This window comes from Microbacterium sp. B19(2022), assembly GCF_012030385.1.
In the GTDB taxonomy this organism is placed as follows: domain Bacteria; phylum Actinomycetota; class Actinomycetes; order Actinomycetales; family Microbacteriaceae; genus Microbacterium; species Microbacterium oxydans_B.
This window is the reverse complement of record NZ_JAAUVO010000018.1, coordinates 1-56,418: the sequence shown is the minus strand read 5'-3', so window position 1 is coordinate 56,418 and position 56,418 is coordinate 1. Positions and strand designations below refer to the sequence as shown.

The 56,418-nt window shown below is 68.5% G+C and carries 53 protein-coding genes and 4 tRNA genes (1 of these 57 only partly in view); 33 read left to right on the top strand and 24 right to left on the bottom strand.

Annotation, left to right across the window (positions count from 1 at the left end):
- On the top strand, positions 1-49 hold the 3' portion of the coding sequence (gene pdxY / locus HCX50_RS15585; protein ID WP_091036546.1) for a pyridoxal kinase PdxY. The gene continues 803 nt to the left of window position 1, outside the view; the window shows 49 of its 852 coding nt (coding positions 804-852); its start codon lies beyond the left edge, outside the window; the stop codon is at positions 47-49.
- A 1-nt stretch (position 50) separates the two neighbouring features.
- Here the strand turns inward: pdxY and HCX50_RS15580 are convergent, their stop codons facing one another.
- The 4 genes from HCX50_RS15580 to HCX50_RS15565 all read right to left on the bottom strand — a co-directional run bounded on the left by HCX50_RS15580 (position 51) and on the right by HCX50_RS15565 (position 4,544).
- Positions 51-614 (bottom strand): HIT domain-containing protein, encoded by a 564-nt coding sequence (locus HCX50_RS15580; protein ID WP_167634980.1) that lies wholly within the window; start codon positions 612-614, stop codon positions 51-53.
- Positions 611-2,536, bottom strand: a complete 1,926-nt coding sequence (gene thrS / locus HCX50_RS15575; RefSeq protein ID WP_237682543.1) for a threonine--tRNA ligase — start codon at positions 2,534-2,536, stop codon at positions 611-613. The genes HCX50_RS15580 and thrS overlap by 4 nt, the downstream gene beginning before the upstream one ends.
- A 170-nt stretch (positions 2,537-2,706) precedes the next feature.
- Complete coding sequence (locus HCX50_RS15570) at positions 2,707-3,390, bottom strand: response regulator transcription factor (RefSeq protein ID WP_167634978.1); 684 nt, start codon at positions 3,388-3,390, stop codon at positions 2,707-2,709.
- Positions 3,387-4,544 (bottom strand): histidine kinase, encoded by a 1,158-nt coding sequence (locus HCX50_RS15565; RefSeq protein ID WP_167634977.1) that lies wholly within the window; start codon positions 4,542-4,544, stop codon positions 3,387-3,389. The genes HCX50_RS15570 and HCX50_RS15565 overlap by 4 nt, the downstream gene beginning before the upstream one ends.
- A 165-nt stretch (positions 4,545-4,709) precedes the next feature.
- On the opposite strand from HCX50_RS15565, the gene HCX50_RS15560 reads away from it, so the two are divergent.
- From HCX50_RS15560 to HCX50_RS15530, 7 genes are all read left to right on the top strand, one after another.
- Positions 4,710-5,660 carry an alpha/beta fold hydrolase gene (locus tag HCX50_RS15560; RefSeq protein WP_091036560.1) on the top strand — a complete coding sequence of 317 codons (951 nt, stop codon included), beginning with the start codon at positions 4,710-4,712 and terminating at the stop codon, positions 5,658-5,660.
- A gap of 34 nt (positions 5,661-5,694) precedes the next feature.
- The gene (locus HCX50_RS15555) at positions 5,695-6,105 is read left to right on the top strand and encodes a DoxX family protein (protein WP_167634976.1); all 411 of its coding nucleotides are present in this window, start codon (positions 5,695-5,697) and stop codon (positions 6,103-6,105) included.
- A gap of 39 nt (positions 6,106-6,144) precedes the next feature.
- Positions 6,145-7,488: a cryptochrome/photolyase family protein gene (locus HCX50_RS15550; RefSeq protein ID WP_167634975.1), complete on the top strand. Its 1,344-nt coding sequence runs from the start codon at positions 6,145-6,147 to the stop codon at positions 7,486-7,488.
- A 62-nt stretch (positions 7,489-7,550) separates the two neighbouring features.
- Positions 7,551-8,156 carry a hypothetical protein gene (locus HCX50_RS15545; RefSeq protein WP_167634974.1) on the top strand — a complete coding sequence of 202 codons (606 nt, stop codon included), beginning with the start codon at positions 7,551-7,553 and terminating at the stop codon, positions 8,154-8,156.
- Positions 8,157-8,272: 116 nt separating this feature from the next.
- Complete coding sequence (locus tag HCX50_RS15540; protein ID WP_205829284.1) at positions 8,273-8,890, top strand: copper resistance CopC family protein; 618 nt, start codon at positions 8,273-8,275, stop codon at positions 8,888-8,890.
- An 11-nt stretch (positions 8,891-8,901) separates the two neighbouring features.
- A complete protein-coding gene (locus HCX50_RS15535) occupies positions 8,902-9,435 on the top strand; it encodes a copper chaperone PCu(A)C (RefSeq protein WP_167634973.1) in 534 nt (177 codons plus the stop codon).
- Positions 9,435-10,661: a Dyp-type peroxidase gene (locus HCX50_RS15530; protein ID WP_167634972.1), complete on the top strand. Its 1,227-nt coding sequence runs from the start codon at positions 9,435-9,437 to the stop codon at positions 10,659-10,661. The genes HCX50_RS15535 and HCX50_RS15530 overlap by 1 nt, the downstream gene beginning before the upstream one ends.
- Before the next feature lie 228 nt (positions 10,662-10,889).
- Here the strand turns inward: HCX50_RS15530 and HCX50_RS15525 are convergent.
- The 3 genes from HCX50_RS15525 to HCX50_RS15515 all read right to left on the bottom strand — a co-directional run bounded on the left by HCX50_RS15525 (position 10,890) and on the right by HCX50_RS15515 (position 11,186).
- Positions 10,890-10,961: transfer RNA gene (locus HCX50_RS15525), tRNA-Val, on the bottom strand.
- Positions 10,962-10,988: 27 nt separating this feature from the next.
- Positions 10,989-11,059 (bottom strand) — tRNA-Cys (locus tag HCX50_RS15520).
- 54 nt (positions 11,060-11,113) lie between these two features.
- Positions 11,114-11,186: transfer RNA gene (locus HCX50_RS15515), tRNA-Gly, on the bottom strand.
- A gap of 151 nt (positions 11,187-11,337) precedes the next feature.
- Here HCX50_RS15515 and HCX50_RS15510 point away from each other — a divergent pair.
- Positions 11,338-11,413: transfer RNA gene (locus HCX50_RS15510), tRNA-Val, on the top strand.
- 112 nt (positions 11,414-11,525) lie between these two features.
- Here the strand turns inward: HCX50_RS15510 and HCX50_RS15505 are convergent.
- Positions 11,526-12,761, bottom strand: a complete 1,236-nt coding sequence (locus HCX50_RS15505) for a multidrug effflux MFS transporter (protein ID WP_167634971.1) — start codon at positions 12,759-12,761, stop codon at positions 11,526-11,528.
- A gap of 128 nt (positions 12,762-12,889) precedes the next feature.
- On the opposite strand from HCX50_RS15505, the gene HCX50_RS15500 reads away from it, so the two are divergent.
- Together HCX50_RS15500 and HCX50_RS15495 are read left to right on the top strand one after the other, a co-directional pair.
- A complete protein-coding gene (locus HCX50_RS15500; RefSeq protein WP_167634970.1) occupies positions 12,890-13,600 on the top strand; it encodes an SDR family NAD(P)-dependent oxidoreductase in 711 nt (236 codons plus the stop codon).
- Between the two features lie 60 nt (positions 13,601-13,660).
- Positions 13,661-14,542, top strand: coding sequence for a helix-turn-helix domain-containing protein (locus tag HCX50_RS15495; RefSeq protein ID WP_167634969.1), 882 nt, complete (start codon positions 13,661-13,663; stop codon positions 14,540-14,542).
- Here the strand turns inward: HCX50_RS15495 and HCX50_RS15490 are convergent.
- Entirely contained in the window at positions 14,520-15,476 is a 957-nt protein-coding gene (locus HCX50_RS15490; RefSeq protein ID WP_337749872.1) for a PQQ-dependent sugar dehydrogenase, read from the bottom strand. The two genes, HCX50_RS15495 and HCX50_RS15490, sit on opposite strands and share 23 nt — an antisense overlap.
- A gap of 260 nt (positions 15,477-15,736) precedes the next feature.
- Between HCX50_RS15490 and HCX50_RS15485 the strand changes: the two genes are divergently transcribed.
- Genes HCX50_RS15485 through HCX50_RS15475 form a run of 3 tightly spaced genes read left to right on the top strand, consistent with a single transcriptional unit; the run spans position 15,737 to position 17,847 of the window.
- Positions 15,737-16,288, top strand: coding sequence for a TetR/AcrR family transcriptional regulator (locus tag HCX50_RS15485; protein ID WP_140403376.1), 552 nt, complete (start codon positions 15,737-15,739; stop codon positions 16,286-16,288).
- 28 nt (positions 16,289-16,316) lie between these two features.
- A complete protein-coding gene (locus HCX50_RS15480) occupies positions 16,317-17,366 on the top strand; it encodes a 2,3-butanediol dehydrogenase (protein ID WP_091036592.1) in 1,050 nt (349 codons plus the stop codon).
- Positions 17,367-17,406: 40 nt separating this feature from the next.
- A complete protein-coding gene (locus HCX50_RS15475; protein WP_337749869.1) occupies positions 17,407-17,847 on the top strand; it encodes a GIY-YIG nuclease family protein in 441 nt (146 codons plus the stop codon).
- Between the two features lie 67 nt (positions 17,848-17,914).
- On the opposite strand, the gene HCX50_RS15470 is transcribed toward HCX50_RS15475, so the two are convergent.
- A complete protein-coding gene (locus HCX50_RS15470) occupies positions 17,915-18,301 on the bottom strand; it encodes an SPW repeat domain-containing protein (protein WP_105710013.1) in 387 nt (128 codons plus the stop codon).
- Positions 18,302-18,491: 190 nt separating this feature from the next.
- On the opposite strand from HCX50_RS15470, the gene HCX50_RS15465 reads away from it, so the two are divergent.
- The 7 genes from HCX50_RS15465 (at position 18,492) to HCX50_RS15435 (ending at position 25,710) form a co-directional block, all read left to right on the top strand.
- On the top strand, positions 18,492-19,550 hold the full coding sequence (locus tag HCX50_RS15465) for an ABC transporter substrate-binding protein (RefSeq protein WP_091036600.1): 1,059 nt from the start codon (positions 18,492-18,494) through the stop codon (positions 19,548-19,550).
- Positions 19,547-20,311, top strand: a complete 765-nt coding sequence (locus tag HCX50_RS15460; RefSeq protein WP_091036603.1) for an ABC transporter ATP-binding protein — start codon at positions 19,547-19,549, stop codon at positions 20,309-20,311. Before HCX50_RS15465 ends, HCX50_RS15460 begins: the two co-directional genes overlap by 4 nt.
- A complete protein-coding gene (locus tag HCX50_RS15455; protein ID WP_167634967.1) occupies positions 20,308-21,123 on the top strand; it encodes an ABC transporter permease in 816 nt (271 codons plus the stop codon). The genes HCX50_RS15460 and HCX50_RS15455 overlap by 4 nt, the downstream gene beginning before the upstream one ends.
- Positions 21,108-22,124, top strand: coding sequence for an Ldh family oxidoreductase (locus HCX50_RS15450; protein ID WP_167634966.1), 1,017 nt, complete (start codon positions 21,108-21,110; stop codon positions 22,122-22,124). Before HCX50_RS15455 ends, HCX50_RS15450 begins: the two co-directional genes overlap by 16 nt.
- A complete protein-coding gene (locus HCX50_RS15445; protein ID WP_167634965.1) occupies positions 22,121-23,506 on the top strand; it encodes an acyl-CoA thioester hydrolase/BAAT C-terminal domain-containing protein in 1,386 nt (461 codons plus the stop codon). Before HCX50_RS15450 ends, HCX50_RS15445 begins: the two co-directional genes overlap by 4 nt.
- A gap of 2 nt (positions 23,507-23,508) precedes the next feature.
- Entirely contained in the window at positions 23,509-24,384 is an 876-nt protein-coding gene (locus tag HCX50_RS15440) for a DUF1684 domain-containing protein (protein ID WP_167634964.1), read from the top strand.
- 168 nt (positions 24,385-24,552) lie between these two features.
- A complete protein-coding gene (locus HCX50_RS15435; protein WP_205829282.1) occupies positions 24,553-25,710 on the top strand; it encodes a DUF1611 domain-containing protein in 1,158 nt (385 codons plus the stop codon).
- Here HCX50_RS15435 and HCX50_RS15430 read toward each other — a convergent pair.
- From HCX50_RS15430 to zapE, 3 genes are all read right to left on the bottom strand, one after another.
- A complete protein-coding gene (locus HCX50_RS15430) occupies positions 25,676-26,257 on the bottom strand; it encodes a type II toxin-antitoxin system PemK/MazF family toxin (protein WP_167634963.1) in 582 nt (193 codons plus the stop codon). The two genes, HCX50_RS15435 and HCX50_RS15430, sit on opposite strands and share 35 nt — an antisense overlap.
- A 20-nt stretch (positions 26,258-26,277) precedes the next feature.
- Positions 26,278-27,516, bottom strand: coding sequence for an ammonium transporter (locus HCX50_RS15425; RefSeq protein ID WP_029263283.1), 1,239 nt, complete (start codon positions 27,514-27,516; stop codon positions 26,278-26,280).
- A 134-nt stretch (positions 27,517-27,650) separates the two neighbouring features.
- Positions 27,651-28,688 (bottom strand): cell division protein ZapE, encoded by a 1,038-nt coding sequence (zapE, locus tag HCX50_RS15420; protein ID WP_167634962.1) that lies wholly within the window; start codon positions 28,686-28,688, stop codon positions 27,651-27,653.
- 145 nt (positions 28,689-28,833) lie between these two features.
- On the opposite strand from zapE, the gene HCX50_RS15415 reads away from it, so the two are divergent.
- Both HCX50_RS15415 and HCX50_RS15410 read left to right on the top strand, forming a co-directional pair.
- Positions 28,834-29,727, top strand: a complete 894-nt coding sequence (locus HCX50_RS15415) for a sulfurtransferase (protein ID WP_167634961.1) — start codon at positions 28,834-28,836, stop codon at positions 29,725-29,727.
- 19 nt (positions 29,728-29,746) lie between these two features.
- A complete protein-coding gene (locus HCX50_RS15410) occupies positions 29,747-30,178 on the top strand; it encodes a SufE family protein (protein WP_167634960.1) in 432 nt (143 codons plus the stop codon).
- On the opposite strand, the gene HCX50_RS15405 is transcribed toward HCX50_RS15410, so the two are convergent.
- Positions 30,162-31,316 carry an alpha/beta hydrolase family protein gene (locus HCX50_RS15405; RefSeq protein WP_167634959.1) on the bottom strand — a complete coding sequence of 385 codons (1,155 nt, stop codon included), beginning with the start codon at positions 31,314-31,316 and terminating at the stop codon, positions 30,162-30,164. The two genes, HCX50_RS15410 and HCX50_RS15405, sit on opposite strands and share 17 nt — an antisense overlap.
- 25 nt (positions 31,317-31,341) lie before the next feature.
- Here HCX50_RS15405 and HCX50_RS15400 point away from each other — a divergent pair, with 25 nt between their 5' ends.
- From HCX50_RS15400 to HCX50_RS15385, 4 genes are all read left to right on the top strand, one after another.
- Positions 31,342-31,923 (top strand): DUF3000 domain-containing protein, encoded by a 582-nt coding sequence (locus HCX50_RS15400; RefSeq protein WP_167634958.1) that lies wholly within the window; start codon positions 31,342-31,344, stop codon positions 31,921-31,923.
- On the top strand, positions 31,916-33,109 hold the full coding sequence (locus HCX50_RS15395) for a ribonuclease D (protein ID WP_091036637.1): 1,194 nt from the start codon (positions 31,916-31,918) through the stop codon (positions 33,107-33,109). Before HCX50_RS15400 ends, HCX50_RS15395 begins: the two co-directional genes overlap by 8 nt.
- Positions 33,110-33,181: 72 nt before the next feature.
- The gene (locus tag HCX50_RS15390; protein WP_091036639.1) at positions 33,182-34,387 is read left to right on the top strand and encodes a thiolase family protein; all 1,206 of its coding nucleotides are present in this window, start codon (positions 33,182-33,184) and stop codon (positions 34,385-34,387) included.
- Positions 34,388-34,395: 8 nt separating this feature from the next.
- Positions 34,396-36,540 carry a 3-hydroxyacyl-CoA dehydrogenase NAD-binding domain-containing protein gene (locus HCX50_RS15385; RefSeq protein WP_167634992.1) on the top strand — a complete coding sequence of 715 codons (2,145 nt, stop codon included), beginning with the start codon at positions 34,396-34,398 and terminating at the stop codon, positions 36,538-36,540.
- Positions 36,541-36,605: 65 nt separating this feature from the next.
- Here HCX50_RS15385 and HCX50_RS15380 read toward each other — a convergent pair whose 3' ends face one another.
- From HCX50_RS15380 to HCX50_RS15370, 3 genes are read right to left on the bottom strand one after another with little or no spacing between them, the layout of a single operon-like run.
- Entirely contained in the window at positions 36,606-38,243 is a 1,638-nt protein-coding gene (locus tag HCX50_RS15380; protein ID WP_167634957.1) for a GMC oxidoreductase, read from the bottom strand.
- Positions 38,236-39,141 carry a YegS/Rv2252/BmrU family lipid kinase gene (locus HCX50_RS15375; RefSeq protein WP_167634956.1) on the bottom strand — a complete coding sequence of 302 codons (906 nt, stop codon included), beginning with the start codon at positions 39,139-39,141 and terminating at the stop codon, positions 38,236-38,238. The genes HCX50_RS15380 and HCX50_RS15375 overlap by 8 nt, the downstream gene beginning before the upstream one ends.
- Position 39,142: 1 nt before the next feature.
- Entirely contained in the window at positions 39,143-40,771 is a 1,629-nt protein-coding gene (locus tag HCX50_RS15370) for an FAD-binding oxidoreductase (RefSeq protein WP_237682538.1), read from the bottom strand.
- Between the two features lie 20 nt (positions 40,772-40,791).
- Between HCX50_RS15370 and HCX50_RS15365 the strand changes: the two genes are divergently transcribed.
- From HCX50_RS15365 to HCX50_RS15355, 3 genes are all read left to right on the top strand, one after another.
- Positions 40,792-41,400, top strand: a complete 609-nt coding sequence (locus HCX50_RS15365) for a TetR/AcrR family transcriptional regulator (protein WP_091036648.1) — start codon at positions 40,792-40,794, stop codon at positions 41,398-41,400.
- A complete protein-coding gene (locus tag HCX50_RS15360; protein ID WP_167634955.1) occupies positions 41,397-42,848 on the top strand; it encodes a glycerol-3-phosphate dehydrogenase/oxidase in 1,452 nt (483 codons plus the stop codon). Before HCX50_RS15365 ends, HCX50_RS15360 begins: the two co-directional genes overlap by 4 nt.
- A 139-nt stretch (positions 42,849-42,987) precedes the next feature.
- Entirely contained in the window at positions 42,988-43,683 is a 696-nt protein-coding gene (locus HCX50_RS15355; RefSeq protein WP_167634954.1) for an SPFH domain-containing protein, read from the top strand.
- A 39-nt stretch (positions 43,684-43,722) separates the two neighbouring features.
- Here HCX50_RS15355 and dxs read toward each other — a convergent pair whose 3' ends face one another.
- The 5 genes from dxs to dut all read right to left on the bottom strand — a co-directional run bounded on the left by dxs (position 43,723) and on the right by dut (position 50,592).
- Positions 43,723-45,663 carry a 1-deoxy-D-xylulose-5-phosphate synthase gene (dxs, locus tag HCX50_RS15350; protein WP_167634953.1) on the bottom strand — a complete coding sequence of 647 codons (1,941 nt, stop codon included), beginning with the start codon at positions 45,661-45,663 and terminating at the stop codon, positions 43,723-43,725.
- 155 nt (positions 45,664-45,818) lie between these two features.
- Complete coding sequence (locus HCX50_RS15345; protein WP_091036656.1) at positions 45,819-48,653, bottom strand: aconitate hydratase; 2,835 nt, start codon at positions 48,651-48,653, stop codon at positions 45,819-45,821.
- Positions 48,654-48,806: 153 nt separating this feature from the next.
- Positions 48,807-49,541, bottom strand: a complete 735-nt coding sequence (locus HCX50_RS15340) for a DUF3159 domain-containing protein (protein WP_091036658.1) — start codon at positions 49,539-49,541, stop codon at positions 48,807-48,809.
- Positions 49,538-50,125: a DUF3710 domain-containing protein gene (locus tag HCX50_RS15335; protein ID WP_091036661.1), complete on the bottom strand. Its 588-nt coding sequence runs from the start codon at positions 50,123-50,125 to the stop codon at positions 49,538-49,540. Before HCX50_RS15335 ends, HCX50_RS15340 begins: the two co-directional genes overlap by 4 nt.
- Positions 50,122-50,592: a dUTP diphosphatase gene (gene dut, locus HCX50_RS15330; protein WP_167381653.1), complete on the bottom strand. Its 471-nt coding sequence runs from the start codon at positions 50,590-50,592 to the stop codon at positions 50,122-50,124. Before dut ends, HCX50_RS15335 begins: the two co-directional genes overlap by 4 nt.
- A gap of 12 nt (positions 50,593-50,604) precedes the next feature.
- On the opposite strand from dut, the gene HCX50_RS15325 reads away from it, so the two are divergent.
- Entirely contained in the window at positions 50,605-51,069 is a 465-nt protein-coding gene (locus HCX50_RS15325; protein WP_091036667.1) for a DUF3093 domain-containing protein, read from the top strand.
- A 132-nt stretch (positions 51,070-51,201) separates the two neighbouring features.
- Here the strand turns inward: HCX50_RS15325 and HCX50_RS15320 are convergent, their stop codons facing one another.
- Positions 51,202-51,495 carry a DUF4193 domain-containing protein gene (locus HCX50_RS15320; protein WP_029263263.1) on the bottom strand — a complete coding sequence of 98 codons (294 nt, stop codon included), beginning with the start codon at positions 51,493-51,495 and terminating at the stop codon, positions 51,202-51,204.
- 196 nt (positions 51,496-51,691) lie between these two features.
- Here HCX50_RS15320 and sepH point away from each other — a divergent pair, with 196 nt between their 5' ends.
- On the top strand, positions 51,692-52,735 hold the full coding sequence (gene sepH, locus HCX50_RS15315; RefSeq protein ID WP_091036670.1) for a septation protein SepH: 1,044 nt from the start codon (positions 51,692-51,694) through the stop codon (positions 52,733-52,735).
- Between the two features lie 66 nt (positions 52,736-52,801).
- Here the strand turns inward: sepH and HCX50_RS15310 are convergent, their stop codons facing one another.
- Positions 52,802-53,923, bottom strand: coding sequence for an alkaline phosphatase family protein (locus HCX50_RS15310; RefSeq protein ID WP_167381654.1), 1,122 nt, complete (start codon positions 53,921-53,923; stop codon positions 52,802-52,804).
- A 44-nt stretch (positions 53,924-53,967) separates the two neighbouring features.
- Here HCX50_RS15310 and HCX50_RS15305 point away from each other — a divergent pair, with 44 nt between their 5' ends.
- Entirely contained in the window at positions 53,968-56,409 is a 2,442-nt protein-coding gene (locus tag HCX50_RS15305; RefSeq protein ID WP_167634952.1) for a DNA gyrase/topoisomerase IV subunit A, read from the top strand.
- Positions 56,410-56,418: the final 9 nt, after the last annotated feature.

The window sequence follows — 56,418 nt, the reverse complement described above, 5'->3', positions numbered from 1 at the left end:
GTTCTACGCGAACCCGCAGATGCAGTTCACCGCCCGTCAGGTGCGCTGAGCTACTGCGAAGCGAGCTCCGACGTCGGCCAGGCCTGCGCCACGGCCTCGCGCACCTCGCCGAGGAGCTGCGGGAGCGCCTTGGTCTTCGCGATGATCGGGAAGAAGTTGGCGTCCGACGTCCACCGCGGCACCACGTGCTGGTGCAGGTGGGCGTCGACGCCGGCGCCCGCCACGGCGCCCTGGTTCATGCCCAGGTTGAAGCCGTCGCAGCGTGACACCTCTCGCAGCACCCGCATCGCGGTCTGCGTGAGAGCGCCGATCTCGGCGACCTCCTCGGGCGTCGCCTGGTCGTACGTGGCGATGTGGCGGTACGGGCACACGAGCAGGTGCCCGGAGTTGTACGGGAACAGGTTCAGCAGCACGTAGGCCGTCTCGCCGCGCGCCACGACCAGCCGCTCCTCGTCCGGGAACTTCGGCGCCTCGCAGAACGGGCACTCCTCCCGCAGCGGCTCCGGCCCCGCCTGGATGTACGCCATCCGGTGCGGGGTCCACAGCCGCTGGAACTCGTCCGGAACCCCGGCGAGGAGTCCGGCATCCTCCAGCGGCTGCGCCCCCTCGGTCACGCCAGGTCCCCTGCTGTCTGCACGAGGCCGTGGCTGTCGATGACGGCGCGGATGCGGGCCACGGCGTCCGCGATCGGCACACCGTTCTCCTGCGTACCGTCGCGATAGCGGAACGAGACGGTGCCCGCGTCGCGGTCCTTCTCCCCCGCGATCAGCAGCAGCGGGACCTTGCCGGTCGTGTGGGTGCGGATCTTCTTCTGCATCCGGTCGTCCGACGTGTCGAGCTCGGCACGCACGCCCTGGGCGCGCAGCGTGTCGATGACGTCGCCCAGGTAGTCGGCGAAGTCGTCGGCGACCGGGATGCCCACGACCTGCACGGGAGACAGCCATACCGGGAAGTCGCCGGCGTAGTGCTCGAGCAGGATCGCGAAGAACCGCTCGATCGAGCCGAACAGCGCGCGGTGGATCATGATCGGGCGCTTCTTCTGCCCGTCCTTGTCCATGAACTCGAGGTCGAAGCGCTCCGGCAGGTTCGGGTCGACCTGCACGGTGGAGAGCTGCCAGGTGCGACCGATCGCGTCACGCGTCTTCAGGTCGATCTTCGGGCCGTAGAACGCGGCCTCGCCGGGGACCTCGGTGAGCTTCAGGCCCGAGGCGACCGCGACGCGACGAAGGGCGTCGGTCGACGACTCCCAGAACTCGTCCGAGCCGATCCACTTCGACTTCTCGTCGTCCTTCATCGAGAGCTCGAGCTCGAAATCGGTCAGACCGAAGTCGCGCAGCATCGACAGGATGAACTCGAGGACCTTGCTGACCTCGGCCTCGAGCTGATCGGGCGTCACGAACAGGTGCGAGTCGTCCTGAGTGAAGCCGCGCACGCGGGTGAGACCGTGCAGCGCACCGGAGAGCTCGTTGCGATAGACCGTGCCGTTCTCGGCGAACCGCAGCGGCAGGTCACGGTAGCTGCGCGCACGTTCCTTGTAGATGAGGATGTGCATCGGGCAGTTCATGGGCTTCAGGTAGTAGTCCTGGCCCTGCTTGGTGATGTTGCCCTCGTCGTCGCGCTCCTCGTCCATGACGATCGGGGGGAACATCCCCTCCTTGTACGTGACGAGGTGGTTCGAGGTGAGGAAGAGGTCTTCCTTCGAGATGTGCGGCGTGTACACGTAGGTGTAGCCGCCCTCGATGTGGCGCTTGCGGGCGTGCTGCTCCATCTCGCCGCGGATCACGCCGCCGCGCGGGTGCCAGACCGAGAGCCCGGAGCCGATCTCCTCGGGGAACGAGAACAGGTCGAGTTCCTTGCCCAGGCGCCGGTGGTCGCGCTTGGCAGCTTCTTCGAGGCGGTGCTGGTAGGCGCGCAGCTCGTCCTTGGTCGGCCATGCCGTGCCGTAGATGCGCTGCAGCTGCGGGTTCTTCTCGCTGCCGCGCCAGTAGGCCGCAGCGATGCGGGTGAGGTCCCAGCCGTTGCCGATCATGCGCGTGTTGGGCAGGTGCGGCCCGCGGCAGAGGTCCTTCCAGACGACCTCGCCGTCACGGGTGGTGTTGTCGTAGATCGTCAGCTCGCCTTCGCCGACCTCGACGGAGGCGCCCTCGGCGGCTTCCTTCCCACCCTTGAGCCCGATGAGCTCGAGCTTGAACGGCTCGTCCGCGAGCTCGGCGCGTGCCTCGTCGTCGGTCACGACACGGCGGACGAAGCGCTGGCCCTCACGGACGATGCGCTGCATCTCTTTGGTGATGGCCTTGATGTCTTCGGGCGTGAAGGGTGTCTCGACGCCGAAGTCGTAGTAGAACCCGTCGGTGATGGGCGGGCCGATGCCGAGGTTCGCCTGCGGGTTGATACGCTGCACCGCCTGCGCCAGCACGTGCGCGGCCGAGTGACGGAGGATGTTCAGCCCGTCCTGGCTGTCGATCGTGACCGGCTCGACCTCGTCGGTATCGGTCACCGTCGTGGCGAGATCCTTGAGATCGCCGTTGACGCGCATCGCGACGACGTTTCGGTCAGTGAACAGGGCGAAGCCATCGTGCGGCCGGGCGTTTTCAGGCACAGAAACTCTCCATCTGGGTCGGTGTCCAGGTTACTCGCATGATCACGGGGTCATGACCGCTTCGCGACGGTGTCGGACACCGTGATCGGTCCCGCCATCGGTCACCGTCAGCCCGGCTGGTCGGCGCCGCGCGAGGGGACGATGATCCCCGACTCGTAGGCGTGGATCACGAGCTGCGCACGATCGCGTGCGTGCAGCTTCGACATGATGCGGTTCACATGGGTCTTCGCGGTGTGCGGGGAGATCACGAGGGCGTCCGCGATGTCCTGGTTCGACGCCCCGCCCGCCACGAGGAGCAGCACCTCGCGCTCCCGCTCGGTGAGCTGTCGCAGCGGCTCGGTGTGCCAGGCATCGGCTCGCGGATGCTGCGGCAGCACGGAGCGCTCGATCAGCGACCGTGTCGCCGCCGACGACAGGAGAGCCTCACCGCGGTGCACCACGCGCACGGCGCTGACGATGTCGTCCGGCTCCGCCCCTTTGCCGATGAAGCCGCTCGCACCGGCGCGGAGTGCGGCGACCACGTAGTCGTCCTCCTCGAAGGTCGTCAGGATGAGCACGCGGGTCGCGGCGGACTGCACCGCGCTCATGATCTGCGCGGTGGCGGCGATGCCGTCGAGCTCCGGCATCCTGATGTCCATCACGACGACGTCCGGCATCGACTCGCGCACCGCGGACACCGCCTCGCGACCGTTGGCGGCCTCGCCGACCACCTCGATACCGCCGTCGATGAGGATGTCGCGGACCGCCTGCCGCACCAACGGCTGATCATCGACGACGAGCACCCGGATCATCGTGCACCTCCGTCGAGGGGAATCCGCACCTCGAGGCGGAACACGCTTCCGTCCCGGCCGGTCTGCACATCTCCCCGCACCGCAGCGACGCGCTCGCGCAGTCCACGCAGCCCGTGGCCCCCTGCACCCGACACCACCTCGGATTCCGTCGCCACCTGATTGTCGACGACGACGCGGAGCGACCCGTCATCTGCTCGGAGCCGGACGGTCGCCGCGCCATCCGCTCCGTGCTTATGCGCATTCGTCAATCCTTCGAGGACCACGAGGTAAGCCACGTGATCACTGGCCGGCGAGAGTGCGGGCCGGTCGGGATCGTCCTGCAGATCGACGCGCAGCCCCGCCTCGCGGAACTGCGCGAGGAGGTCGTCGAGACCGGCGAGGCCGACCTGCGGACGAAGGTCGCGAACATCATCCGGGTCGTCGGAGCGCAGCAGCGCCATCAGTCCACCGATGTCGGCGAGCACGGTGCGAGAGGAACGGCGGATGGCGCTCAGGGCCTCCCGCGCGCGCTCCGGGCGGGTCTCCAACGCGGATGACGCCACGCCCGCGTTGAGGCTGATGACCGAGATCTGGTGCGCGACCACGTCGTGCAGGTCGCGCGCGATGCGCACCCGTTCTTCGGCGACACGTCGCCGCGCTTCCTCGTCCCTCCCCTGCTCGGCCCGCTCCGCCCGCTCTGTCATGGCGGAGACGAACTCGCGTCGTGACCTGGTCGCGTCCCCCAGCGCCCCGGCGAGGGCGATGATGAAGACGAACTGCAGTGCGCGGGGATCGAAGAGATCGCCGGCGAGCGGGATCGCGTTGACGAAGAAGACGATGGCCGTTGCCGCGCTCACGGCGACGATCCCGACGAGCCGCCCTCGACGATCCACGACGGCGAAGGCGCTGATCGCCATCGCGATGAGCGCGCTCGGTGACAGGATGCCCGCGAACGCCAGGACCACCGCGCACAGCAGACTCACGGCGAGCACGACGAGCGGAAGCCTTCGACGGAACAGCATCGCGACCGCGGGAACGAGGGCGACGACCAACTGCCATCCGGTCGCGCGGAACGCCTCATCCGGGAAGGGCGAAACGGCGAAGACGACCACCACGGCCACGGCGATCACGTCGGCGAGCGGCGCCGCGATTCGTGGGGGACGAGGTGCCGGCATCTCACCAGTATTCCTCGCGGCGCCGGGTCTCGGATCCCCCGCCGGGATGAGCTGCGTGTACTGCGATCGCAGTACACGGGTGTCTGCGGCAGGGCGACGCGGCAGCGGATGCCGCGCGGCACGCTGGGATGAGGGCGCACAGCGCGTGCGCCGAGAGAGGTCGGCATGAAGAAGCCCGTCAAGAGAGTGCTCATCGCACTCACGTCCGTCGTCGCCGTGATCGCGGTCGGACTGGTGGCCACCACGGTCGGCAATGCGGTGGCGACCGCGGTCGAACAGGATCGCATCGAGCCGTACGGGCAGAAGGTCACCGTGGACGGGCACGAGATGAACGTCATGATCACCGGTGAGGGCTCGGAGGACATCGTTCTCCTCCCGGGTTTCGGCACCGCATCTCCCGTGCTCGACTTCGAGCCGCTCGTCACCGAGCTGGCCAAGGACCATCGCGTGATCGTCGTGGAGCCGTTCGGCTACGGGTTGAGCGACGGGACGGATCGCGCCCGTACCACCGACAACATCGTGACCGAGACGCACTCCGCCCTGCAGGAGCTCGGCGTCGACGACTACGTCTTGATGGGGCATTCCATCGCCGGCATCTACGGCATCCAGTTCGCGAACCGCTACCCCGATGAGGTGCGGGCGTTCGTCGGAATCGACAGCAGCGTCCCCGGACAGCCCGGCTCGGACACCGAGCTGCCCGTCGGACTCTTCGGCGCGGCGAAGAACCTGGGGCTCGTGCGACTCATCGCGTCGTTCCGCGGCACGGGTTACGACGAGTCCGTCTACTCCGCAGACGTGCAGGAGCAGATCGCCCTGCTCACCAATCGGAACACGCTGAGCCCCACCTACCTGAACGCGATGTCTCTGCTCCACGCGAACTTCGACGATGCTCTGGGCACCAGCTTCCCCGAAGACCTCCCCCTGCTGCTGTTCGTCGTGGCAGATAATCCGACCGTCCCCACCTGGGTGGATCTGCACGAGGAGCAGGCCGCGGCCGTCGACGATGGAACGGTCGTGCCGCTCGACGGAACGCACTATCTCCACCACACGCACACGCCGGAGATCGTCGACGGGTTCCGCTCGTGGGAGCGCACCAGGATGCCCGCCGCGGAGTGACGCCGGAGCTCTGGACATCACGTAACGTGAACGGATGGACAGAGCAGTCGCACGATGGATCCTGGCGGTCGCGCTCGGCGCGATCGGTGTCGGCCACTTTCTCAGCACCCGCGCGTTCCGGGTCGTGGTGCCCGATTGGGCCACTCGCCTGACCAAGCTCGACAAGGACACGATCGTGATCGCCTCGGGCGCCGCAGAGGTCGCGCTTGCGGCGGGGCTCCTCGCGCTGCCGAAGGAGCGCCGCCGCATCGGCTGGGCGACGGCCGCATTCTTCGTCGCCGTGATTCCCGGGAACATCCACCAGTGGCAGACCAAGCGCTCGACGCCGGGACTCGACACGGATGCTCGGCGGTTCGGCCGGCTGTTCCTGCAGCCGATTCTCGTGCTGTGGGCGCTGTGGTCGACCGGCGGCGAGACACCCCGCCGAAACCACCGTCGGCGTTGAGAGACGGACCATCCCCGTGAGCTCGAAGAGAATGGTCCCATGACATCCCCCTCGCTGGTGTGGTTCCGCGACGACCTCCGCCTCGCCGATAATCCGGCGTTGCGCGCCGCGATCGATCGAGGCGAACCGGTCATCGCGCTCTATGTGCTCGACGAGGAGTCGCCGGGCATCCGCCCCCTCGGCGGTGCAGCCCGCTGGTGGCTGCACCACTCGCTGGCATCGCTCGACGAGCGTCTCCGTGAGCGTGGCGGTGCACTCGTGCTGCGTCGCGGCGCCGCCGAGCGCGTCGTGCGCGAGATGGTGGCGGGCGCTGGGGCCGGCGCCGTGTTCTGGAACCGCCGGTACGGGGGTCCCGAGCGCGAGATCGACTCATCGCTGAAGTCGTCGCTCCGGGCCGATGGACTCGAGGTCGCGTCCTTCGCGGCATCCCTGCTGCATGAACCGTGGACCGTGACGACCGGCAGCGGCACCCACTATTCCGTCTTCACCCCGTTCTGGCGCGCGTGCCTCGCCCTTCCGGCGCCGCGCGCGCCGCTTCCGGAGCCACGGGATATCTCTGGAACGAAGAGTGCGCCGGCATCCGACTCGCTCGACGACTGGGGTCTGCTGCCGACACGCCCGGACTGGGCCGGTGGGCTGCGCGAGACCTGGGAGCCCGGCGAGCCTGCCGCCCGACGGCGCCTACGCACCTTCCTCGACGAGGATCTCCCGCAGTATGACCGAGCCCGCGACGAGCCATCTGCCGGGGCCACGTCGTTGCTTTCCCCTCACCTCCGCTGGGGAGAGATCAGCCCCTTCACGGTCTGGCACGAGGCCGTCGGCATCGACGGGGCCGGCGGATTCCTCTCCGAGCTCGGGTGGCGGGAGTTCGCCTGGCACACGCTCTATCATTCCCCCGACCTCGCGACCCGGAACCTGCGTCGCGAGTTCGACTCCTTCCCGTGGCCGCCCCTCGACCCGGCGCACCTCGAGGCCTGGCAGCACGGCGAGACGGGCGTGCCGCTGGTGGATGCCGGGATGCGAGAGCTCTGGCACACCGGCTACATGCACAACCGCGTCCGGATGGTCGTGGCCTCGTTCCTCGTGAAGAACCTGCTCATCGACTGGCGGCGCGGCGAGGAGTGGTTCTGGGACACGCTCGTCGACGCCGATGAGGCCAACAATCCTTTCAACTGGCAGTGGGTTGCGGGCTCCGGCGCCGACGCTGCGCCGTACTTCCGCGTGTTCAACCCCGAGCTGCAGGCGAAGAAGTTCGATCCGCAGGGGCTCTACATCTCGCAGTGGGCGTCCGAGGCGCCGACCGAGCCGATCGTCGACCTGGGTGAGACACGCAAGGCCGCGCTCGCCGCCTACGACGTGGTCAAGCGCGCTCCTCGGCCCTAGAGCCGGGTATCCCCCGCTCGATGCCGCCGGTGACGTCGTGGCCGTCATGCCAGACTGGAGCCGTGACCGAGTCCAGGAAGCCAGCCGTCGTCCGCGGCCTCGCTGCCTCGTCACTGGCGATCTTCATCGCACTGGCCGGTCACGTCTCCGGCGGCGGGCAGATGCCCGGCGCCGTCGGCATCCTCGTGCCCTGGGTCTTCTCGTTCATGATCAGCGTGCTGCTCGCTGGTCGCTCTTTGTCGCTGATCCGCCTCGGCATCTCCGTCGCCGCGAGCCAGTTCCTGTTCCATGTGCTCTTCGTCCTCGGCACGGTCACCCCGTCCGGTGTCTCGACGCCCCACGTGCACGGCGCGCCCCTCGTGCTGCCGGCGGTGAGTGGCATCCCCGAAGCCGCCACCGCTGATGCCTCGATGTGGCTCGGGCACGCTCTCGCCGGTCTGCTGACCGTGGCCGCCCTGCACCGCGGCGAACGCCTGCTGCTCGCGCTGCGCGACCTCGCGGTACAGCTGGTGCGGTGGGTAAGACGTCGTGCCGACCAGGTGCTGACTCTTCCAGCGCTTCGCGTCACCCGCCGACTCCGCGGTCGGTTCGATGTCGCGCACGCATGCGATCTGGTTCTCCTCGCGACTCTGCGTGGCCGAGCCCCACCTCTCACCGCGGCGATCTGATCCGCATCCTCGGCCGCTCCCGGCCGAGTGTTGTGTCTCGCCGCGCGCATTCGATGCGCGCGGGCTTTGAACGCATGCACGCTCGTCGCTCCGACGACTGATGAGAGGCCATTTCCATGTCCCCTGTCCGCAGGATCGCGGCTGGGCTGGTGTTGGCGACGATCGCGACCCTCGCGATCGCGACGCCCGCGTCCGCCCACGACCAGCTGATCTCCAGCACACCCGCTGCCGACGAACGATTGACGACCCCGCCGGAGGACATCACGATGACGTTCTCGGGCGAGCTCCTCGTGCTCGATGAGTCGCTGACCGGGGCCGTCGTCCTGGTCGTCGATGCTTCGGGCGAGGACTGGGTCGCCGGCGACGTCACGGTGGCCGGACGCACCGTCACCGCGTCGCTCGCACCCGGGCTGCCGACCGGCGGCTACCAGGTGCGTTGGCAGGTCGTCTCGGAAGACGGTCACCCCATCGCGGGGGTCATCCCCTTCACCGTGGGAGACGCCGATCCGATGGCACAGACATCGAACACCGGCGATGCGACGGCCGCGCCCGCGGACACCTCGGAGCAGGCGGATCAGAACGCAGAATCCAGCGGCGCGCTCAGAGTGCTGCTCATCGGCGCGGGCGGGGCGGCCACAACCGTCCTGATCCTCGTGCTCATTCGATTCCTCCGCCGTCCTCGGACGGCAGCCGCACCGCCGGAGACCGGCGGCCCTGCGGCAGATGACCTGTGAAAGGCACCATTGTGAACACCACCAGAAACCTCCCCCGACTCGCAGCAGTGATCGCGGTCTCCCTCCTGGCTCTGACCGGGTGCACTCCGGAGAAGGCACCGGCCGAGACCGAGAATGGCCCCGCCGGAGACTCCGTCACGATCGAAGACGCCTGGGTGAAATCCGCCGATCAAGGCATGTCCGCGGCGTTCGGCACCCTCGTCAACACGAGCGACGAGGACGCGACCGTCGTGTCCGTCTCCTCGGCGACCTCGACCATGCTCGAGTTGCACGAGACGGTCGAGAACGACGCCGGCGAGATGGTGATGCGCGAGATCGACGGCGGATTCGTCATCCCCGCCGGCGGGCAGCTCGCGCTGGAGCCGGGGGCGAACCACATCATGATGATGGATCTGACCGGCCCGCTCGTCGCGGGTGCCGACGCCTCCTTCACCCTTACGTTCGACGACGACTCGACGTACGAGTTCACCGCCCCGGTGAAGGACTACTCGGGTGCGAACGAGAACTACGAAGACGGCGAAGAGCACGAGGGCATGGATCACTGATGTCGGCGCCCGTTGAGGGCGCCCGCTCCCGTCGCACCGGGTCGACCCGGCGACAGTTCCTCCTCGGAGGGGCTGTCGCCGGTGTCGGCGCGGTCGCGGCGGTCGGAGCGGACCTCGCCCTGAATCGACCGGAGACCGTTCCGGAACCCGTATCCGTGCCGATGAACGGCGAGGAGACAGTGCCGTTCTTCGGCGTGCATCAGGCCGGTATCGACACGCCTGCCCAGGCGCACGGCGTCTTCGTCGGCCTGGACCTCCACGACGGTGTCGACCGAGATGCCCTCGCCCGACTCATGCGACTCCTGACCGACGACGCGGCCCGACTCACGCAGGGGCTCCCGGCCCTCGCCGATTCCGAGCCGGAGCTCGCGTCGTCGCCGGCGCGCCTCACGGTCACGTTCGGAGTCGGTCGGGGCTTCGTCGGGCGTGCGGGCGGTTCGGCCCCCGCCTGGCTCGCACCACTCCCCGCTTTCGGGGTGGATCGGCTGCGCCCGGAGTTCTCGGACGGCGACCTCCTGCTGCAGATCGCCGGTGACGATCCTCTGACGGTGGCGCACGCGACACGGATGCTGCTGAAGGACGCGCGCGGCTTCGCGAGCGTCCGCTGGACCCAGCAGGGCTTCCGTCGCGCCTATGGCACGGAGCGGCCTGGAACGACCATGCGCAACCTGTTCGGGCAGGTGGACGGAACCACCAACCCGCAACCCGGTACCGCAGACTTCGATCGTGTCGTCTGGATCGACGAGGGAGTGCTCGCCGGCGGCACGGGGATGGTGATCCGCCGCATCCGCATGGACCTCGACAAATGGGATCGCCTCGACCGGAGCGGTCGCGACGCCTCCGTGGGCAGGACACTCGCCAACGGCGCACCCCTCACGGGACGCGAGGAGTTCGACGAACCCGACTTCGAGGCGAAGACCGCGATCGGCTTCCCGGTCATCCCGCAGTTCGCGCACATCCGGCGCGCCCGCGGGGACGGGGCCGAGCGCATCTTCCGGCGCGCGTACAACTACGACGAGCGGCCGGCCGGCGCTGAGATCTCGGAATCCGGGCTGCTGTTCGTCTCGTTCCAGGCCGACATCGAACGACAGTTCATCCCCATGCAGCGCAGACTCGACGAACTCGACCTGTTGAACGAATGGACCGTGCCGGTCGGATCGGCGGTGTTCGCGATCCCACCCGGATGCGCGGAGGACGGGTTCATCGGCGACACCCTCCTGAACTGATGACGATTCGCACATGAACGGTGCGGACGCCTGGTTCCGGAAGTCTCTTCGCCGGGATCAGGTGTCCGCCGGTACGTCCGTAGGGAGCCTGCACGCTTGTCGGAAGAAACGCCGCGATTCGGCCGTCGCGCAGGGAATCCGTCCGACAGGTGAACCGATGCGGGCACACGCCCGAGCCTGCACTCCCCCGGGCACGAAAAAACCCCCGGAGAACCGGGGGTTTGTCTGTGCGCGATACTGGGATCGAACCAGTGACCTCTTCCGTGTCAGGGAAGCGCGCTACCGCTGCGCCAATCGCGCCCGTTGGGGCTATTCAGTTTTACCGTGAGGTGGCGACGGGATTCGAACCCGTGTAAACGGCTTTGCAGGCCGGTGCCTAGCCGCTCGGCCACGCCACCGTGTGGATTGACCCCACGTGCGAAGAGTCTTCCGAAGAAGACCCTCTGCACTCGAGCGGATGACGAGACTCGAACTCGCGACCCCAACCTTGGCAAGGTTGTGCGCTACCAACTGCGCTACATCCGCATTTCGTTCCCGGTTGTCCCGGGCACTCATGAAACATTAGCCGAAGATTCCCCCTCCGCCAAACCCGCAGCGAATCTCGCGCGTGTCTCACAGAGTGGTCCATACGGCCTCTGAGCGTCGGGTAGTATCGGTTGACGTACCCCACGGGTATGGGCGATTGGCGCAGTTGGTAGCGCGCTTCCTTCACACGGAAGAGGTCATCGGTTCGAGTCCGGTATCGCCCACCAGAGAAGCCCCGCACACCTCCCGGTGTGCGGGGCTTCCGACATTCACAGCTCGGCGTCCAGCATCCGCTCCCCTCCTCCCCCAGGCGGCCTCGCCGAAGGATCGCAGCGCGGATCAGTGCGTCGCCGCGAACTCGCTCCCGGATGCAGGCAGAACAGCCGCGCGGCGAGCCTGCACCAGCAAGAGGTACGACAGGCCGGCCAGCGCGGCCGAGACCGTCGTCACGATCCCGAGCGGCAGAATGCTCGACGCCCCCGCGAGGCCGACGAACGGTGCCGCGATGCCGCCGAACCCGAATCGCGCCACGCCCAGGAGCGACGAGGCCGTCCCCGCCGACTGCGGATACTCGCTGAGCGCGATGGTGGTCGCGGGCGGCGAGGCGATGGCCACTCCACCGGCGAGCGTGAACAGGGCGACGAGCACGGGCCACAGTGGCAGCGGTGTCAGACCTGCCAGCAGCAGTCCGAGCGCGCCGGCCGACGTGACGACGACTCCGACCGCGAGAGTGCCCCTCACACTCCACCGTTCCGCCGCGCGACCGGCGAGGTACCCGCACACCATGAACCCGGCGGAGTTCGCTCCGAAGGCTGCGGCATACCCCTGCGGTGTGAGCCCGTAGACGTCCTGCAGCACGAAGGTCGCACCGGCGAGGTAGGCGAACAGTGCCGCATAGAGGAAGCCCTGATTCAGGACGGCTCCCAGGAAGACCCGGTCGCTCAGCAGAGCGCGGAAGTCGTTCAGAGTGTGGCGGAGGCCTCCCGTGCTGCGCTGCTCGACCGGCAATGTCTCTCCGAAGAGGAGCACCGTCGCTGCCAGGATCGCGAGACCGGCGATGGCGAGGAAGACGAACAGGCCCCGCCAATCGGTGAACGCCATGAGGACGCCGCCGAGCAGTGGCCCGATGACCGCCGCCAGTCCGCCGACGACCGTGAGGCGGCCGTAGAAGCGGATCAGCTGACCGCCCGCGTACACATCCCGTCCTGCGGCATTGGCGATGACGATGCCGACCCCTCCCGCGAGCCCCTGGACCAGACGAGCGACGATCAGGACCTCGACCGTGGGACTGACCGCACAGAGCAGGGATGTCACCGCGTACGCGACGATGCCGACCAGCAGGACGCGCCGCCGCCCGTGGCGGTCCGACAATGGTCCCGCCGTCAGCTGTCCGACCGCGAGTCCGATGAGGCACGCCGTGACCGTGAGCTGCGCGACGGAAGTCGCCGAGCCCAGGTCGCGAGTGAGCGCCGGAAGAGCGGGGAGATAGAGGTCCATCGAGATCGGACCGAACACGGTCAGGATCAGGAGCAGGGCAGGCAGGAGCCGTCGAGAGAGCGCGACAGGTGGTGTCATGGTCTCCAGCGTCCACCGGTCCCCCGAGGGGCGGGAGTCCCTGACGAAGGGTGTACCGACAGAGAATCCCTCATGGCGCCGAACCCTGCGCAGAATGAGGGAGCACCACCGAGACGAAAGGAGTGCCGATGGCACTGATCCTCGTGACCGGAGCGTCGACCGGACTGGGGCTCGCCACAGCCCAGGACCTCTCCGACCAGGGGCATGACGTCGTCGTGCATGCTCGCACTTCGAACCGCGTTCCGTCCGGAGACTGGCGGGGCGCCGTGGCCGCAGACCTCTCCGACCTCGACGCCACGCGGGCTCTCGCCCTCGAGGTCGACGCCTTCGGGCACTTCGATGCCGTCGTGCACAACGCGGGCGCCCTGCATCCGCCGGATGCGGCACGAGTGAACACGATCGCCCCCTACGTGCTGACCATGCTCATGCGCCCTCCCCGCCGACTCGTCTACCTCAGCAGCTCGATGCACCGCGGCGGCACCACCGACCTGCGCGGACTGACCGATTGCACGGCGTCTTACAGCGACAGCAAGCTGTGGGTCACCGCGTTCGCCCTCTCCCTGGCGGATCGATGGCCGGACACCGCCGTCCACGCCGTCGATCCGGGCTGGGTTCCGACCCGCATGGGTGGTCCGAGTGCTTCCCACGATCTCGAGCAGGGGCATCTCACGCAAGTCCGTCTCGCAACCCAGGATGCGGCCGGCCCGCGCACTGGCGGCTACTGGCATCACCTCACGACTCAGCGTCCGGCACCAGCTGCCGCTGACCCGGCTTTCCAGGAAGCGCTGCTCGCGGCTCTCGCCGAGGTCACGCGTGTACCTGTACGGGAACATCCGTGACACCGAGAGGTGCCCTCTCAGGGCGTCCCTTCCCGCCCACATCAGATCTACGCTGACCTCATGGACAATCGAGCAGAGGTCCGCGAGTTCCTGATGACCCGGCGAGCCCGCGTCACCCCGGAGGCAGCCGGTCTCACCGCCGGAAGCAACCGACGTGTCGACGGATTGCGTCGCAGTGAGGTCGCGCTTCTCGCCGGAGTCTCCGTCGAGTACTACTCCAAGCTCGAACGCGGTGCCATCGCCGGCGCCTCCTCCTCGGTCCTGGAGGCACTGTCGCGCGCGCTCCAGCTCAACGATGCCGAGCATGCGCACCTGCTGGATCTGGCTCGCGCCGCAGACGGCATCCCCTCTTCCGGGCGCGCTCGACGCCGCACGGCGAAGGCGGGAGCTCCGCGACCCAGCCTGCAGTGGGCACTGGATTCCGTGACGGAAGCGGTGGCGTTCGTCCGCGACCAGCGGCAGAACCTCATCGCCACGAATGCGCTCGGCCGCGCCTTCTATTCACCGGTGATCGGCGACGGCGGCCGGGTGCCCAACCTCGCCCGATTCCAGTTCCTCGATCCTGCGGCACGCGAGTTCTACCCCGATTGGGACCTCTTCGCCGAGATGTGCGTCGCCGTCATCCGTGCCGAGGCGGGCCGCGACCCGCACGACAAGGGCATCCAGGACCTCGTCGGCGAGCTCTCCACACGCAGTGAGGCATTCCGCACGCTCTGGGCGGCGCACAACGTGCGCACGCACGGTTCGGGTATCAAGCGCTTCACTCATCCGGTCGTCGGCGAGTTGACCCTCGTCTACGAAGAGCTCGCGCTCACGGCCGAACCGGGCCAGGTGATGCTGATCTACAGCGCTGAGCCCGGCTCACCCTCCGCCGAACGACTCCGACTCCTCGCTTCCTGGGGCGCGGACGCGACCGGGGCTACTCGAGCGGCACACGGATGACGCGGTCGTCGCCGTCGCCGGGATCGCCGCGACCGTCGGTGTTGTTCGTGAGCACCCACAGCGCACCGTCGGGGGCGACCACGACATCACGAAGCCGTCCGTAGGCCTCGGTGAAGTGCTCCGCATACGACGAGACATCGTCCAGCGGCACCTCGCGCAGCCGTTCCCCCCGCAGGTTCGCGATGAACACCGCGCCTTCCGCGATCGCGATGCCGCTCGGACTGGCGGCATCCGGCGCCCACTGCTGCACCGGGTCGATGAACTCGTCGCGATCCGCGATGCCTTCGACGACGGGCCAGCCGTAGTTCCCGCCGGGTTCGATGACGTTCAGCTCGTCCCAGGTGTCCTGTCCGAATTCACTCGCGTACAGCGTGCCGCCCTCGTCCCAGGCCAGACCCTGGGGGTTGCGGTGACCGAGGCTGTAGACGGGCGATCCCGCGATGGGGTTGTCCGCCGGGACCCTGCCGTCGGGGGCTATCCGGAGGATCTTGCCCGACAGTGACCCCGGATCCTGGGCACTCTCCCGGTCCCCCGCGTCACCCACCGTCACATACAGCGTGCCGTCGGGGCCGAACGCGATGCGACCGCCGTTGTGATTCGACGCAGCGGCCAGGCCGTCGAGGATCGTCTCCGGCGCGCCGAGGCCGAGGGAGCCGGGCGACCCGGTGAGGGGAAAGCGCTGCACGCGGTTCTCGTCCGCGCCGGTGGAGTATGCGTACAGATAACGCTCGTGCACGGCGATTCCGAGCAAGCCGCCTTCGCCACCCGGTTCGACGCCATCGACCACCGCGACTTCGCGGACATCGTCGTCGTCCGACACCTCGACGATCCGGGCGCTGTCGCGCTCGCTGATCAGCGCCGCGCCCTCATGGAAGGCGATCGACCAGGGTGCCGCCAGGTTCTCGATGATCGTGGTTTCCGTTCCGGCGGACACCGGTCCCGAGCCATCGGGAAGCCTCGAGGGCGACGGAGTGGACGCCGTCGGTGCACACGCCACAAGGGCGATCGATGCAGCCGACACGACGATCCATGCGATCGGACCGCGCCAGGACCTGCTCACCATCTCCGCTCCCCTCACCGCACCGGTCTTCACTGTCGCTGTCGGACGCGACGATCCGCTCCCCTCGAGACTAGGCGCGTGATCCGAGACGCAGAAGAGGCGCCTATCTGACAACTGTCAGATAGGCTGTTGCCATGGATGCGAGGTCGCGACGTTCTCGAGAAAGCCTCCGTGACGCGGTGCTCGACCTCGCCGGTCGGATGCCGATCAGCGAAGTCACCGTCTCCTCGATCTGCGCAGCAGCGGGTGTCACCCGAGACACCTTCTACCGGCACGCGGAGAATCCTGTGCAGCTCCTCGCCGACGCGCTTTCCGCCGAGATCGATGCCGCCATGGAGATCCTGCCGCAGACGGATGCCATCGGCGATGGCGAACGGGCTCTCCTGGAGCACATCCGACGACGGGCTTCGGTGTACCGCGGGGCGATGCAGCCCCTGCTGGCCGCCCCCGTCCGCAGCAACCTGGAGGCATCCATCCGTTCCGGCCTGCTGCTGTGGGCCGAGCTGCACTCGGAGATCGTTCCGCCCGTGTTCGCGGCGGACGCGTCCGCGATGCGGATCGCTGTGGCATACGCCGCTGCGGGCACCGTGGGCGCGATCGAGGAGTGGCTGCGGAGCGACGACGACGACATCGACCGTGCCGTGAGGCTGATCCTCGCGGCGTCACCGGAGTGGTGGCTGCGATGACGGCCACCGGAGAAGGAGAGAGAAAACAATGAAGGCCGCACTGTTCCACGCCAAGGAAGATCTGCGCATCGAAGAGGTCCCCGAGCCCACCCCGGGACGAGGACAGGTCAAGCTGCGCAATGCGTATGCGGGGATCTGCGGATCCGATCTCCACGTCTACTACTCCCCCGAGGCCGCGGGGCTCGACCTCGACCACCCGCACCCCGTGACGGGCTCGACACTGCCCCAGATCCTCGGCCACGAGTTCTCCGGCACGGTCGTCGAGCTCGGCGAGGGCGTGACCGGCGTCGCGGTGGGCGACCGGGTGGCCGTCTGGCCCATCTACTACTGCGGCGAATGCCCCGCCTGCCGTCGCGGCATGTTCAACGCCTGCCAGAAGATCGGCTTCCACGGGCTCAGCTCCGACGGTGGCGGCATGGCGGAGTTCACGACCGTCGACGCGACAAAGCTGCACGTGCTGCCGGAGAACGTCGATCTGCGCATGGGCGCCCTCGTCGAGCCGATGTCGGTCGCGTGGCATGCGGTCTCCCGCAGTGGCGTCGAGTCGGGCGGTACCGCGCTCATCGCAGGCGCCGGACCGATCGGCATCGGCGTGTGGTTCGCCCTGCGGGCCCGCGGCGTCGAGCGTGTGCTCGTCTCGGAGCCCAGTGCGGAGCGTCGCGCGATCATCGCAGCCCTCGGCGCCACCGTGGTCGACCCGGTGAATGAGGATCTCGCCGCCGCCGTCGCCTCCTTGACGGACGGCGAAGGCGTCGACGTCGCCTTCGATGCGGCGGGAGTGGGCGCAGCCATCAGTTCGTCGCTGGCCAGCCTGGTCCCCGGCGGCCGCGTCGTGGTGGTCGCCATCCACGAGCGCACGATGGACTTCCTCCCCACGCAGCTGGTGATGGCCGAGACCGAGATCGCCGGCGCGCTCGCGTATCTTCCCGAGGACTTCGACGCCGTGATCGAGGCCATGTCCCGTGGGGTCTACGACACGACCGGCTGGGTGCAGGAGACCCCACTCGAGAACGTCGTCGACGCGATCCACGCGCTGCGCGGCGGTGCCGGGGCGAAGATCCTCGTGCACGCCGGCTGAGGCCGATCCGGGTGTCGGAGGGCGCGCGTAGTCTGCTTCGGTGCCGACGAAACGCGCCCTTCCGAGTCCCTGTGCGCTCTGCGGCAGCATGCAGGGACTAAGGATCGAGGGTGCCTGGTGCTGCGCCGATTGCGGGTGGCGCTACGGCGATGCCCCCGACCCCGACCTCCCTCTCCCCCGCGTCGATGTCGTCTACTACATCCGGTACGACGACCGGGTGAAGATCGGCACCAGCAGGCGTCCCCGACAGCGCCTCGCGAGCATCCGACACCAGGAGCTGCTCGCGTTCGAACGCGGCGACCGATCCATCGAGCAGCAGCGCCACCGGGAGTTCGCGCAAATACGCGAGGGCGGTGAGTGGTTCACCCTCACCCCTGATCTGCGGGCGCACGTGGCGGCACTCCGCCTTGAGGGCGACCCCTGGCTCCTGTACGCGCGCTGGCTCAGCCGTGCACTGCAGGGCGCCGACGAACTCCCCTAGACACGCAGGACGATGCCGGGCGGCTGCTTCGAGAAGTCCAGTCGCCCGGCATCGCGTCGGGAGTGGGTCAGGCGGTGGCGACGCGTCCTCGCGTGGTCGCCGGCTGCGGCTGCGAGAAGATCACGACGAGGATCACCGCGGCGCCCACGACGACGTGCGGGAGCCAGACGTTGAGGGCCTCGCCCGCGAAGCCGAAGATCCACGGCGACAGCGCGAGGAACAGGCTCGCGACGATATCGAACACGAGGTGGACCGGCATCGGAATGAAACCGAAGGGACCCCATTCATACTTCGTGAACAGGCTGTACACGATCAGCCCGACACCGAGGACGATGGGGATGATGACCGCCGCTCCGCCCACGCTCGCGAAGCCGAACAGCCAGGGCGCGGCGATCAATGCGATGCCGACGATGTAGTCGAGGGCTCCGTGGACCTTGGTGGGGATGAAACGCATGATTCCTCCTTGTATGTCGCCGCTGGATGCGACTCACCACTGGTTCGGCACCCGCGCCGGATCGGATTGGCCTGCCCCAGGCCGTCGGTGACGGATTGTGACGGCGCCGAGATATCGGCCATCGCGGGAATCGATAGATTCAGGAGCATGTGCTTCCCGTGCACATCACCCGACCTCCTGGAGCAAGATCATGACTTCTCGTCGCCGCGCCCTCGCGGGCAGCGCTCTCGTCCTCGCCAGCGCACTCCTGGTGACCGCCTGCAGCTCGTCCGGATCGGGTGAAGCGACCGAGACTGCCGCGGACGCTCCCAAGATCACGTTCCTCTACTCGCCGTACGCGGATTACGCGCCCTTCTTCCTCGCAGAGGAGAACGGGTACTTCGAAGACGCCGGTCTCGACGTCGAGCTGGTCGCGAAGGGCGGCAGCTCGGGTGAGACGTACCAGCAGGTCAGCACCGGCAACATCACCGCCGGCGGCGCGACCTGGGGTGCCGGTCTGTTCAACGCCACCAAGGCCGGTGCGTCGCTGTCGGTGATCGCCAGCGTGTCCCGCATCCCCGAGTCCGGCGCGAACCCGTCGCCGCTGATCGCTTCCGACGCCTCGGATGTGCAAGACGCCGCCGACCTGAAGGGCAAGAAGATCGGAATCCCCGGCGACGGCGGATTCGGCATCTACTCCGTCGCGCTCGCACTCGAGTCCGCCGGCCTGAGCGTCGACGACGTGGAGCTCGTGAACCTCAGCCCCGGCGACATCCCCGCCGCCCTCGCGAACGGTTCGGTGGATGCGAGCTGGTCGATCGAGCCGATCTCGTCCGCCGTCATCGCGCAGGGCATCGCGCACGAGCTGCTGCCCATCGACTACCAAGCGGGCGTCGAGCTGGGCGCCATGGTCTTCAACACCGAGTACGTCGAGAAGCACCCCGCCGCGGTCACCGCGTTCACCGCGGCCTACCTCAAGGCGGTCAACGAGCTCGAGGACGGCGGCTGGGACGACCCCGCCACGCAGGAGATCATCGCCGAGTACACCGATCTGCCGGTCGAGACGCTGACCTCCATCGCGCTCACCACGCAGGACCCGAGCGGCGCCATCGACTGGGAGGACGTCGCCCGGCAGGAGCAGTTCTTCCGGGACCGCGATGCGCTCGAGTTCGACGGCGACTCCGGCATCGAGGACATCTACCGCGCAGACATCCTGAAGGACGCGATCGCCCTGCAGGAGAGCGGCGACCTCGCCTCGTCGAAGAAATGAGCGGCCTCCGCGTCCAGGGGCTCTGGAAGGCCTACGCGAACGCCGACCGCAAGGACGAGCTTCTCGTCGCCCTCCAGGACATCGACCTGGAGATCGCCGACAACGAGTTCGTCTGTGTGCTGGGCCCGTCCGGTTGCGGGAAGAGCACTCTGCTCCGGCTCGCGGCGGGCCTCGAGAAGCCGAGTCTCGGCACGATCGAGACCTCGAGCCGTCCGTCGGTGGTGTTCCAGGAGCACGGCGTGTTCCCCTGGCTGACCGTCGCCCAGAACATCGGGTACCCGCTCAAACTGCGCGGTCTCTCTCGTGTGCAGCGCACCGAGCGGGTCGATCAGCTGCTCGACCTCGTCGGGCTCTCCGAGTTCGGCGGGTTCTACCCGGCGCAGATCTCCGGTGGGATGCGCCAGCGCACCTCGGTGGCCCGCGCGCTCGCTGATGACGGCGACCTGCTGCTCATGGACGAGCCCTTCGGAGCACTCGACGAGCAGACCAGGGTGACGCTGCAGCAGGAGCTGCTGCAGATCTGGGAGCGCACGTCGAAGTCCGTGATGTTCATCACCCACAGCGTCGACGAGGCGCTGATGCTCGCCGACCGCGTCGTCGTGATGTCTCATCGCCCCGGACGCATCATTGACGACATCGAGGTGCCGTTCGGTCGGCCGCGTGACATCGCCGGTCTTCGCCGCGACCCTCGCTACGGCGAGATCACGGCGCGGCTGTGGTCACTGCTGGAGAACTCGACGGAACAGGAGCTGGCGTCATGACGACGATCGCCGACCCGAAGATCGAGGCGCAGCTGAAGGAGGCGGTGCAGGCCGAACGCGGATCCGTGTGGGTGCGCAGGCTCGGCCCGTACACACCGCTGCTGATCCTCCTCGTCTGGGAGATCGCGAGCCGCACCGGCCTCCTCGATCCACGCTTCTTCCCCGCGCCGACCTCCATCATCGAGACGTTCTTCGAGCTGCTGGCCTCGGGAGTCCTGCTGGAGAACATCGGGATCACGCTGTCGCGCATCGCCGTGGGCTTCGTGCTGGGCGCGGTGCCCGGCATCATCCTCGGCATCCTGCTGGGTTCGGTGCGCACGCTGCGACTGCTCCTCGATCCGATCTTCTCGGCTCTGCTGCCGGTACCGAAGGTCGCGATCTTCCCGTTGCTGCTGCTGATCTTCGGCCTCGGCGAGACGAGCAAGTACGTCATCGTCGCGATCGGTGTGTTCTTCTATCTGCTCTTCAACACGCTGGGTGGTGTGATGCAAACGCCGCCGCTGCTGAACGACGTCGCCAACGCCAACGGCGCGACGCGGCTGCAGCGGTGGATGACCGTCTCGTTCCCCTATGCGCTGCCGTCGATCTTCACCGGCATCAAACTCGCCACGGGTGGAGCTTTCGTGATCATCGCGGCCTCGGAGTTCGTCGGTGCGAACAGCGGGCTGGGCTACATGATCTGGAGTTCGTGGGGGACGTTCGCGGTGTCGAAGATGTATGTCGGCATCGTCACGATCTCCGTGCTCGGCTACGGCGCGACCGCGCTCTGGGCTCTGCTCGAGCGGCGCGTCGTGCCGTGGGTCAAGTACTGAACGGCGGGACGTACACGATGGACCTCGATGCTCACGAGATGCTCTCCGATCTGCGCGCCGTGCTCCGGGCGGCGGCGCCGCACAGCGATCCGACCGATGTGGAGCTGGCGGCGTTCTGGCTGATCCAGGCTGAGCTGCTCGGCCTTCCCGAGTTCGGCATCCGGATGCTGGCGCGCGACCTCGAGCGGCTCGAAGGGCTCGATTCGGCGTCGGCGCCCGCCACGCCCTCGGGCGCCGATGACGCGCCGATCGGGTCCGTCGACGCGACCGGCGTGCCCGGAGTGGTCGCACTCGCCTCGGCCGTGCGGCGCGCCGCACGGAACGTCGAGGCGCACGGACTCGCCATCGTCGGCATCCGCGGTGCCGGCGCACTCGGCATCCTCGGACTCGCGGCCCGCGCGCTCGCCGCGCGCGGCGCTGTCGCCCTGCTCGCCGCGCAGTCACCGGCGACGGTCGCACCGTGGGGTGGACAAGCCGCCGCAATCGGCACGAATCCACTCGCCGTCGGAGTTCCCCGAGCCGATGCTCCCCCGCTCGTGGTCGACTACGCCACGTCGACGCTCACGCTCGCCGCGGTCCGCGAGGCTCGCGGCGCCGGCGTGTCCCTCCCGGAGGGCAGTGCGGTCGACGCGGCCGGTGAGCCCACCACGGATCCCGCCGCCGCCGCCGCTCTCCTCCCCGCGGGCCTCGTGGGGTCGCTCACCGGACTCGTGGTCGAGCTCCTGGCCGGTGTCGCCGTCGGCGGGCGGGTCACCGACCCCGCTGCCCCGTCCAGCAGAGGCGCGGTCCTCATCGCGTTCGATCCCGCTCGTGCGGGAGGCGCCGACATCGCGCAGGGCACGGCCGCACTGGATCGCGAGTGGCGCGGCGCCGGCGGCCACCTCCCCGCGCGCTTCGATGCGCTCGCGAGCAACCCGGCAGACCTTCCACACGCGATCCGCGTCTCCGAAGAGACAGCATCCTGGTTGCGCGCACGAACGTCGGAAGCACCCGGCACATGAGCGCCCTTGCATCCTTGACGCTCAGCGTGATTCCGCAGAACGGCCTCCTGACGGAACGTCGGGAAATCCGCATCAGCGGCGCAGTGCCGGGATCTCTGGTCACCGTGCGCGCGGTCACGGCGCGCGACGGTGGCGATTGGGCCGCCCAGGCCACCTTCCTCGCCGACGGCGACGGGGAGGTCGACCTCGGGACGCACGCTCCGGTGTCCGGCGACTACCGCGTGGCGGACTCGATGGGCCTGTTCTGGTCGCAGCGCCGCGAGGAGGGCACGACGGGATCCGCTGAGCCCATTGACGTTGCGCGTCCCCTGTCGACCGTCCTCACCGCCTGGGCCGAACCGGGGACCGGATACCTCGATCAACCCGGCGACGGTGCCGGCGCCGCAGAGATCGCCATCGAGGTGACCCAGCAGCTCAGCGGTGACGGCGTCGAGAGAGCCGAGGTCCGCTCGGGCGGGCTCGTCGGCACGCTGTTCCGCCCGCCGCACGACGGTCCTCTTCCCACCGTGATCGTGCTCAACGGTTCCGGCGGGGGCATCAACGAGGCTCGCGCCGCGCAGTATGCTTCCCGCGGCATACAGGCGCTCGCGCTCGGATACTTCCGGGCACCCGGTCTGCCCGACCACATCTCCCGCACACCGCTGGAGTACTTCGAGCACGCCCTCCGGTACGTCGTCTCCGAGCTCTCACCGCTCGGCGGGCGCCCGATCGTGAGCGGGCAGTCCCGCGGTGGCGAACTGTCCCTGCTGCTGGCCGCGACCTATCCCGACCTCGTCCTCGGGGTCGCCGCCTTCGTCCCCGCGGCGTTCGCCTTCGGAGCGCAGGGCGCCGCCGACCCCGCCGAAGGATGGAACGGCCCGACCTGGACGCGCGACGACGAACCGCTCGAGCATCTGTGGCACGACAACACCGGCGTGACCTGGCAGCCCTGGAACGACGAGCCCGCACCGACACGCCACCGCGACGTGTACATCGATGGCCTCCACGATCGCGACCTCGCCCGTGCGTCACGCATCCCGATCGAACGGTTTGCCGGCCCCGTCGCGTGCATCTCCGGGCTCGACGATCGCGCGTGGCCGTCCAGCATGGCATCGCGCATCGTGCTCGACACGCTGGCGAGACACGGGCATGCCGCGGAGCGCCTGCACCTCGACTACGAGGAGGCCGGGCACGGCATTGCGCTCCCCCACCTCCCCAGCACCGACATCGAACGCCTGCACCCGGTCTCCGGTGTGCGCTATTCGAACGGCGGCACGCCACGCGGCATCGCCATCGCCGGAGCCGACTCGTTCGAACAGGTCTGCGCGTTCATCCACCGCACGGCGGAACGCGCGGCGTCGTCCGCCGACAACGCACCCCACTCCCACGAAGAAGGACGGTAGTCATGCCCGCGAAGGAGCATTTGAAAGGCCAGTGGCGCGAGTGGCGTCATGCCCGCGTCTCGGAGCTCGCGCGCCCGTACGGCTGGACGGCGCTGGTCGCTCAGCACTGGCTCCGCGACGGCGACGACGGCCTCGTCCTCGACGGCCTTCCCGGCACATGGGGTGTGTCGGACGGCAAGGTCCTGTACACGCCGCCGACCGACGGTCCGAACCTCGCGGTCGACGGCGAGTACCCCACCGGCACCGTCGAGATCGTGCCCGGGCGCAACCAGACCTACGGCCACGGGCGCAGCGTCCCCGTCTACTCCGGGGTGAGCGAGGTCGAGACCATCCCGCGCACGACCGACGACGGCGACCGCATCTTCGCGGTGCGGGTGCGCGACCCCCGCGAATCCGCACGCAAGGACTTCTCCGGCCTCGCGGCCTACGACTACGACCCGGCCTGGCGCATCCCCGCCCGCTTCACGCCCGCCGTGCGCGAGGACGTCGAGCAGGTCACGGTCGAGACCGGGGTTCGCGAGACCACGGCGCGCATCGGGACGCTGGCGTTCGAGCACGGTGGCCGCACGTATGAGCTCGCACTGATCGGCAAGGATGCCGCGTACGGCGTGCAACCCGTCGCGCACATCCGCGACCTGACGAGCGGGAAGACGACGTACGGTGCCGGACGGGTCGTCGAGCTGCAGTTCGCGGACGAGACGGGTCAGGAGATCGACCACATCGACTTCAACTATCTGACCGCGCTCCCCTGTGCGTTCACGAACTTCGTCACCTGCCCCCTCCCGCCGAGCCAGAACCACCTGGACTTCGAAGTGGCGGCGGGCGAGAAGAAGCCGGATATCGACATCGACCGGGTGCTGACCTTTCAGAGCACCTGACCCCGCTCTGCGAGGGGCCGCGACGACCCACGGCCCAGTCCCAGCGAGCACTGCTACGGTGAGGGTGTCGGCATCTTGCCGACATCAGGGAAGACTTCTCGTCGACCAACGGGCCTTCTGGGTCATTTCGTTCTCCGTCGCCTCCTCTGTGCGAGCCCGAGGAGCGTCATGCCCACCCCGTCAGTTCCCTCTTCCATCGACCCCGCGCACGCCTGGGCGGAGCCCATCGCGCTCCCGGTCGGCACCACGGCGATCGTGTACTGCGAAGGCCAGTTCGGCGAGCAGGACGGCAAGACCGCGAACGGACTCGTCCGCCACTCCGAGAAGTACGAGATCCTCAGCGTCATCGACAGCACGCACGCCGGCGCGGACGCCGGGATGCTGTTGGACGGCACCGCGAACGGCATCCCGATCCTCGGCGGCCTCGCCACGGCGATCGCACACGCCGGCCACGTCCCGGACTACCTGATCTGCGGAGTCGCTCCCGCCGACGGGCTGCTCTCGGCCGACCAGCGCACCGTGCTGCTCGACGGCATCGCCCGTGGCATGCACATCATCAACGGGCTCCACGAGTTCCTCACGGACGACGCGGAGTTCGTCGCCGCCGCCCTGCTCGCCGGGGTGACCATCACCGACATCCGCCGCCCCAAGGACAAGAAGGATCTCCACCTCTTCTCCGGGCGCATCTTCGACGTGACCTGCCCGCGCATCACCATCCTCGGCACCGACGGCGCGATCGGCAAGCGCACCACGGCCACGATCCTCGTTCGTGCGCTCAACGATCGCGGCATCCATGCCGTCATGGTCGGCACAGGACAGACCACGATCATCCAGGGCGGTCGTTACGGCGTCGCGCTCGACGCACTCGTGCCGCAGTTCTGCTCGGGCGAGGTCGAGAACCAGGTGGTCGCCGCGTTCGAGGGCGAGCACCCCGACGTGATCATCGTCGAAGGCCAGGGCGCGCTCAGCCACCCGGCGTACATCACTTCGGCGCACATCCTCCGCGGAAGCCAGCCCGAGGGAGTGATCGTGCAGCACGCGCCGGGTCGCACTGTCCTGGGCGACTTCCCGATGGTCGCGATGCCGACCGTCACGAGCGAGATCGCCCTGATCGAGGCCTTCGCCGACACTCGCGTGATCGGCGTGACCGTGAACCACGAGAACCTCTCCGCGGATCAGCTGGCCGGGGCGATCGACGAGATCGAACTCGACACGGGCCTGCCGGCGACCGACCCGCTGACGCGACCGCTGTCCGAGCTCGTCGAGATGGTGCTCCAGGCGTTCCCCGCGCTCACCCCGCGACAGACCACCCGTACAGCCGCGTGAGAGCGGCTCCGACCCGGTCGTAGCGGCGCCTGTCGAGGACGGCGGCCTCCCGCCGCAGTCCTCGCTCGTGCACGCTGTACAGCTGCTCCACGTCGACCCACGACTCGCGCCCCTGGGAATCCCACGCGCCCGTGCCGATCGACAGGTAGTCGCGGTCGCCGTCGTGCGGTTTGCTCGTCATCCGTACGGCGTACACACGGTCCGCCGATTCGCGTCCGATCACGAGAACGGGGCGATCCTTGCCGCGTCCGTCGTTCTCCTCGTACGGGACCCAGGTCCAGACGATCTCACCCGCATCCGGAGCTCCATCCCGCTGGGGGGAGTATGCGACCTGGAGGTCGCGGATCCGGCCCGGATCGATGCGTACGGTCTCGGTGCCGCGGTCGTGCGCCGGCCCCACCGAGGGAACGGATGGGGTGCGCTCCTGGGATGTGCGCAGACGCGCGTCCGGGCGTCTCGGATCTGTCGTCCGCGACGCCCGGCCGGACCCCACTGCTTTGAGCAGGATGTCCACGAGTGCTGTCAGGATGCCGTTGGTCTTGCTCACACGGTCACCCTAACCGCAGATCATGCGTCGGCGAGTGCGTATCCCTCCTCGCCGTGCACGACCTGGTCGACACCGGCGATCTCGTCCTCGTTCGTGACACGGAACCCGATCGTCTTCTCGATGGCGAAGCCGATGATGAAGGCGACCACGAAGGAGTAGATCAGGACACCGAGCGCCGCGATGACCTGCACCGCGAGCTGACGTGCGTCGCCGCCGACGAACAGGCCGGTCTCGCTCGCGAAGAAGCCGAGGTACAGGGTTCCGATGAGTCCGCCGACGAGGTGGATGCCGACCACGTCGAGCGAGTCGTCGAAGCCGAGGCGGAACTTCAGCTCGATAGCCAGGGCGCAGACCACGCCGGCGAGGGCGCCGAGCAGCAGTGCCCAGCCGGGCGTCAGGTTGGCGCACGCCGGGGTGATGGCGACGAGACCCGCGACCGCACCGGACGCGGCGCCGACCGAGGTGGGCTTGCCGTCCTTGATCTTCTCCACCAGGATCCAGCCGAGGATCGCCGCAGCCGTGGCGCCGAGGGTGTTCAGACCGATGAGTCCGACGCCGCCCATGTCCTCCGCGAGCCACTCCGCACCGGCGTTGAAGCCGAACCAGCCGAACCACAGCAGTGCGGCGCCGAGCAGCGTCAGCGGCACGTTGTGCGGCTTGAGGATGCCCTTCTGGAAGCCGATGCGCTTGCCGAGGACCAGTGCCAGCGCCAGAGCGGCCGCACCGGCGTTGATATGCACCGCGGTACCACCGGCGTAGTCGATCACGCCGATGCCACTGTCTTCGCCGAAGAGCGTGGTGCCGAGGTTCATGATCCAGCCGCCACCCCAGACCCACGCGGCGACCGGGAAGTAGCCGACCGTGGCGAAGATGCCGGCGAAGATCAGCCAGCTGCCGAACTTGGCGCGGTCCGCGATCGCGCCGGAGATCAGCGCGACGGTGATGATCGCGAAGGTCGCACCGTAGGCGACGCCGAGGAGGGCGACGTTCGATCCCTCACCGGACGCCAGGCTGGAGAGCCCGAAGTCGGCGAACGGGTTGCCGGCGAAGGCGGTCGGGCTGTCGACGGCGCTCATCGAGAAGCCGAAGAGAATCCACAGCACGGCGACAAGACCGATCGAGCCGAAGCTCATCATCATCATGCTGACGACGCTCTTCGCCTTGACGAGACCGCCGTAGAAGAAGGCGACGCCGGGCGTCATGAGCAGGACCAGCGCTGTCGCGGTGATCGCCCACGAGATGTTGCCGGGAGCATCCATAGGAAAACCTCACATCCGAAGTAATTGAGAGCTTCAGTGTGACGACGCGCCGTTTCGCGCATGCGTGAGGTTTGTTTCCCCGCTGTTACAGGGCCGTCCCTGGTGTGAACATCGCGTTACGCGGGCCTTGGGGGTTACGCAGAATGCGTCAGGGCGTTGAGTCGGGAGACTGCACGCAGGTACTTCTTGCGGTATCCGCCGGCGAGCATCTCGTCAGAGAACACCGAGTCGAGGCTCAGGCCGGTCGCGATGATCGGTAGCTGCGCGTCGTACACGCGATCCACGAAGGCGACGAACCGCAGGGCCTCGGACTGGTCGGTGAGCTGACGCACGCCGCGCAGCCCGACCTGGCCGAGTCCCTCGATCAGACGGATGTAGCGCGACGGGTGCACCTGGGCCAGGTGGCGGATCAGGTCGTCGAACCGGTCGTCTGACGCTGCGCTCCCCTGCGCGGCTGCGGCCGATGCGGCCTCATACGCGTCGTCGTCGAGCACCACGGCGTGCCCGTCGAGCGCGCGCTGACGGAAGTCGACCCCGTCGATGCGCAGCGTCTGGAAGCTGTCGGACATGGCGTGGATCTCGCGGAGGAAGTCCTGCGCCGCGAAGCGTCCCTCACCGAGGGCGTTCGGCGGGGTGTTGGAGGTGGCGGCGAGGCGGGTCCCCGTCGGCACGAGTTCGCCGATCAGACGGGTCATCACCATCGTGTCGCCCGGATCGTCGAGTTCGAACTCGTCGATGCAGAGGAGGTCGGCGCCCTTGAGCAGGTCGACCGTGTTCTTGTAGCCGAGCGCCCCGACCAGAGCGGTGTACTCGATGAACGAGCCGAAGTACTTCCGGCGTGCCGGCATCGCGTGGTAGATCGATGCGAGCAGGTGGGTCTTGCCGACGCCGAACCCGCCGTCCAGATACACGCCCGGCTTGAGCTCGGGTTCCTTCTTCGCGCGGCTGAAAAATCCGCCGCGTTTGACCGGGGCTCCGCTACCGGAGAAGCGCATCAGCGTCTCCTTCGCCTCCTCCTGGGACGGATAGGCGGCATCCGCCCGGTAGCTGTCGAACGTCGCGGTGTCGAACTGAGGCGGCGGCACCAGGCTCGCGAGCATCTCCGGTCCGGTGACCGTCGGCTGACGCTCGGTGAGGTGCACGATTCCGGTGCGGCTGGTCGGGTCGGTCATCACGGTCCTGAATCGGGTGCTTACCTGTGTCGAAGTCTTACGAATCGGGCGCAGGGTGCTCGGCGGGGATCTATCGTCGAAGGGACGGATCAACACTACGCCGTCTGCACACGCACCCTCGCCCGCTCAACGCTTCGGAGATCCCATGGCCATCGAGTTCGATTCCTCCTCCCCCCGGTTCGCCGAGTACGCCGAGCCCGGTCGGCTCGTCACCACGCAGTGGCTCGCCGAACGGCTGGGAACGCCGGGACTCGTGGTGGTCGAGTCGGATGAGGACGTGCTGCTGTACGAGACGGGCCACATCCCCGGCGCGGTCAAGGTCGACTGGCACACCGAGCTCAACGATCCCGTCGTGCGCGATTACGTCGACGGCGAAGGCTTCGCCGCGCTGTTGAGCCGCAAGGGCATCGAACGCTCCGACACCATCGTCATCTACGGCGACAAGAACAACTGGTGGGCCGCGTATGCCCTGTGGGTGTTCTCCCTCTTCGGCCACGAGGACGTCCGTCTGCTCGACGGCGGCCGCGACCGCTGGATCGCCGAGGGTCGCGAGCTGACCCGCGAGCCCGCGAACCGCCCTGCCACCGAGTACCCGGTCGTGGAGCGCGACGACTCCGTCATCCGCGCCTACAAGGAAGATGTGCTCGCGCACATCGGCAACCCGCTGATCGATGTGCGCTCGCCCGAGGAATACAGCGGAGAGCGCACCACGGCTCCCGCCTACCCCGAGGAGGGGGCGCTGCGCGCCGGCCACATCCCTACGGCGCAGAGCGTGCCGTGGGCGAAGGCCGTGGCCGAGGACGGCGGATTCCGCAGCCGCGCCGAGCTCGACGCCATCTACCGCGAGGGCGCCGGTCTCAAGGACGGCGATGACGTCGTCGCCTACTGCCGCATCGGTGAGCGGTCGAGCCACACCTGGTTCGTGCTCAAGCACCTGCTCGGCTTCGAGAATGTGCGCAACTACGACGGCTCGTGGACGGAGTGGGGCAGCGCGGTGCGGGTGCCGATCGTCACCGGGGCAGAGCCGGGATCCCTCTGAACGTGGGACAATGACAGGGATGAGCGCGAGCGAAGTTCCTGAAGCACTGGCCGAGATCCGCGACGGTTTCCTGGAGACCCCGGAGTCCGATCGGCTCCTGCTGCTGCTCGAATACTCGGACGAGCTTCCCGACGTCTCCGACGAGGTCGCCGCCCACCCCGAGATGTACGAGCGGGTCGCGGAGTGCCAGTCCCCCGTGTACATCCACATTGAGGTGAACGACGACATCGTCACGATGCACGCCACGGCGCCCCCGGAGGCTCCGACCACGCGCGGTTTCGCGAGCATCCTGGTGCAGGGTCTCACCGGACTCACCGCCGACGAGGTCCTCGCGATCCCGAACGACTACCCGCAGTCGATCGGTCTCACCAAGGCGGTCTCACCGTTGCGGATCGGCGGCATGACGGGAATGCTTATGCGCGCGAAGAACCAGGTCATTCAGAAGCGCTGAGCCCCTGGGCGTCGAGCCAGTCGGTGATGGCCGTGCTCCACCCGGTCTCGTCGTAGTTCCAGAGCTTCGTGTGCCGGGCGACGGTGAACCTCGGCATCGTGACGAGGTCGGGGCGTGCCTCCTGCAGCGCGTGCGAGGAGTCGGCGGGCACGAAGCCGTCGTCGTCACTGTGCAGGATGAGGATCGGTGCGGTCAGCTCGTCGGCCCGGGCCACCATGTCGAGGCGGTCGAACAGGATCGGCTCGTCGGCGCCGCTCAGGCGTGCGGTGAGCGGCGACTGCAGCGCGCCCATCGCGAGAGCCGGCAACGGCGCACGCACTCCGGCCATCCGGGCCTGGAACCGCAGCACCGTCCGCCAGTCGACGACCGGGGACTCGAGGATGATCCCCGCGATGCGGTCGCGGTGCCCGGAGGTGACAGCGGCCTGCAGCGACACGGCGCCGCCCATCGACCAGCCCATCAGGATCACGCTCTCGGCGCCGTGGCGGAGCGCGTAGGCGATCGCGGCATCGACGTCCCGCCATTCCGATGCGCCCAGCGCATAGGCACCGGCCCTCGTGCGGGGCGCCTCGCCGTCGTTGCGGTACGACACGACGAGGTTGGGCAGACCGGCGGCATGCAGCACCGGCACGGCCCGCAGGCACTCCGCACGGGTGGCCCCGCGCCCGTGCACCTGGATCACCCAGGTCGATGACGACGCAGGGAAGTACCAGGCGGGGCAGGGACCTGCAGGAGAACCGATCAGCACGTTCTCCCAGCGCAGATGAAGCTCACTGGGCGACGAGTAGTAGTACCCGCTGAAAGAGGCTGCCCGGTCCACGCGCGAACCGGGTTCGATCTGGGTGAGCAGCTTGCGGCGCACACTCCTCGCGTCGGCGCTGAGCACGGCGCCGAGCTTGACGTAGCCGTAGGTTCCGGTGGTGAAGAGGCCGTATCGTCCGGGCAGCTCGGTGTCGAGGGTGCGCTGCAGCTCGATCGTCTGGGCTCCGGTGTCGACGGCCAGGATCTCCGTGTCTGTCGGGCGGCGCATGGGCGTGACCACCCGTCGGGCGACGGCGAACACGAGAAATGCGAATGCGGCTCCGAAGGCGAGCAGGGCAGGGACAAGGAGCGTAACGGCGTGCCTGAGACTCTTCATCGCTTCCTGACTCTAGCCTGTTGCCGTGACCGCACACCCCGAAGCCGGGACACCCTTCGACAGCGCTGTGGCTGAGCTGCGCGAGACCGCGTTCCGCGATGACATCACGGTGCGCGAGATCGCCACCCCCCAGGGCCTCGCTCCGTTCGCCCTCGCGCTCTCCGCCGACGTTCGACCGGAAGACCACGGGGAGTCCGTGTACGGCACCGGTCGGTTCGTCCTGCTGCACGATCCCGACGAGCCGGGCGCGTGGGGAGGGTCATGGCGCATCGTCATCTTCGCGCAAGCGCCGCTCGAGACCGAGATCGGCACCGACCCGCTTCTCGCCGACGTGACGTGGTCCTGGCTGGTCGATGCACTCGACTCCCGCGATGCCGTCTATCACTCGGCATCGGGCACCTCGACGAAGACTCTGTCGAAGGGTTTCGGAGGGCTCGCCGTCGAAGGCGACGGTGCCCAGATAGAATTGCGGGCGTCCTGGACTCCGGAGGGCCCGTTCCGACCGCACGTCGAAGCATGGGCCGAGCTGGTCGGAATGCTGGCGGGGCTTCCGCCCGGCTCCGAGGGCATCGCCGTGATCGGCGCGCGAAAGGCTGTACGTGACTGAATACTCCGTGATCTCGGATGCTGAGGAGTTCCGCGCGGCGTGCGCTGTGCTCGCCGCCGGCACCGGCCCCGTCGCCGTGGACGTCGAACGTGCGTCCGGTTTCCGCTACTCGCAGCGGGCCTACCTCGTGCAGGTCTTCCGTCGCGACGCAGGCGTCTTCCTCTTCGACCCGCCGGCGATCGGCGACTTCGCCCCGCTCCAGGAGGCGATCGGCGATGTCGAGTGGGTACTCCACGCCGCCAGCCAGGACCTGCCATCGCTGCGCGAGCTGCACCTCGAGCCGCCGGTGATCTTCGACACCGAGCTGGCCTCCCGACTGCTCGGCCATGAGCGCGTCGGACTCGGCGCCGTCGTCGAGGACACGTTGGGCATCGTCCTCAAGAAGGAGCATTCGGCATCCGACTGGTCGACCCGTCCGCTGCCGGACTCGTGGCTCGAGTACGCCGCGCTCGACGTGCTGCACCTGATCGATGTCCGCGACATCCTCGTCCAGGAGCTGGAGGAGCAGGGCAAGACCGCTTTCGCCGCCGAGGAGTTCGCCGCAACCCTCGCTCGTGCCCCCAAGCCGCCGCGCGAGGATCCCTGGCGTCGACTCAGCGGACTGCACCAGGTACGCGGCTCCCGCAACCTCGCCGTGGCCCGCTCCCTCTGGCAGGCCCGAGAGACCTACGCGCAGGCTCAGGACGTCTCTCCCGGCAGGCTCGTGCCCGACCGCTCACTGGTCGCGGCTGTCATGGCGAATCCGACGTCGAAGCAGGCGCTCGCCGGAGTCAAAGAGTTCCAGGGCCGCGCCAGCCGCAGCCAGCTCGACCGCTGGTGGCAGGCGATCGTCGACGGCCGCGCGTCGGAGGACCTGCCCCGCGAGCGCGTACCGAGCGACACCCTCCCGCCGCCGCGCGCCTGGGCCGACCGGAACCCTGAGGCCGATGCCCGCCTGAAGGCTGCGCGTCCCGTCGTCGAAGCGGTTGCCGAAGAGCTGGGCATGCCCACCGAGAACCTGCTCACGCCCGAGTACCTGCGTCGCGTCGCGTGGGACCTTCCCGGTGAGACTCCGGAAGAGATCGCCGCAGCCCTCGCCGCACTCGGCGCTCGCCCCTGGCAGATTGCACAGACTGCACAGAAGATCGCGGACGCCTTTGTAGAGGCGGCGCAATCGCCCGACACCACCCCGGCGGACGCTTCGTAGGTTCGACCCAACCGATTCCTCCCTGTTTCGCGGGCTTCATAGACTGAGGCCACGCACTAACTTGGAGGCAGAGTGGCCGAGATCTCGGACGTCTTCTTCGTCGATGGAGTGCGCACCCCTTTCGGGCGCGCCGGCGAAAAAGGCATGTACTGGAACACCCGCGCGGATGACCTCGCCGTGAAGGCGACCATCGGCCTGATGGAGCGCAACGCTGCCGTCCCGGCCGACCGCATCGATGACGTGGCGATCGCCGCGACGAGCCAGACCGGCGACCAGGGCCTCACCCTCGGCCGATCGGTGGCGATCCTCGCCGGGCTTCCGCAAACGGTCCCTGGACTCGCCGTCGAGCGCATGTGCGCCGGCGCGATGACCAGCGTCACCACGATGGGCGCCTCGATCGGCGTCGGCATGTACGACTTCGCCCTCGCCGGCGGGGTCGAGCACATGGGGCATCACCCGATCGGCGGCAACGCCGACCCGAACCCGCGCTTCGTCGCCGAGAAGATGGTCGACCCGGGGGCCCTCAACATGGGTGTCACCGCCGAGCGCATCTTCGACCGTTTCCCGCACCTCACCAAGGAGCGGTCCGACCGGTTCGGGATGCTCAGCCAGCACAAGGTGCAGGCCGCCTACGATGCCGGCAAGATCCAGCCTGACCTCGTGTCCGTGGCCACCAAGGGTGCCGACGGTGCCTGGGGCCTTGCCACCGAGGACGAGGGTCGTCGCCCGCAGACCACCATGGAGGACCTCGCGGCTCTCAAGACGCCGTTCCGTCCGCACGGGCGCGTCACCGCGGGCACCTCCTCCCCCCTCACCGACGGCGCGACGATGTCGCTGCTCGCCGGCGGTGGCGCGGTGAAGGAGTTCGGGCTTGCACCGAAGATGCGGATGGTCTCGTTCGCCTTCGCCGGTGTGCAGCCGGAGATCATGGGCATCGGCCCGATCCCCTCGACCGAGAAGGCCCTCAAGAAGGCCGGTCTGACGATCGCCGACATCGGCCTGTTCGAGCTCAACGAGGCCTTCGCCATCCAGGTGATCTCGCTGCTCGACCACTTCGGCATCGCCGACGACGACCCCCGCGTGAACCAGTGGGGCGGCGCGATCGCGCTCGGGCACCCGCTCGCGGCATCCGGTGTGCGTCTGATGATCCAGCTCGCGGCGCAGTTCGCCGAGCGCCCCGACGTCCGCTACGGTCTGACCGCCATGTGCGTCGGCCTCGGCCAGGGCGGCTCGGTCATCTGGGAGAACCCGCACTACAACGGCAAGAAGAAGAAGTGAGCGCCAACGTGACGAACTACGACGACATCGACTTCTCCCCCATCCAGGCGCTCACCGAGGGCGAGGTCATCACCCAGTCGCCCGTGCGCGACATCCGCCTGGCCTCGGGCAAGGTGCTCGCCCTGATCACGCTCGATAACGGTCGGGACCACACGCGCCCGAACACGCTGGGTCCGGCGACTCTCACGCAGCTGGGCGAGACCCTCGACGGTCTCAAGGCACGTGCGGCAGCCGGCGAGATCCAGGCCGTCGGCATCACCGGCAAGCAGTACATCCTCGCCGCCGGTGCTGATCTGTCCGACATCAGCAAGGTGGGCTCTCGCGACAACGCGCGCCTGATCGCGCAGCTGGGTCACAAGGTCCTCGGCAAGCTCGGCGACCTCGGTGTGCCGTCGTTCGCCTTCGTGAACGGCCTCGCCCTGGGCGGCGGCCTGGAGATCGCGCTGAACTCCAGCTACCGCACGGTCGATTCCTCCGCCGCGGCCGTCGCACTCCCCGAGGTCTTCCTCGGCATCATCCCCGGCTGGGGTGGCGCCTACCTGCTGCCGAACCTGATCGGCATCGAGAACGCCCTCGAGGTCGTCATCTCGAACCCGCTCAAGCAGAACCGGATGCTGAAGCCGCAGCAGGCATTCGACCTGGGTGTCTTCGACGCGATCTTCCCCGCGGCGAACTACCTCGAGAACTCCCTGTCCTGGGCAGACGCTGTTCTCGGCGGTAAGAAGGTCGAGCGCAAGAACGAGCCGGGCAAGATCGAGCGCCTCACCAAGTGGCCGATCGCGATCAAGATGGCGCGCGGGATGCTCGAGTCGAAGATCGGCACCGTGCCGAAGTCGCCCTATGCCGCGCTCGAACTGCTCGACAAGGCGAAGAGCGGTACGAAGGCCGAAGGCTTCGCCCGCGAGGACGAGGCGCTGGCTGAACTCGTGACCGGCGACCAGTTCGCCGCCTCGATGTACGCCTTCGACCTGGTGCAGAAGCGCGCGAAGCGACCCGTCGGCGCTCCCGACAAGCAGCTCGCGAAGAAGGTCACCAAGGTCGGCATCATCGGTGCGGGACTCATGGCGAGCCAGTTCGCGCTGCTCTTCGTCCGCAAGCTCCAAGTGCCCGTGCTCATCACCGACCTGGATCAGGCACGCGTCGACAAGGGCGTCGCGTACATTCACGAGGAGATCGGCAAGCTCGAGGCCAAGGGCCGTCTGGACTCCGACTCGGCCAACAAGCTGCGCGCACTCGTCACCGGCACCACCGACAAGAGCCTCTACGCGGACTGCGACTTCGTCATCGAGGCCGTGTTCGAAGAGGTCGGCGTCAAGCAGCAGGTGTTCGGTGAGATCGAGCAGATCATCGCCGACGATGCGATCCTCGCGACCAACACGTCGTCGCTGTCGGTCGAGGAGATCGGCTCGAAGCTCGCACACCCCGAGCGTCTGGTGGGCTTCCACTTCTTCAACCCCGTCGCGGTGATGCCGCTGATCGAGATCGTGAAGACACCGACGACGTCCGAGGCGGCGCTGTCGACCGCCTTCGTCGTGGCGAAGAACCTGGGCAAGAATGCGGTCCTCACCGCCGACGCGCCCGGCTTCGTCGTGAACCGTCTGCTCGCCAAGGTCATGGGCGAGGCCGCTCGTGCGGTCTACGAAGGCACGCCGATCGCGGACGTCGAGAAGGCGTTCGGCCCGCTCGGTCTGCCGATGGGGCCGTTCCAGCTGATCGACCTGGTCGGCTGGAAGGTCGCCGCCCATGTGCAGGACACCATGGTGCAGGCGTTCCCCGACCGGTTCTATGCGAATGAGAACTTCCACGCTCTCGCCGAGCTCGACGCGGTCGTGGAGAAAGACAAGGGAGGGCGCGTCGTCGGCTGGAGCAAGCAGGCCGAGAAGGTGCTGAAGCCCGCCGTCGGCAACACCCCGGCAACGGCTGCGACGATCCTCCAGCGCGTACAGGACGGTCTGGCTCAGGAGATCAAGCTGATGCTCGACGAGGGCGTCGTGCCCGAGGTCGAAGACATCGACCTCTGCCTGATCCTCGGCGCCGGATGGCCGTTCATCGATGGCGGGGCCTCCCCGTACCTCGACCGCGAGGGTGCCTCCGAGCGGGCCTTCGGCGGCTCGTTCCACACTCCGCAGATCCGCGGCGTCGAGCACCGCTGATCGCGGCGCCAGTCCGAGAAAGCGCCCCTCTCGACTCCTTGCGAGTCGGGAGGGGCGTCTCTTCGTCAGGCGGCGCGGTCGGACTGCCCAGGGCGCAGGTCGTCTTCCCCGCGACGGGGCCAGTGCGAGAGGGCCCTCTCGGCGAGGGCAGTGATCGTGAGGGAGGGGTTGACCCCGGGGTTCGCGGGCACCGCCGCCCCGTCGACGACGTGCAGCTGCGGGTGGCCCCAGACGCGATGGTACGGATCGATGACGCCCCGCTCCGGTGAATCGGAGATCACGGCCCCGCCGAGGAAGTGCGCGGTGAGCGGGATACCGAACACCTCCGGCCACGACCCGCGCGGCTCGGCAGCGACGCCGCTGGAGCTCTCGATGCGCGCCGCGATCGCCGCTGCCGCCCGGTGCGCCTGGGGCAGGTGACTCGGGTTCGGCTCACCGTGTCCCTGGGCGCTGGTCATCACGTTCCGTCCGAAGCGTCGACGGAGCGACAGGGTGAGGGAGTTGTCGGCGGTCTGCATCACGAGGGCGATGATGCCGCGCTCGCTCCAGCGGTGCAGATTCCCGAGTCGGAGCTGCCGCACCGGGGAGCGGAGCACCCGCCCCACGAGGCTGCCCCATCGCGCCGCGAGGCCTCGATCCCCCGGAACCAGAGCGGTCGCGAGCGCCCCCATGAGGTTCGAACCGGGACCGTAGCGGACGTTCTCGACGTGGGTGCGGTCATCCACGTGGAACGAAGTCGTGATCGCGACGCCGCGGGCGAGGTTCAAGGATTCCGGTACCTCCACCGCAACAGCGCCGTCGAGGGCTTCGGAGTTCGTGCGGGTGAGCTGACCCAGGGCATCCGAGATCCGGGGCAGCGCACCGGATGCCTTCATGCGGTGCAGCAGCTGCTGGGAACCCCAGGTGCCTGCGGCGAGCACCACCTGCTGTGTTGTCACCGTCCGGCGCGCCGGACGCAGCCAGGCGCCGCTGCGCTGGGTGGTGACGGCGAACCCGCCGGCCGGCAGCTCTCGTACTTCGGTGACGGTCCGCAACGGTTCGATCACCGCACCGCGCCGCTCTGCCAGTGCGAGGTAGTTCTTCATCAGAGTGTTCTTCGCGCCGACGCGGCACCCGACCATGCAGTTGCCGCACAGCGTGCATCCTGTGCGCTCCGGGCCCTCGCCGCCGAAGAACGGATCAGCGGTACGCTCTCCCGGCTTCCCGAACCACACACCCACCGGGGCGTGCCGGAAGGTCGAGCCGACCCCCAGGTCGTCGGCAGCGCCCGCCATGATCCGCTCGACGGGTCCGGTGTGCGGGTAGTGCTCCACCACGCCGAGCATCCGCTTCGCGGTGCGGTAGTGCGGCGACAGCTCGGTTTCCCAGTCGGCGATGCCGCGCCACTGCGGGTCTTCGAAGAACGCCGTACCGGGCTCGTACAGCGTGTTGGCGTAGTTGAGGGAGCCACCGCCCACACCGGCGCCGGCCAGGATCATCACGTGCGGCAACCGATGGATGCGCTGGATGCCGAAGCAGCCGAGAGCCGGAGCCCAGAGGTATCGCCGCAGGTTCCAGCTGGTCTTGGCGAAGTCCTCGTCCTCGAAGCGTCGGCCGGCCTCGTACACACGCACCCGATAGCCCTTCTCCCGCAGGCGCAGCGCGGCCACTGATCCGCCGAACCCGGAGCCGACGATCACGACGTCCTCATCGAACTCAGTCATCGTTCTCCCCCGGAACCATCATCGTCAGCGCTCCGGGCAGCACCGAGATCGTGCATTCGTCCTCGCCGATGCGCTCGCCGTCCGCATAGACGACGAGGCCCGGGGCGGACACGGTCAGCGTCCGAGCCCGGCGATGCATGACCTCCGGTCGATTCAGATGCGTCCCCCGCAGCAGCAGCGGGAAGAGGCGCAGCAGACGCAGCCGCCCGAGCGGTGCCACGTGCACGACGTCGAGCAGTCCGTCGTCGGGCACCGCACCCGCGCAGATCGGCATGCCGCCACCGTAGCTCGATGTGCTGCCGGCGGCGATGAGCGTGCCGGGTGAGCGCAGGGGATCTTCGCCGTCGACGGCGAGCATGAAGTCCATCGGCCGTAGGCGGACGAGCTCGATGAGCAGCGCCAGGTAGTAGCGCGGGGCACCGTGCGGCCAGCGCAGCCGGTTGGTGCGGTCGCTGACCTTGGCATCGAAACCCAGGGCAGCGATCGTCAGGAACTTGCGCGCTCCCGCGACGGTGCGCACTTCGCCGACGTCGATCGCACGGTGCACGCCCGTGAGCGCGAGTTCCGCGGCGTCTGCGGCATCGCCGCGAGGAAGGCCGAGCGCACGGGCGAGGTCGTTCCCCGTGCCCGCCGGCACCAGGACCACCGGGACGGTCGATGCGCACACGATGTCGAGCACCCCCGACAGGGTCCCGTCGCCGCCCACCACCACCAGCGCGCGCGGATCGTCCGCGAGGGCGGTGACCGCGAGTCGGGCGGTGTCGGCAGCGGATCCGCCCGCGTAGGTGCGCACGTCGACCCCTCGCCCGCGCAGGTGCAGGACGGCCGCCTCGGCGGCTCTCCCTCCCCGTCCCTTGCCGGAGAACGGATTCGCGAGCACCGCGATGTGCTCGACCACGTCAGCGGGTCCGTTCGAGGGGGATCACGGCGCCCGGGTTCAGGATGCCCGTGGGGTCGAGTTCGCGTTTGATCGCCGAGAGGATGCGCATGCCGGTCTCGCCGATCTCCTGACTCAGCCAGGGTGCGTGATCTCGGCCCACCGCGTGATGGTGGCTGATCGTGCCGCCGGCGGCGATGATCGCGTCGTTGACCCGCGCTTTGACAGGTTCCCAGACCCCGAGCGGGTCGGTGCGGATGCCGGCGAGCACCGTGAAGTACAACGAGGCTCCGGTCGGGTATATGTGCGACACGTGGCACATGACGTAGGACTTCGCTCCGGCGGCGGAGAAACCATCCTTCAGCGCGATCTCGACGGCGGATCGCAGCGCGTGCAGGTTCGACCAGGTCGTGGCGGTCTCCAGCGTCTCGCAGAACACCCCGACGTCGAGCAGCGAGTCCCGCAGATAGGGGCCGTCGAACCGACTCCGCAGCCACTCCTCCGCCGCGCTCTCCCCCGCCGAGGTGCCGCCGGCCGCGGCGAGATGGGCACTCGTCCTGGCGCGGCGCTCGGCGATCTCCTCGCCCTCTCCCTCATACACGGTCACGACGCTGGTGCCCTTCGCGAGGGCTTTGCCGATCCTGCCGACCTGGGCGAGGCTCACGGCGGTCTCCGCTTCGTCGGACAGGCGGATGACCGTGGGGCCGTCGCCGTGCTGCGCCACTCGCCGCAAGCCCTCGAGCCCGCTCGCGAAGTCGGGGAACGACCAGGATTCGAACACTCGCTCGCGCGAGATCGGATGCACTCGCACCCGTACCTCGGTGATCACACCGAAAATGCCCTCCGAACCGAGGAACACCCGGATCAGGTCGGGGCCGGCTGCCGAGCCGGGCGAGCGCCCGAGTTCGATGTCACCGGTCGGGGTAGCCACTCGGATCCCGGTCACCATCGTGTCGAAGCGACCGTTTCCCGCGGAGTTCTGCCCGGACGAGCGCGCGGCGGCGAAACCTCCGATGGTGGCGTAGCGGAAACTCTGCGGGAAGTGTCCGAGTTCGAGGCCGTGAGCCGACAGCAGCATCTCCGCATCCGGGCCTGTCGTCCCGGATGCGAGCACCGCCTCGCCGCTGACGGCGTCGAGCCGCACGATTCCCTGCAGCCGACGCAGGTCGAGGCTGACGACGGCGTGGTGGGCGCCGCGTTCCGGATCGAGAGCCCCGACGACGCTGGTGCCGCCGCCGTACGGGATCATCGCGATCCCCCGCTCCACGGCCACGTCGAGGCACGCGCGCGCCTCGTCGTGGCTCGCGGGGCGGACGACTGCGTCCGGCACGCGCTGCTCCCGCTCGCGTCGGCGCAGGAGGTCCGGGGTGGAGCGGCCACCCGCATGACGGATGCGCGCCTCCGCCGACGTATCCACCTGATCGACGCCGACGGCGGTGCCGAGGGCCGCGACATCAGCCTCGGTGAGGCCGCTCGTACCGATCTGCACGGCGGACAGATCGACCGGCGCCTCCGGTCGCCGGATACGCCCGAGCAGCAAGGGCAGGAGTGCCCGGACGGCACGCGGAAGATCCTTGGCCCGGTCCGGATCGCCCCAGCCATTCCATCGCATCGCGCCATCTCCGGCACCGCTGCCGCTCTCGAGCTCCATGCGTTACAGTGTGACACATCATGGAAGAACGTCAACTGGATTCCCTGGCGACCGAAGACGTCTCCCCGTCGTGGGATGGGACGCAGACCCGCATCCTCGACGCGGCCGATGCCCTGATCATCCGCCGCGGTGTGCACGGCGTGACGATCGCGGAACTCGCCCGCCGCTCCGACCTGAGCCGCCCCACGATCTATCGCAACTGGGCCGACGCCGACGACGTCGTGCGCGCAGCTCTGCTCCGGCGCGTCACGGGTCTGATCGAACAGTTCCCCACCCCGGCGGGCACACGCGCAGCGCTTGTCGACGACGTCTTGAGGTTCACGGCGCTGTTCCGTGCCGACGCCGTGTACTCGCGCCTGCTCGCCGATGAGCCGGAGGCGTTCACCCGGTACACGCTGCAGCGGGTCGGGTCGAGTCAGCGCATGATCCTGCAGTGGCTCTCCACCGCGATCGCCGCGGCGCAGACACAGGGCTCGGTCCGCACGGATCCACCTCGGGAGATCGCCGTCATGCTGCTGCTCGTGGCCCAGTCGGCGGTGCTCTCGCAGGGGACGGTGTCCGAACTCATCTCCGAAGCCGCCTGGGAGCGCGAGTTGCGGATGACACTCGACGGACTGCTGCGGCCATGATCGGCCCGTCGTCCGCGCTGAACGCCGCCCGCCGTGCGATCGATCTCGCTCGTGCCGCGGAGGAGACGGTGGACGTCCTCGTCGTCGGCGGCGGGATCACCGGAGCGGGAGTGGCTCTCGACGCCGCGTCGCGCGGACTCAGCGTGACCTTGATCGAGGCGGAAGACCTCGCGTTCGGCACCAGTCGGTTCAGCTCGAAGCTCGTGCACGGCGGCCTGCGGTACCTCGCGACCGGCGACGTCGCCACGGCGCGGGAAAGCGCGCAGGAACGGCACCTGCTCATGACGACGATCGCACCGCACCTGATCCATCCCCTCGGTCAGCTCCTGCCGTTCAGCCGTGGCGTGACGCCGCGTCAGCGGGTCGCAGGAGCGATGGGGATGGGGATGGGCGATCTGCTGCGTATGCGGGCGCACACGCCCCGTTCCGTACTCCCTGCTCCGCGGCTCGTGTCGACCCGCACCGCTGTGCGTCTGGCGCCCGCCCTCGACACGGTTGGCCTGCGTGGCGGCGTGCTGTCGTACGACGGTCAGCTGGTCGACGACGCGCGTCTCGTCGTCACGGTCGCACGCACGGCCGCGGCGCATGGGGCGCGCATCCTCACCCGGGTGCGCGCGATCGGGCTCCGCGGCGACGGTGCGACGGTCGAGGACGCACTCACCGGAGAGCGCTTCGAGATCGACGCCCGCACCGTGATCAACGCCACCGGGGTCTGGGCGGGCTCGCTCGATGAGGCGATCCGCGTGCGGCCGAGTCGCGGCACGCACATCGTGCTCGACGCGAACGATCTCGGGCAACCGACCGCGGCACTGACCATCCCGCACGAGGGGTCCATCAGCCGCTACATCTTCGCCCTGCCGCAGGCGTACGGACGCGTGATCGTCGGTCTCACGGACGAGGACGCTCCGGGCGCTGTGCCCCTCGTCGCACAGCCCACGGATGCCGAGATCGATTTCCTCCTGGCGAGCCTCAACCGGGTCGTGGCCACGCCTGTCCGGCGCGATCAGGTGCGCGGGGCGTTCGCGGGCCTGCGCCCGCTGGTCGACAGTGCGGCGGCGACGACGTCCGATGTGTCGCGCCGCCATCTGGTGGCGACGGCCGACGCCGGCTTCGTCACCGTGCTCGGCGGAAAGCTGACGACATACCGACGGATGGCGGAAGACGCGGTCGATGTCGCCGTGCGCGCCCGTGCGCTGCCCGCGACAGGGAGCAGCACGGCGTCCCTTCGGCTCGTCGATCGGATCGTGCCTCCCTCCGAGGGGCTGCTCGACGACCGCACCGGGCTGTCACGCGCGGAGGTCGAGTACGCGGTGCGCGTCGAAGGTGCGATGACCGCCGCCGACGTCCTCGATCGACGCACCCGCGTCGGGCTCGTGGATGCCGATCGCGAGCGCTGCCGACCCGCGGTCGAGGAACTCGTCGAGCGCACAATCTCCGACCTCTTCTGAGCCTGCCGGGATCGCATCCGGGCCCTCCCGTTTCCTCCGAGCGGCGACGCGGGGAACGCGCGAGGAACAGCGCATGAACTCCCCCGGACGAGACTGCGCTCGAGCATCCGAAGGCCTCCCGACCCTGCACAGTGGTGTCATGGACATGCTCTTCGCGATGCTGGGCGGCAAGGGGATGTCGGGGCTGTTGAAGACCGGCACCGCACTTCTGACCTTGCTCCTGGTCCTTCCCGCTCTCCTCAAGCTCTTCGTCGTCACGGTCGACGAAGGCTGGGCCGCGATCCGGACCCGAAACGGCAAGCCCATCATCCGCAATCGTCCGCAGCGCCGTCCGACCGCTCGCGGCGGGGCTGTCGGGGAGGTCGTCGTCCTCGACCCCGGCTCCCATGGCGCCTTCCCCCTGTTCTACTGGTATCGGCTCATCGATGTGCGCTGCCGGGCGACCGACCTGCCCGTCCGCGAGATGGGCGGGGCGAGCGGACATCAGCACCGCGTGCACGCATCGTTCGAATGGCGCCCGATACCGACCGGGCGAGATCTCCGGGTGTTCGAGCTCGACGTCGTGAACGTCAAGGAGCGGGCGTCGAACATCGTCGGCGCGGCCCTGAGAGACGTGATCAGGGGCCTCGACGGCACCGAGCTGCCGCACAACGACGAGATCAATGCGCGCGTGATCGCAGCCAGCGCCGAGGAGGTTCGTCGCGCATGCGGGGTGGAGCTCGTACGCGTGATGGTCACCGGCGATGCCCTGACCGACGGCTACTTGATGTCGACCGCGCTCCGCGACGTGGATCGCGGCGCGCAGGCCGTCGCCGCACTGCACGCACTCAACTGACGCCGTCCGCCCATCCGGACCGGCGGCGCCTTCAGCGCATCAGTGGCGTTCGCGGAGGGGCAGGTCGATCGTGCCCGTCTCGCCCGCATCGCGCGCCTTCGGGATCCTGGTCCCGAGTACCTGGGAAACGATGTCCTGCGCGATCTTCGGTGCCGTGAGGCCCGCATCCGCGAGGATCTGATCCCGCGAGGCATGATCGATGAACTCGTCGGGCAGGCCGAGCTCGTCCACCGCCGTGTCGATGCCGGCCTCGCGGAGGACCTGTCGTACCCGGGTGCCGATACCACCGACACGGATACCGTCTTCGAGCGTGATGACGAGGCGGTGGTGGGCCGCCATCTCGATGACAGACGGCTGCACCGGGATCGCCCAGCGCGGGTCGATCACGGTGGCCCCGATGCCCTGCGCACGAAGACGCTCTGCGACGTCGAGCGCGAGTTCGGCGAACGGGCCGATGGCGACGATCAGCACGTCCTCCGACTCCCCGCGCGCGAGCACGTCCACACCGTCCTTCAGACGCTCGATGGCGGGAAGGTCGGCGGCGACCTCGCCCTTCGGGAAGCGGATGACGGTCGGGGCATCGTCGACCTGGACGGCCTCGTTCAGCGCTTCGGTGAGACGGGCTCCGTCCCTCGGCGCGGCGATGCGGATGTGCGGGACGATCTGCAGCATGGCGAGATCCCACATCCCGTGGTGGCTGGGACCATCGGGGCCGGTCACGCCGGCACGGTCGAGAACGAAGGTGACACCCGCACGGTGCAGAGCGACGTCCATCAACACCTGATCGAACGCCCTGCCCATGAACGTGGCGTAGAGCGCGACGACGGGGTGCAGTCCGCCGTACGCCAGCCCAGCGGCGGAAGCCACCGCGTGCTGCTCGGCGATCCCCACGTCGTACACGCGATCGGGGAACCGCTCGGCGAACGGGGCAAGGCCCGTCGGTCGCAGCATGGCGGCCGTCATCGCGATGACATCGCTGCGCTGTTCCCCCACCGAGACGAGGGCCTCCGAGAACACGTCGGTCCACCCGCGACCACCGGACGACAACGTCTCACCCGTGGCGGGATCGATCTTCCCCACCGCGTGGAACTGGTCGGCCTCATCGTCCCGCGCGGGCTGGTATCCGCGCCCCTTCTCGGTGATCGTGTGCACGATGACCGGGGCCCCGTACGACTTCGCGAGCTCGAGCGTCTCGAGCAGGGCCGGGAGATCGTGTCCGTCGATGGGACCGAGGTACTTGATGTCGAGGTTCGAGTAGAGCGCCTCGTTGTTCGTGAAGCGCGAGAGGAAGCCGTGGGTTCCGCCGCGAACTCCGCGGAACACCGCGCGTCCCACAGGACCGAACGCGCGGAACAGGCGGTCGGAGCGCTGGTGCAGATCCTTGTACGCCGCCGCGGTGCGGACGCGGTTCAGATACCGCGACATCCCGCCGATGGTGGGGGCGTACGAGCGACCGTTGTCGTTGACGACGATCACGAGATTCCGGTCGTTGTCGTCGGAGATGTTGTTCAACGCCTCCCACGTCATTCCGCCGGTGAGTGCGCCGTCCCCGACGACCGCGACGACATGTCGATCCGCGCGGCCCGTGGCGGTGAGTGCGCGGGAGATGCCGTCGGCCCAGCTCAACGAACTGGACGCGTGGGACGACTCCACGACGTCGTGTGCGCTCTCGCCGCGCTGCGGATAGCCGGCGAGGCCGCCCCGCACACGAAGGCCGGAGAAGTCCTGGCGCCCCGTGAGGAGCTTGTGCACGTAGGACTGGTGCCCCGTGTCGAAGATGAACGGATCGTCGGGAGACGAGAAGACCCGGTGCAGAGCGATCGTCAGTTCGACGACGCCCAGGTTCGGCCCGAGGTGGCCACCGGTCTGCGAGACGTTGTCGACCAGGAACGTGCGGATCTCGGCGGCGAGCTCCTCCAGTTGATCGGTCGAGAGCGCGTCCAGATCACGGGGTCCTGAGATGCTCGGAAGAATGGGCATCTGCGCCTCCTCACAGGCTTCGCCAGAAGCGCCCGACGAGGGTACGGGCGCCCGTCGATCCTACCGCGCCAGGGCGGGAGAAACCGGTGAGCACCCCCTCCTTGACATGACGAAGGGACTCCGATCCATGGATCGGAGTCCCTTCGTCTGTGCGATCAGACCAGCGAACGCAGCACGTACTGCAGGATGCCGCCGTTGCGGTAGTAGTCGGCCTCACCGGGGGTGTCGATGCGGACGACCGCGTCGAACTCGACCGGCTGCTTGCCCTCGGGCGAGTGCTCGCTCGGGGTGGCCGTGACCTTGACCGTCTTCGGCGTGACGCCGTTGTTCAGTTCCTCGAGGCCGGAGATCGAGACGACCTCGGTACCGTCCAGGCCCAGCGACTCCCAGCTCTCGCCGGCGGGGAACTGCAGCGGGACGACGCCCATGCCGATCAGGTTCGAGCGGTGGATGCGCTCGAAGCTCTCGGTGATGACCGCCTTGACGCCCAGCAGGCTGGTGCCCTTCGCCGCCCAGTCGCGCGACGAACCGGAACCGTACTCCTTGCCACCGAAGATGACGAGAGGCGTACCCTGCTCCTGGTAGTTCATGCTCGCGTCGTAGATGTACGACTGCGGGCCACCGGGCTGCGTGAAGTCGCGGGTGAAACCGCCCTCGACGACCTGTCCGTCGTTGACGGCCGAGACCATGACGTTCTTCAGGCGGATGTTCGCGAACGTGCCGCGGATCATGACCTCGTGGTTGCCTCGACGCGAGCCGAAGGAGTTGAAGTCCTTGCGGTCGACGCCGTGCTCCGTGAGGTACTGGGCCGCAGGCGTGCCCGCCTTGATGTTTCCGGCGGGCGAGATGTGGTCGGTGGTGACCGAGTCACCGAGCGTCGCCATGACGCGTGCGCCCTCGATGTCCTTCACCGGGGTGAGTTCCATCGTCATGCCGTCGAAGTACGGCGCCTTGCGCACGTACGTGGAGTTCTCGTCCCACTGGAAGATCGCGTCATCCGGGGTGGGCAGGCTGCGCCAGCGCTCGTCGCCGTCGAAGACGGTCGCGTACTGCTTGATGAACTGCTCGCGCGAGATCGAGGAATCGACCAGCTCCTGCACCTCGGCCGGCGTCGGCCAGATGTCCTTCAGGAAGACGTCTTCGCCATCGGTGCCCTTGCCGAGCGCATCGTTCTCGAAGTCGAAGTGCATCGACCCGGCCAGCGCGTACGCGATGACCAGCGGCGGGCTGGCGAGGTAGTTCATCTTCACGTCGGGGCTGATGCGCCCCTCGAAGTTGCGGTTGCCCGAGAGGACGGCCGTGACCGCGAGGTCGTGCGAGTTGATCGCCTCCGACACCTCTTCGATCAGCGGACCGGAGTTGCCGATGCAGATCGTGCAGCCGTAGCCGACGGTGTAGAAGCCGAGGCCCTCGAGGTCCTTGTCGAGGCCGGACTTCTCGTAGTAATCGGTGACGACCTTCGATCCCGGTCCGAGCGTGGTCTTGACCCAGGGCTTCTGCTTCAGCCCCTTCGCCAGCGCCTTGCGTGCGACGAGACCGGCGGCGATCATCACCGACGGGTTCGACGTGTTGGTGCACGAGGTGATGGCGGCGAGCGTGACGGCGCCGTTGTCGAGGATGTACTTCTCCCCCGACGGCGTCGTGACCGGCACGGGCTTCGAGGCGTTCGCCGGAGCGCCGCTGTTGATGTGCACCGGGCGCGTAGTCGGCTCCTCTTCGCCGGGGACAGAGCCCGGGTCGGATGCCGGGAAGGAGTGCTTCGACTCCAGGTCGACGATGTCGTCGGAGGTCGACGCCGTCGTGTAGCCGAGGATGTCGTGCTCGAACTGGGCCTTCGCCTCAGAGAGGAGGATGCGGTCCTGCGGGCGCTTCGGGCCGGCGATCGACGGTACGACGGTGCCGAGGTCGAGCTCGAGGTACTCGCTGAAGGTGGGCTCGACGTTCGCGTCGTGCCAGAGCTTCTGCTCCTTGGCGTATGCCTCGACCAGCGCGACGGCCTCTTCGCTGCGGCCGGTGAGGCGCAGGTACTCGAGGGTCACATCATCGATCGGGAAGATCGCCGCCGTGGAGCCGAACTCCGGCGACATGTTTCCGATGGTGGCGCGGTTGGCGAGCGGCACCGAGGCCACGCCCTCGCCGTAGAACTCGACGAACTTGCCGACCACGCCGTGCTTGCGCAGCTGGTCGGTGATCGTGAGCACGACGTCGGTCGCGGTGACGCCGGCGGGGATCTCGCCGGAGAGCTTGAAGCCGACCACGCGCGGGATCAGCATAGACACGGGCTGGCCGAGCATGGCCGCCTCAGCCTCGATGCCGCCGACGCCCCAACCCAGCACGCCCAGGCCGTTGACCATGGTGGTGTGCGAGTCGGTGCCGACACAGGTGTCAGGGTAGGCGCGGAGGACACCGTCGACGTCGCGGTCGTAGATGACCTTGGCCAGGTGCTCGATGTTCACCTGGTGGACGATGCCGGTTCCGGGCGGGACGACCTTGAAGTCGCTGAAGGCCGTCTGACCCCAGCGCAGGAACTGGTAACGCTCACCGTTGCGCTGGTACTCGATCTCGACGTTGCGCTCGAGAGCGTTCTCCGAGCCGAACAGGTCGGCGATGACGGAGTGGTCGATGACCATCTCGGCGGGCGAGAGCGGGTTGATCTTGTTGGCGTCGCCGCCGAGGGCCGTGACGGCCTCGCGCATGGTGGCGAGGTCGACGATGCAGGGCACACCGGTGAAGTCCTGCATGACCACGCGGGCCGGCGTGAACTGGATCTCGGTGTTGGGCTCTGCCGCGGCATCCCACGAACCCAGCGCCTCGATCTGCGCCTTCGTCACATTCGCGCCGTCCTCGGTGCGAAGCAGGTTCTCCAGGAGAACCTTGAGACTGAAGGGGAGCTTCTCGAAACCGGGCACCGTGTCGATGCGGAAGATCTCGTAGTCGGTGCTGCCGACTGTCAGGGTGCTCTTGGCACCGAAGCTGTTCACCGTGGACACGAATCCGTCTCCTTCTATTCGGATGGGAGCGACAGGCGCCTCCATCTTGCTCGCCAGCGAGCCCCTGCGGCTAGCAAGGCGGACCTAACCAGTCTGCTCCGCGCAGCTCACCGGCGAAAGCCTGCGATTTATCTTGATGTCAAGATAAATCTATCACGCCTCGGCGGCATCTTCGCGCGACGGGCCGCGCGGATGGAGAGCACGCACCACAAGCCAGGTGACGGCGATCAACGGGGCGAAGAGCGGCAGCCCCATGATGAGCTTGAGCGTGCCGAGTGCGGTCACATCACCCGCGAGATACAGCGGGAGCTGTACGGCGAGTCGAGCGAAGAACAGTGCTGCCCACGCGATTCCGAGCCAGAAGTAGGCGCGACGCTTGCGCCGATCGTTGCGCCAGGTGGTGCCCTCCCCCATCAGGAAGCCGACCGCGAGGCCGATCAGCGACCAGCCGACGAGTGCCGACACGAGGATGACCGATCCATAGACCGCATTGGTGATGAGACCGGGGACGAAGTTGTCCGCTCCGCGACCGGTCCACAGTGCGAGCGCAGCCGCAGCGCCCGCGGCGACGAGTCCGCCGATCGCCGCGGAGGGCGGTGACTTCTGCAGCAGTCGGATGATCGTGAAGACCGCGGCGAGGCCGACCGAGATCCCGAGCGAGAGGATCAGCGGCTCCGGGCGGATCGTGAAGATGATCACGAATGCCAGGCTCGGCAGCACCGATTCGAGGATGCCGCGGACTCCGCCGATCGCCGACCAGACGACCTTGTGCGTGCTGGCGGTCTCCGCGGGGTCGAGCCCCGCACGGCGCGCCGCGCTGCCGAGAGCCGCCCCGAGGATCTCGGAGGTGCTCTTCTCGCGTTCCGGATCGGCTTCCGGAGTGCTCACGCGGAGCCCGGGGTCGCCGGCATCTTGAGCGGGATCAGATCACGCGGGGGCATCGGAGAGCCGCCGCGCACGACGACGATCGAGCGGAAGAGGTCCTCGACCTTGGCGCCGGCCTCGGGATCCGACGCACCCGCTCCGCCGATCACGCCGCGGAGGAACCAGCGCGGGCCGTCGATGCCGATGAACCGCGCGAGCCGCAGACCGGAACCTTCGCTCGCGGTCGCAGGGACCTCGGCGAGGAGCTCCTTGCCCAGGGGCCCGTCACGCTCCTCCACGCGGCCGCCCTGCGCCTTGACCTGGTCGCGCAGCTGTACGCGCGTCTCATCCCACAGTCCGCCGGACCGCGGGGCGGCGAACGGCTGCACCTGCAGGGAGGAGTCCGCGTAGTCGAGGCCGACGGCGACGATGCGCTTGGTCTGCTCCTCCACCTCGAGTCGGAGATTCAGCCCTTCGCGCGGCAGGATCTTGATCCCGCCGAGGTCGATGTACGGGCGAACCGGGTTCGCCTCGGAGTCGTCGAAAGGTCCGTCGGTGGCGCGGTTCGCGGGTGCCGACTTCGAAGGAGTCGCGTTGTTGTCAGTCATCTGTTCTGCCCTGCTTCGTTCTGCGTGAGTCCCGCCTGGTATCCGGTGGAGCCGAAACCGCCGGCGCCGCGGACGCTGTCCGGCAGCTCATCCACCGGGATGAACGTGGCGCGTGTCACCGGCATGATGATCAGCTGTGCGATGCGATCGCCGACGGCCACATCGTACGCGCTCCTGTTATCGGTGTTGATCAGGCTCACCTTGATCTCGCCCCGGTACCCGGCGTCGACCGTCCCCGGCGAGTTCACGATGGAGATCCCGTGCTTGGCCGCCAGCCCGCTGCGCGGAACGACGAAAGCGGCATATCCGTCGGGAAGCGCGATCCGGACTCCGGTGGCCACGAGAGCGCGCTCGCCCGGTTCCAGATGCACAGCCTCGGCCGCGACCAGATCGGCGCCGGCATCGCCCGGATGTGCGTATCCGGGCACCACTGCAGCGATAATGGGGACATCAACGGAATCGGTCACCCCATGAGGCTAATGCAGAACCCCGCCACAGACGCACGTGTCCACTACCGCGAACGACTCTCGCCCAGCCTCTGGCTGCTGGTCACCGTCGCGGTGGCAGGGCCGATGGTGTCTCTCGTCTTCGTGCCCATCGGGTCGACCGTCGCGCTGATCGTCGGCGCCGCCGTCTCTGCACTGCTCGTGCTCGGTTTCATCGCGGCGACGCCGGTCGTGTCGGTGGAGGGCCGTACGCTGCGTGCCGGTCGCGCCCACATCGACGTCGAACATCTGGGCGACCCGCTGGCACTCGACGGAGAGGAAGCCCGACAGGCACGCGGTCCCGGTCTTCCCGCACGCGGCTGGCACCTGATCCGCGGCGGGATCGACGGGATCGTCGTCGTTCCGAATCTCGACGCGGACGACCCGGTCGATTCCTGGACCATCTCAAGCCGCACCCCCGACCGCCTGGCCGCGGCAATCCGCGCTGCGCGTTCCTGACGACGGGCCGCTCCTGCGGGGTGCAGCCCGTCCCTGACCGCGCCACGCGTTCCTGACGGGCACCGCCCGCATACGACAGCGCGCCCCTGACCGAACGGTCGGGGGCGCGTGAGACGTCGCTCGGAGGACTGCTTACGCAGCGCACTCCTTGCAGATGGGCCCGGATGCGCCCTCGTGGTCGAGCTGTGACTGGTGCTTCACGAGGAAGCAGCTCATGCACGTGAATTCGTCCTGCTGCGCGGGCAGCACGACGACGTCGAGCTCGAGGTCGGAGAGGTCGGCACCCGGAAGGTCGAAGTTCGACGGGTTGTCGGAGTCTTCGTCCCCGCTTGAGCCGGAAGATTTGTCCGGCACACGCTCCTTGAGGGCTTCGATCGACTCGGAGTCGTCTTCGCTCTTTCGGGGGGCGTCGTAATCGGTTGCCATGCGGTAGATCTCCACTTTCATGGTGCGAGTGGGTGGTGCGCCGTCGGGTATCGGCGGCCATAGTTTGCACGACCCGGAGACATAACGCAAATGCGGTCCGTGCGACAGAGCAAACTCACGGCACGCCCAGGGTATTCCCGGCCCGGACGCCGCATGCGTGACACCATGAACGGACACCCATCAGAGGGGCATTCGCATGGAAAACGTCACCATCGTCGGCACAGAAGCAGGAGTCCTCGTACTCGCGACCGAGTCGGGCGAGCGGTTCTCGCTGCCCATCGACGACGTGCTGCAGCGTGAGATCCGTCGCGCCACCCGCCAGGCAGAGCCCACCGCGCAGAAGCTCGCCGCGAGCCCGCGCGACATCCAGGCGCAGATCCGCGCCGGACTCACCGCTCCCGAGGTCGCCGAGCTGCTGGGAATCAGCGTCGACGACGTCGCCCGCTTCGAGGGTCCGGTCCTTGCCGAGCGCGAGCACATCATCGGCCAGGCACTCGCGGTTCCCGTGCTGATCGGCAGTGAGGTCGAACCCGACGCCCAGCCGACCTTCGGCGCCGCGGTCCGCGCGAAGCTCGCCGAGGTCGCAGCGACGGCGGAGCGATGGGCGAGCTGGAAGGAAGACTCCAGCTGGACGATCAAGCTCGAGTTCACGGCGAATGACGTCGACCATGACGCCCGCTGGAGCTTCGACCCTCGCCGCAGTGCTCTCTCGCCGCTGAACGCCGACGCCACCCAGCTCTCGCGACAGGGTTCGCTGCCCGAAGGTCTCATCCCGCGCTTGCGTGCGGTGGACGCGGAACGCATCAACTCCCCGTACAAGGACGAGAGCCGGTTCGACTCGGGCGCCTTCGGTCCGCGCCTACTGCCTGCGCCCGAGGCGGAGTTCGAAGACCCCTCGCTCCCGGAGCGCTCCGACATCGCCGCGCAGGATGCCGCCATCAAGCGCGCTCCCTCCGCACAGAACACGAGCCCCGAGACCGCCGACCTGCTGGAGGCGCTCCGCCGCCGTCGCGGCCAGCGCGAGACGGCTCCCCTGCTCGACGACGCAGACGAGGCCGACCACTCCGACCCGATCTCACTTTTCGACGCGCTCGAGCAGCCCGACGATGAACCCGAGCCGGAGCAGCCTTCCGCCCAGGCCGCCCCGTCCGACCCCGCAGACTCCGGCGGCCGCCGTCGCCGCCGCAATGCCATGCCCTCGTGGGACGAGATCGTCTTCGGAGCCCGCACCGACGAGTGACTGACCGGCGCCGACGACACCGGTGCCGACGAGTAACGGCTCCCCGACCGTTCCTCGTTCGCTGTCTCAGCGCGCGAAAGCGCCGAGCCTGATCAGCGGAACCTGCCGCTCCTCGGGCGTGAGTGCTCCGTGTTGCCCGATCATGCCGCGCCCGCGCTGGTCCGCAGCGGTCCCGTCATAGACGGCCCACGCACCGCGGGCGACGGCCAGCAGATCGCCGATCCGGGCCGACGCCGCTGCGGTGACGGTCGGCCCGAACAGTCCAGCGTGGATGGCTTCATCCCGGGTCACGACGTCCGCGACGCCCTCCAGGTCTCGCCGCCACCGGGCGGTGACCGCGGCGGTGTCGGCGTCGGATTCGAGATAGACATGCAGCATCCGCGGCTCGCCGCCGACATGACGCACGTCCCGCAGATGCACCTCCTCCAGCACGACCTGTCGATTGACGGCCACATCGACCATCCCGTGGTCCGAAGTGACGAGCACGCCGACCCCCGGCGGCACCCGAGCGGCCAGGGCGGCATCGATATCTTCGAGTGCCGCGACCCACTCGCGCGACGCGATGCCGTGCTTGTGGCCGGCCTTGTCGACCTCGGGAAGGTAGCAGTAGACGAGCGACCCTGGGTGGGCCTGCGCGAGCGCGTACGCGGCTTCGATGCGCGCGGTCGCCGTCGTCGCCGCGACGAACTCCGCGCCCCGGAGCGTGGCCTTCGTGAATCCGCTGTGTGCGTAGCCGGCGAACCCGACCGCGAAACTCTCGTGTCCGTCATGACCGGCGCGTTCGAAGATGGTCGGCACCGGCTGCCAGGTGAGCGGGTCGATCCCGTCGGTCTCCCAGCCGCTGAGCTGATTGACCAGCACGTCGCGGCTCGAATCGAGCACCCGGTAGCCGACGAGGCCGTGCTCTCCCGGCCACACGCCCGTGACGATGCTGGTGAGCGCAGCGGCCGTGGTCGAGGGGAACACCGACTGCGCGACGTCCTTCTTCGCCATCCCGGCCGTCAGCGAGCGGGCGTGCCCTGCGTGGGCACGGAGGCTGATCGCCCCGAGACCGTCGACGACGACGAGAACCACGGATTCCGCACGCGGCAGCACCTCGGACTCGCCTCGGAGCGCGGCGAACAGGTCGTCCGCCACCCCGACGACGCTCCGGGCACTGGGCGAGGCGGACGGTAGCATGAGGGACATCCGAGCCAGTCTGACACAGGCTCCCGTACGCCCTCAGGAAGTCCATGCCGAAAACCCCGCCGCCCGAGCCCGTCGAGGAGCGCATCCAGGACATCGACCTCTCCGCCGAGATGCAGGGTTCGTTCCTCGAGTACGCATACTCGGTGATCTACTCCCGCGCTCTGCCCGATGCCCGCGACGGTCTGAAGCCGGTGCAGCGCCGCATTCTCTACCAGATGGCCGAGATGGGTCTCCGCCCCGACCGCGGCCACGTCAAGAGCGCACGCGTCGTCGGCGAGGTCATGGGAAAGCTCCACCCTCACGGCGACTCCGCCATCTACGACGCGCTGGTTCGTCTCGCGCAGGAGTGGGCGCTGCGCGTGCCCCTGATCGACGGCCACGGCAACTTCGGATCTCTCGACGATGGTCCGGCTGCCGCCCGATACACCGAGGCCCGGCTCGCGGCGGCGGCGCTCGCACTCACCGAGAACCTCGACGAAGACGTCGTCGACTTCATCCCGAACTACGACGGCCAGTTCCAGCAGCCGGCCGTGCTCCCTGCTGCCTTCCCGAACCTCCTCGTCAACGGCGCCAGTGGTATCGCCGTGGGCATGGCCACGAACATGGCACCGCACAACCTCATCGAGGTCGTGGCAGCGGCGACGCATCTGCTCGAGAACCCGGACGCCACCACCGAAGATCTGATGGAGTTCGTCCCCGGTCCCGATTTCCCCTCCGGCGGCATCCTGATGGGTCTCGACGGCGTCAAGGACGCCTACACGAACGGACGCGGAGCGCTCAAGGTCCGGGGCAAGACCTCCATCGAGCCGCTGGGTCCGCGCCGCACCGGCATCATCGTCTCCGAGCTGCCGTACATGGTCGGCCCCGAGCGGCTGATCGAGAAGATCCGCGACGCCGTGCAGGCGAAGAAGCTGCAGGGGATCAGCGACGTCACCGACCTGACCGACCGCAACCACGGGCTGCGCGTCGCGATCGGCGTCAAGACAGGGTTCGACCCGAACGCCGTGCTCGAGCAGCTGTACCGTCTGACCCCGCTCGAGGACTCGTTCAGTATCAACAACGTCGCGCTCGTCGACGGCCAGCCGCGCACCCTCGGCCTCAAGGAGATGCTGAGCGTCTACGTGGGCCATCGCCTCGAGGTGATCACGCGGCGGAGTCGCTACCGCCTCGCGCGCCGTGAAGAGCGTCTGCACCTCGTCGAGGGCCTGCTCATCGCGATCCTCGACATCGACGAGGTCATCCAGGTCATCCGCTCCTCCGACGACTCGGAGCAGGCGCGCACGCGCCTGCGCTCGGTGTTCGACCTGAGCGAGCTGCAGGCCGAGTACATCCTCGAGCTGCGACTGCGCCGCCTGACCAAGTTCTCGCGGATCGAACTCGAGACCGAACGCGATGCGCTGCTGGCGGAAATCGCCGCCCTCCGCGAACTGCTCGGCAGCCCGGTGCTCCTGCGTGGCGTGGTCGCCAAGGAACTGGATGCGGCGGCCGACGCGTACGGCACGCCGCGCCGGACGCTGCTCATGAACGCCGCCCCGCCCAAGCCGCGAGCGACCAAGGGAGCGGTCGATCTGCAGATCGCCGACGCGCCCACGGTCCTCGTGCTGTCCACCACGGGCCGCGCCGTGCGGGTCGACCTCGGCGAGGGGCAGGAGCTGACCGTTCCGGCACGTCGCAGCAAGCACGACGCGATCCTGACGACGGTCGAGACGACGGTCCGTGCGGAGATCGGGGCTCTCACCAGCCTCGGCCGTGTCGTGCGCTTCTCCCCCGTCGACCTGCCCTCCGTTCCCGCGACCTCCGTTCAGCTCGCTGCGGGGACACCGCTGCGCGACTACCTCGGGATCACGACCAGGAACGAGCGGATCCTCGGGTTCGTGCGTTTCGACAGCGAGACGCCGATCGCCCTCGGTACGGCGCAGGGAACGGTGAAGCGCATCGTCCCGACGTCGCTGCCGGCGCGCCCCGATCTCGAGGTCATCGGCATGAAGCCCGGCGATACGGTCGTGGGTGTAGCGGAGGCCCCCGACGAGTCCGATCTCGTGTTCGTCACGAGCGACGCGCAGCTGCTCCACTTCCCCGCCGCGAACGTGCGCCCTCAGGGAGCACCGGCAGGCGGCATGGCCGGAGTCAAGCTCGGCTCCGGTGCAACGGTGCTGTTCTTCGGCGTCGTCGATCCCGCAGCGGAGGTTGTCGTCGCAACGGTCTCCGGTGGCGAGAGCATCCTGCCCGGCACCGACCCAGGGCGCGCGAAGGTGTCGGCGTTCGCGGAGTATCCGGCGAAGGGCCGCGCCACGGGCGGCGTGCGCGCGCACTCGTTCCTGAAGGGCGAGGATCGGCTCACCGTCGCCTGGGTGGGGCCGAACCCGCCTTTGGCTGTCGACCCGACCGGCGCCGTGCGCAAGCTCCCTGAAGCCGGAGCACGACGTGACGCCTCGGGTCAGCCCATCGACGGCGTGATCGGCAGCATCGGCCGCACACTCGTCTGAGAACGGGAG

What these genes read in the sequence shown, in the direction of transcription:
- thrS (WP_237682543.1), bottom strand. Translation starts at nt 2,536, where the DNA reads ATGCGCGTCAACGGCGATCTCAAGGATCTCGCCACGACGGTGACCGAT.
- HCX50_RS15570 (WP_167634978.1), bottom strand. Translation starts at nt 3,390, where the DNA reads ATGATCCGGGTGCTCGTCGTCGATGATCAGCCGTTGGTGCGGCAGGCG.
- HCX50_RS15565 (WP_167634977.1), bottom strand. Translation starts at nt 4,544, where the DNA reads ATGCCGGCACCTCGTCCCCCACGAATCGCGGCGCCGCTCGCCGACGTG.
- HCX50_RS15560 (WP_091036560.1), top strand. Translation starts at nt 4,710, where the DNA reads ATGAAGAAGCCCGTCAAGAGAGTGCTCATCGCACTCACGTCCGTCGTC.
- HCX50_RS15555 (WP_167634976.1), top strand. Translation starts at nt 5,695, where the DNA reads ATGGACAGAGCAGTCGCACGATGGATCCTGGCGGTCGCGCTCGGCGCG.
- HCX50_RS15550 (WP_167634975.1), top strand. Translation starts at nt 6,145, where the DNA reads ATGACATCCCCCTCGCTGGTGTGGTTCCGCGACGACCTCCGCCTCGCC.
- HCX50_RS15540 (WP_205829284.1), top strand. Translation starts at nt 8,273, where the DNA reads ATGTCCCCTGTCCGCAGGATCGCGGCTGGGCTGGTGTTGGCGACGATC.
- HCX50_RS15530 (WP_167634972.1), top strand. Translation starts at nt 9,435, where the DNA reads ATGTCGGCGCCCGTTGAGGGCGCCCGCTCCCGTCGCACCGGGTCGACC.
- HCX50_RS15505 (WP_167634971.1), bottom strand. Translation starts at nt 12,761, where the DNA reads ATGACACCACCTGTCGCGCTCTCTCGACGGCTCCTGCCTGCCCTGCTC.
- HCX50_RS15500 (WP_167634970.1), top strand. Translation starts at nt 12,890, where the DNA reads ATGGCACTGATCCTCGTGACCGGAGCGTCGACCGGACTGGGGCTCGCC.
- HCX50_RS15495 (WP_167634969.1), top strand. Translation starts at nt 13,661, where the DNA reads ATGGACAATCGAGCAGAGGTCCGCGAGTTCCTGATGACCCGGCGAGCC.
- HCX50_RS15485 (WP_140403376.1), top strand. Translation starts at nt 15,737, where the DNA reads ATGGATGCGAGGTCGCGACGTTCTCGAGAAAGCCTCCGTGACGCGGTG.
- HCX50_RS15480 (WP_091036592.1), top strand. Translation starts at nt 16,317, where the DNA reads ATGAAGGCCGCACTGTTCCACGCCAAGGAAGATCTGCGCATCGAAGAG.
- HCX50_RS15470 (WP_105710013.1), bottom strand. Translation starts at nt 18,301, where the DNA reads ATGCGTTTCATCCCCACCAAGGTCCACGGAGCCCTCGACTACATCGTC.
- HCX50_RS15465 (WP_091036600.1), top strand. Translation starts at nt 18,492, where the DNA reads ATGACTTCTCGTCGCCGCGCCCTCGCGGGCAGCGCTCTCGTCCTCGCC.
- HCX50_RS15460 (WP_091036603.1), top strand. Translation starts at nt 19,547, where the DNA reads ATGAGCGGCCTCCGCGTCCAGGGGCTCTGGAAGGCCTACGCGAACGCC.
- HCX50_RS15455 (WP_167634967.1), top strand. Translation starts at nt 20,308, where the DNA reads ATGACGACGATCGCCGACCCGAAGATCGAGGCGCAGCTGAAGGAGGCG.
- HCX50_RS15445 (WP_167634965.1), top strand. Translation starts at nt 22,121, where the DNA reads ATGAGCGCCCTTGCATCCTTGACGCTCAGCGTGATTCCGCAGAACGGC.
- HCX50_RS15440 (WP_167634964.1), top strand. Translation starts at nt 23,509, where the DNA reads ATGCCCGCGAAGGAGCATTTGAAAGGCCAGTGGCGCGAGTGGCGTCAT.
- HCX50_RS15435 (WP_205829282.1), top strand. Translation starts at nt 24,553, where the DNA reads ATGCCCACCCCGTCAGTTCCCTCTTCCATCGACCCCGCGCACGCCTGG.
- HCX50_RS15425 (WP_029263283.1), bottom strand. Translation starts at nt 27,516, where the DNA reads ATGGATGCTCCCGGCAACATCTCGTGGGCGATCACCGCGACAGCGCTG.
- zapE (WP_167634962.1), bottom strand. Translation starts at nt 28,688, where the DNA reads ATGACCGACCCGACCAGCCGCACCGGAATCGTGCACCTCACCGAGCGT.
- HCX50_RS15415 (WP_167634961.1), top strand. Translation starts at nt 28,834, where the DNA reads ATGGCCATCGAGTTCGATTCCTCCTCCCCCCGGTTCGCCGAGTACGCC.
- HCX50_RS15410 (WP_167634960.1), top strand. Translation starts at nt 29,747, where the DNA reads ATGAGCGCGAGCGAAGTTCCTGAAGCACTGGCCGAGATCCGCGACGGT.
- HCX50_RS15405 (WP_167634959.1), bottom strand. Translation starts at nt 31,316, where the DNA reads ATGAAGAGTCTCAGGCACGCCGTTACGCTCCTTGTCCCTGCCCTGCTC.
- HCX50_RS15380 (WP_167634957.1), bottom strand. Translation starts at nt 38,243, where the DNA reads ATGACTGAGTTCGATGAGGACGTCGTGATCGTCGGCTCCGGGTTCGGC.
- HCX50_RS15370 (WP_237682538.1), bottom strand. Translation starts at nt 40,771, where the DNA reads ATGGAGCTCGAGAGCGGCAGCGGTGCCGGAGATGGCGCGATGCGATGG.
- HCX50_RS15365 (WP_091036648.1), top strand. Translation starts at nt 40,792, where the DNA reads ATGGAAGAACGTCAACTGGATTCCCTGGCGACCGAAGACGTCTCCCCG.
- HCX50_RS15360 (WP_167634955.1), top strand. Translation starts at nt 41,397, where the DNA reads ATGATCGGCCCGTCGTCCGCGCTGAACGCCGCCCGCCGTGCGATCGAT.
- HCX50_RS15355 (WP_167634954.1), top strand. Translation starts at nt 42,988, where the DNA reads ATGGACATGCTCTTCGCGATGCTGGGCGGCAAGGGGATGTCGGGGCTG.
- dxs (WP_167634953.1), bottom strand. Translation starts at nt 45,663, where the DNA reads ATGCCCATTCTTCCGAGCATCTCAGGACCCCGTGATCTGGACGCGCTC.
- HCX50_RS15335 (WP_091036661.1), bottom strand. Translation starts at nt 50,125, where the DNA reads ATGACTGACAACAACGCGACTCCTTCGAAGTCGGCACCCGCGAACCGC.
- HCX50_RS15325 (WP_091036667.1), top strand. Translation starts at nt 50,605, where the DNA reads ATGCAGAACCCCGCCACAGACGCACGTGTCCACTACCGCGAACGACTC.
- HCX50_RS15320 (WP_029263263.1), bottom strand. Translation starts at nt 51,495, where the DNA reads ATGGCAACCGATTACGACGCCCCCCGAAAGAGCGAAGACGACTCCGAG.
- sepH (WP_091036670.1), top strand. Translation starts at nt 51,692, where the DNA reads ATGGAAAACGTCACCATCGTCGGCACAGAAGCAGGAGTCCTCGTACTC.
- HCX50_RS15310 (WP_167381654.1), bottom strand. Translation starts at nt 53,923, where the DNA reads ATGTCCCTCATGCTACCGTCCGCCTCGCCCAGTGCCCGGAGCGTCGTC.
- HCX50_RS15305 (WP_167634952.1), top strand. Translation starts at nt 53,968, where the DNA reads ATGCCGAAAACCCCGCCGCCCGAGCCCGTCGAGGAGCGCATCCAGGAC.